Source organism: Terriglobales bacterium (assembly GCA_035651995.1).
GTDB lineage: Bacteria > Acidobacteriota > Terriglobia > Terriglobales > Acidobacteriaceae > DASRER01.
Genome location: DASRER010000006.1, coordinates 57672 through 115342, shown reverse-complemented (window position 1 = coordinate 115342; position 57671 = coordinate 57672). Strand labels below are relative to the sequence as shown.

General features: G+C 64.8%; 49 protein-coding genes and 3 tRNA genes (2 of these 52 cut by a window edge). 21 read left to right on the top strand and 31 right to left on the bottom strand.

Annotation, left to right across the window (positions count from 1 at the left end):
• Positions 1–591, bottom strand: the 5' portion of a protein-coding gene (locus VFA60_03475) for an ATP synthase F0 subunit B (protein ID HZQ90832.1). 234 nt of this gene lie to the left of the window's left edge; 591 of the gene's 825 nt are visible here — the first part of the coding sequence; it begins with the start codon at positions 589–591; the stop codon falls past the left edge of the window.
• The gene (locus tag VFA60_03470) at positions 588–1052 is read right to left on the bottom strand and encodes a hypothetical protein (GenBank protein ID HZQ90831.1); all 465 of its coding nucleotides are present in this window, start codon (positions 1050–1052) and stop codon (positions 588–590) included. The genes VFA60_03475 and VFA60_03470 overlap by 4 nt, the downstream gene beginning before the upstream one ends.
• Before the next feature lie 474 nt (positions 1053–1526).
• Between VFA60_03470 and VFA60_03465 the strand changes: the two genes are divergently transcribed.
• Positions 1527–2525, top strand: a complete 999-nt coding sequence (locus VFA60_03465) for a methyltransferase (GenBank protein ID HZQ90830.1) — start codon at positions 1527–1529, stop codon at positions 2523–2525.
• A gap of 72 nt (positions 2526–2597) precedes the next feature.
• Here the strand turns inward: VFA60_03465 and VFA60_03460 are convergent, their stop codons facing one another.
• Genes VFA60_03460 through hfq form a run of 4 tightly spaced genes read right to left on the bottom strand, consistent with a single transcriptional unit; the run spans position 2598 to position 5167 of the window.
• Complete coding sequence (locus VFA60_03460; protein ID HZQ90829.1) at positions 2598–3047, bottom strand: type II toxin-antitoxin system VapC family toxin; 450 nt, start codon at positions 3045–3047, stop codon at positions 2598–2600.
• 3 nt (positions 3048–3050) lie between these two features.
• On the bottom strand, positions 3051–3392 hold the full coding sequence (locus VFA60_03455; GenBank protein ID HZQ90828.1) for a hypothetical protein: 342 nt from the start codon (positions 3390–3392) through the stop codon (positions 3051–3053).
• A 35-nt stretch (positions 3393–3427) separates the two neighbouring features.
• A complete protein-coding gene (hflX, locus tag VFA60_03450) occupies positions 3428–4876 on the bottom strand; it encodes a GTPase HflX (GenBank protein HZQ90827.1) in 1449 nt (482 codons plus the stop codon).
• A gap of 3 nt (positions 4877–4879) precedes the next feature.
• Positions 4880–5167 (bottom strand): RNA chaperone Hfq, encoded by a 288-nt coding sequence (hfq, locus tag VFA60_03445; GenBank protein ID HZQ90826.1) that lies wholly within the window; start codon positions 5165–5167, stop codon positions 4880–4882.
• Positions 5168–5434: 267 nt separating this feature from the next.
• On the opposite strand from hfq, the gene VFA60_03440 reads away from it, so the two are divergent.
• The 3 genes from VFA60_03440 (at position 5435) to VFA60_03430 (ending at position 8015) form a co-directional block, all read left to right on the top strand.
• Complete coding sequence (locus tag VFA60_03440; GenBank protein HZQ90825.1) at positions 5435–6169, top strand: urate hydroxylase PuuD; 735 nt, start codon at positions 5435–5437, stop codon at positions 6167–6169.
• Between the two features lie 188 nt (positions 6170–6357).
• On the top strand, positions 6358–6729 hold the full coding sequence (locus VFA60_03435) for a DUF309 domain-containing protein (GenBank protein HZQ90824.1): 372 nt from the start codon (positions 6358–6360) through the stop codon (positions 6727–6729).
• 104 nt (positions 6730–6833) lie between these two features.
• Positions 6834–8015 (top strand): DegT/DnrJ/EryC1/StrS family aminotransferase, encoded by a 1182-nt coding sequence (locus VFA60_03430; protein ID HZQ90823.1) that lies wholly within the window; start codon positions 6834–6836, stop codon positions 8013–8015.
• A 35-nt stretch (positions 8016–8050) separates the two neighbouring features.
• On the opposite strand, the gene VFA60_03425 is transcribed toward VFA60_03430, so the two are convergent.
• Both VFA60_03425 and VFA60_03420 read right to left on the bottom strand, forming a co-directional pair.
• Positions 8051–9709, bottom strand: a complete 1659-nt coding sequence (locus VFA60_03425; GenBank protein ID HZQ90822.1) for a hypothetical protein — start codon at positions 9707–9709, stop codon at positions 8051–8053.
• Positions 9710–9721: 12 nt separating this feature from the next.
• A complete protein-coding gene (locus tag VFA60_03420; protein HZQ90821.1) occupies positions 9722–9949 on the bottom strand; it encodes a hypothetical protein in 228 nt (75 codons plus the stop codon).
• A gap of 322 nt (positions 9950–10271) precedes the next feature.
• Between VFA60_03420 and VFA60_03415 the strand changes: the two genes are divergently transcribed.
• Together VFA60_03415 and VFA60_03410 are read left to right on the top strand one after the other, a co-directional pair.
• Positions 10272–10955, top strand: a complete 684-nt coding sequence (locus VFA60_03415; GenBank protein ID HZQ90820.1) for a Crp/Fnr family transcriptional regulator — start codon at positions 10272–10274, stop codon at positions 10953–10955.
• A gap of 113 nt (positions 10956–11068) precedes the next feature.
• Positions 11069–11467, top strand: a complete 399-nt coding sequence (locus VFA60_03410; protein HZQ90819.1) for a hypothetical protein — start codon at positions 11069–11071, stop codon at positions 11465–11467.
• 229 nt (positions 11468–11696) lie between these two features.
• Here the strand turns inward: VFA60_03410 and VFA60_03405 are convergent, their stop codons facing one another.
• From VFA60_03405 to VFA60_03345, 13 genes are all read right to left on the bottom strand, one after another.
• A complete protein-coding gene (locus tag VFA60_03405) occupies positions 11697–12872 on the bottom strand; it encodes an SH3 domain-containing protein (GenBank protein ID HZQ90818.1) in 1176 nt (391 codons plus the stop codon).
• Between the two features lie 141 nt (positions 12873–13013).
• Entirely contained in the window at positions 13014–14117 is a 1104-nt protein-coding gene (locus VFA60_03400; GenBank protein HZQ90817.1) for an ATP-dependent 6-phosphofructokinase, read from the bottom strand.
• A gap of 15 nt (positions 14118–14132) precedes the next feature.
• Positions 14133–14753, bottom strand: coding sequence for an Ig-like domain-containing protein (locus VFA60_03395; protein ID HZQ90816.1), 621 nt, complete (start codon positions 14751–14753; stop codon positions 14133–14135).
• A gap of 397 nt (positions 14754–15150) precedes the next feature.
• Positions 15151–15576 carry a DUF2203 domain-containing protein gene (locus tag VFA60_03390; GenBank protein ID HZQ90815.1) on the bottom strand — a complete coding sequence of 142 codons (426 nt, stop codon included), beginning with the start codon at positions 15574–15576 and terminating at the stop codon, positions 15151–15153.
• 88 nt (positions 15577–15664) lie between these two features.
• The gene (gene nadA, locus VFA60_03385; GenBank protein ID HZQ90814.1) at positions 15665–16894 is read right to left on the bottom strand and encodes a quinolinate synthase NadA; all 1230 of its coding nucleotides are present in this window, start codon (positions 16892–16894) and stop codon (positions 15665–15667) included.
• Between the two features lie 294 nt (positions 16895–17188).
• Positions 17189–17719: a hypothetical protein gene (locus VFA60_03380; GenBank protein ID HZQ90813.1), complete on the bottom strand. Its 531-nt coding sequence runs from the start codon at positions 17717–17719 to the stop codon at positions 17189–17191.
• A 129-nt stretch (positions 17720–17848) separates the two neighbouring features.
• On the bottom strand, positions 17849–19480 hold the full coding sequence (locus VFA60_03375) for a hypothetical protein (protein ID HZQ90812.1): 1632 nt from the start codon (positions 19478–19480) through the stop codon (positions 17849–17851).
• A 941-nt stretch (positions 19481–20421) separates the two neighbouring features.
• Positions 20422–22131, bottom strand: coding sequence for an electron transfer flavoprotein-ubiquinone oxidoreductase (locus VFA60_03370; protein ID HZQ90811.1), 1710 nt, complete (start codon positions 22129–22131; stop codon positions 20422–20424).
• Between the two features lie 161 nt (positions 22132–22292).
• Positions 22293–23282 carry an electron transfer flavoprotein subunit alpha/FixB family protein gene (locus VFA60_03365; GenBank protein ID HZQ90810.1) on the bottom strand — a complete coding sequence of 330 codons (990 nt, stop codon included), beginning with the start codon at positions 23280–23282 and terminating at the stop codon, positions 22293–22295.
• A 22-nt stretch (positions 23283–23304) separates the two neighbouring features.
• Positions 23305–23580: a hypothetical protein gene (locus VFA60_03360; GenBank protein ID HZQ90809.1), complete on the bottom strand. Its 276-nt coding sequence runs from the start codon at positions 23578–23580 to the stop codon at positions 23305–23307.
• 27 nt (positions 23581–23607) lie between these two features.
• The gene (locus tag VFA60_03355) at positions 23608–24375 is read right to left on the bottom strand and encodes an electron transfer flavoprotein subunit beta/FixA family protein (protein HZQ90808.1); all 768 of its coding nucleotides are present in this window, start codon (positions 24373–24375) and stop codon (positions 23608–23610) included.
• Between the two features lie 246 nt (positions 24376–24621).
• Positions 24622–25332: a hypothetical protein gene (locus VFA60_03350; GenBank protein ID HZQ90807.1), complete on the bottom strand. Its 711-nt coding sequence runs from the start codon at positions 25330–25332 to the stop codon at positions 24622–24624.
• 244 nt (positions 25333–25576) lie between these two features.
• Positions 25577–25963 (bottom strand): hypothetical protein, encoded by a 387-nt coding sequence (locus VFA60_03345; GenBank protein ID HZQ90806.1) that lies wholly within the window; start codon positions 25961–25963, stop codon positions 25577–25579.
• A 41-nt stretch (positions 25964–26004) separates the two neighbouring features.
• Between VFA60_03345 and VFA60_03340 the strand changes: the two genes are divergently transcribed.
• Both VFA60_03340 and VFA60_03335 read left to right on the top strand, forming a co-directional pair.
• A complete protein-coding gene (locus VFA60_03340; GenBank protein HZQ90805.1) occupies positions 26005–26172 on the top strand; it encodes a hypothetical protein in 168 nt (55 codons plus the stop codon).
• A 255-nt stretch (positions 26173–26427) separates the two neighbouring features.
• Positions 26428–28068, top strand: coding sequence for a HAMP domain-containing sensor histidine kinase (locus VFA60_03335; protein HZQ90804.1), 1641 nt, complete (start codon positions 26428–26430; stop codon positions 28066–28068).
• A 75-nt stretch (positions 28069–28143) separates the two neighbouring features.
• On the opposite strand, the gene VFA60_03330 is transcribed toward VFA60_03335, so the two are convergent.
• The 5 genes from VFA60_03330 to VFA60_03310 all read right to left on the bottom strand — a co-directional run bounded on the left by VFA60_03330 (position 28144) and on the right by VFA60_03310 (position 32682).
• Positions 28144–30171: an alpha/beta hydrolase domain-containing protein gene (locus VFA60_03330; protein HZQ90803.1), complete on the bottom strand. Its 2028-nt coding sequence runs from the start codon at positions 30169–30171 to the stop codon at positions 28144–28146.
• A gap of 5 nt (positions 30172–30176) precedes the next feature.
• Positions 30177–30533 carry an OB-fold nucleic acid binding domain-containing protein gene (locus VFA60_03325; protein ID HZQ90802.1) on the bottom strand — a complete coding sequence of 119 codons (357 nt, stop codon included), beginning with the start codon at positions 30531–30533 and terminating at the stop codon, positions 30177–30179.
• 48 nt (positions 30534–30581) lie between these two features.
• On the bottom strand, positions 30582–31256 hold the full coding sequence (locus VFA60_03320; GenBank protein HZQ90801.1) for an alpha/beta family hydrolase: 675 nt from the start codon (positions 31254–31256) through the stop codon (positions 30582–30584).
• 51 nt (positions 31257–31307) lie between these two features.
• Positions 31308–32303: a LysM peptidoglycan-binding domain-containing protein gene (locus VFA60_03315; GenBank protein HZQ90800.1), complete on the bottom strand. Its 996-nt coding sequence runs from the start codon at positions 32301–32303 to the stop codon at positions 31308–31310.
• A gap of 280 nt (positions 32304–32583) precedes the next feature.
• A tRNA-Sec gene (locus VFA60_03310) sits at positions 32584–32682 on the bottom strand.
• Between the two features lie 120 nt (positions 32683–32802).
• Here VFA60_03310 and VFA60_03305 point away from each other — a divergent pair.
• Positions 32803–33663: an Ivy family c-type lysozyme inhibitor gene (locus VFA60_03305; GenBank protein HZQ90799.1), complete on the top strand. Its 861-nt coding sequence runs from the start codon at positions 32803–32805 to the stop codon at positions 33661–33663.
• Between the two features lie 829 nt (positions 33664–34492).
• Here VFA60_03305 and VFA60_03300 read toward each other — a convergent pair.
• A complete protein-coding gene (locus VFA60_03300; GenBank protein ID HZQ90798.1) occupies positions 34493–35152 on the bottom strand; it encodes a peroxiredoxin in 660 nt (219 codons plus the stop codon).
• A 276-nt stretch (positions 35153–35428) separates the two neighbouring features.
• On the opposite strand from VFA60_03300, the gene VFA60_03295 reads away from it, so the two are divergent.
• From VFA60_03295 to VFA60_03280, 4 genes are all read left to right on the top strand, one after another.
• Complete coding sequence (locus tag VFA60_03295) at positions 35429–36334, top strand: PhzF family phenazine biosynthesis protein (GenBank protein ID HZQ90797.1); 906 nt, start codon at positions 35429–35431, stop codon at positions 36332–36334.
• A gap of 427 nt (positions 36335–36761) precedes the next feature.
• The gene (locus VFA60_03290) at positions 36762–37205 is read left to right on the top strand and encodes a response regulator (protein ID HZQ90796.1); all 444 of its coding nucleotides are present in this window, start codon (positions 36762–36764) and stop codon (positions 37203–37205) included.
• 193 nt (positions 37206–37398) lie between these two features.
• On the top strand, positions 37399–38103 hold the full coding sequence (locus VFA60_03285; protein HZQ90795.1) for an ABC transporter ATP-binding protein: 705 nt from the start codon (positions 37399–37401) through the stop codon (positions 38101–38103).
• Positions 38104–38120: 17 nt separating this feature from the next.
• The gene (locus VFA60_03280) at positions 38121–38861 is read left to right on the top strand and encodes a tryptophan 2,3-dioxygenase family protein (GenBank protein ID HZQ90794.1); all 741 of its coding nucleotides are present in this window, start codon (positions 38121–38123) and stop codon (positions 38859–38861) included.
• Between the two features lie 75 nt (positions 38862–38936).
• Here VFA60_03280 and VFA60_03275 read toward each other — a convergent pair whose 3' ends face one another.
• Positions 38937–39263, bottom strand: coding sequence for an SMR family transporter (locus VFA60_03275; protein HZQ90793.1), 327 nt, complete (start codon positions 39261–39263; stop codon positions 38937–38939).
• A gap of 759 nt (positions 39264–40022) precedes the next feature.
• Between VFA60_03275 and VFA60_03270 the strand changes: the two genes are divergently transcribed.
• From VFA60_03270 to VFA60_03255, 4 genes are all read left to right on the top strand, one after another.
• On the top strand, positions 40023–41078 hold the full coding sequence (locus VFA60_03270; GenBank protein HZQ90792.1) for an efflux RND transporter periplasmic adaptor subunit: 1056 nt from the start codon (positions 40023–40025) through the stop codon (positions 41076–41078).
• The gene (locus VFA60_03265; protein ID HZQ90791.1) at positions 41075–44164 is read left to right on the top strand and encodes an efflux RND transporter permease subunit; all 3090 of its coding nucleotides are present in this window, start codon (positions 41075–41077) and stop codon (positions 44162–44164) included. The genes VFA60_03270 and VFA60_03265 overlap by 4 nt, the downstream gene beginning before the upstream one ends.
• Positions 44165–44328: 164 nt before the next feature.
• Positions 44329–44403 (top strand) — tRNA-Gly (locus VFA60_03260).
• 107 nt (positions 44404–44510) lie between these two features.
• Positions 44511–44585, top strand: a tRNA-Cys gene (locus VFA60_03255).
• A gap of 85 nt (positions 44586–44670) precedes the next feature.
• Here VFA60_03255 and VFA60_03250 read toward each other — a convergent pair.
• Complete coding sequence (locus tag VFA60_03250) at positions 44671–45054, bottom strand: PilZ domain-containing protein (protein ID HZQ90790.1); 384 nt, start codon at positions 45052–45054, stop codon at positions 44671–44673.
• A gap of 200 nt (positions 45055–45254) precedes the next feature.
• On the opposite strand from VFA60_03250, the gene VFA60_03245 reads away from it, so the two are divergent.
• Positions 45255–46085, top strand: coding sequence for a dienelactone hydrolase family protein (locus tag VFA60_03245; GenBank protein ID HZQ90789.1), 831 nt, complete (start codon positions 45255–45257; stop codon positions 46083–46085).
• Positions 46086–46207: 122 nt separating this feature from the next.
• On the opposite strand, the gene VFA60_03240 is transcribed toward VFA60_03245, so the two are convergent.
• Together VFA60_03240 and VFA60_03235 are read right to left on the bottom strand one after the other, a co-directional pair.
• Positions 46208–47467 carry a hypothetical protein gene (locus tag VFA60_03240; GenBank protein HZQ90788.1) on the bottom strand — a complete coding sequence of 420 codons (1260 nt, stop codon included), beginning with the start codon at positions 47465–47467 and terminating at the stop codon, positions 46208–46210.
• Between the two features lie 108 nt (positions 47468–47575).
• Complete coding sequence (locus VFA60_03235) at positions 47576–48919, bottom strand: hypothetical protein (protein HZQ90787.1); 1344 nt, start codon at positions 48917–48919, stop codon at positions 47576–47578.
• Positions 48920–49247: 328 nt separating this feature from the next.
• On the opposite strand from VFA60_03235, the gene VFA60_03230 reads away from it, so the two are divergent.
• The 3 genes from VFA60_03230 to VFA60_03220 form a co-directional block, all read left to right on the top strand.
• A complete protein-coding gene (locus VFA60_03230; GenBank protein HZQ90786.1) occupies positions 49248–53201 on the top strand; it encodes a carboxypeptidase-like regulatory domain-containing protein in 3954 nt (1317 codons plus the stop codon).
• Positions 53202–53580: 379 nt separating this feature from the next.
• The gene (locus VFA60_03225; protein ID HZQ90785.1) at positions 53581–54891 is read left to right on the top strand and encodes an adenylate/guanylate cyclase domain-containing protein; all 1311 of its coding nucleotides are present in this window, start codon (positions 53581–53583) and stop codon (positions 54889–54891) included.
• Positions 54892–57671, top strand: the 5' portion of a protein-coding gene (locus VFA60_03220; GenBank protein HZQ90784.1) for a protein kinase. 505 nt of this gene lie beyond the right edge of the window; only the first 2780 of its 3285 coding nucleotides appear in the window; it begins with the start codon at positions 54892–54894; the stop codon falls past the right edge of the window.

Genomic DNA, 57671 nt, shown 5'->3' with positions numbered 1-57671 from the left:
CTCGGCCTCGGCGGCGGAGCGCATGGAGCTGATCTCGGAGTCGATCTTCGCCAGGCGCTCTTCGATGCCGGCCAGGCGGGAGCGCGCCTCGGCGCTGGCGGCGCGTGCTTCCTCAATCTGCTGGCGGATGGCCGCAGTGCGCGCGCGCATGGCAGCCGGCAACTTCGACTTCAGAAAGAAGACGGCCAGGCCCGCCAGGATGGCGAAGTTGAGCACGACGAAAATCCAGTACGTGGTCTTCGGGCCCAGGCCGGTCTTGCGCGCGAACCAGCGCACGGAAGCCGACTGCTTGAACTGATCGCCCTCTTCCCCGGCGGCTTCCTTCGACGCCTCCGCCAGCTCGTTGCCGAGGGATTGCCTGTGTTCGCCGGCCTCGGCGGGCCTGCCTTCTTCGTGCTTCTGCGGTCCCGGTTTCTGCCCTTCCGCTTGCTGCGGCGCGGGCTCGGCTTTGTGTTCGGCCGGCGCGGGCTGCTGCGCAAACGAGGCGCGCGCGCCCACGAGAGCGAATAGGACAACAACCGAAATTCCCGCCCTCCGCCAAAGGCAGCCGGAGGCGTGGGGCGTCGGCTGTGCCGTTGAGCGCAGCTTCATGCCGCGCCTCCTGCGGATGCCGCTGAACCGAGCACCACGCGAATGATCTCCTCGGCCAGGCGCTTGCTCTCCGGGCCCAGCTTGGCGCGAGCGGCTTCGGCGTCGCTCTCGATTTCCGTGCGCGCTTGCCGGACCATCTGGTCGGCGTGCGCGCGCGCAGCGGCCAGCGCGGCGGCACGGGCCTCCATGGCCTGCTGACGGCGCTGTTCCAGGGCATGGAAAATGGCGGCGCGCGCCTCGCGCAGGCGCTGTTCGTACTCGGCGGTGCGCGCTTCGGCGGCGGCGATGTCGGCCTTGGCCTGCGCCATGGCGCCCTCAGTGCGAGCCTTGCGTTCGTCCAGGGTCCGCTCGAGCGCCCGTCCCAGGATCACCCGGTAGAGAACAAACAGAGTGCCCAAAAGCAGAATGGTGGGAATGGACGCGAGCAGTAATCCGCCCAGTTGTCGAAGCGTTTGTTCCATTGGTTGCCGGGTGCGAAGGCCTGCTTTGCTGGAGTGAAATGGGCTGTAAAACTACTCAAGTTAACAGCCTGTTAGCGGGAGTGTCAACGCGCGGAAGTGACGGGGCAGGTGAACACGTCGGCGGAGAACGCTGAACGCGGCAGAATTCCGCGCGTTGCGAATACAACCAGCGCGATCAAGAGACGCCGCATGGCCCGCTTCCCTCTTCCCGGCCGATTGTATCGCTCGCGGACCCCGAAAACAGGGCGTTGTGCAACGTTTCGGGAAGCGCAGCAGCCCGGAAATAAAGCCGCCCATTGCCTTGACACCCCGCCTGAGAGGTGTAGCATATTGATCATCACCTCCGATCCGATTCAGGGTCGAATGGGCTTACGGTCAAGGACACGTCACCGCTTCTTGGCCGCAGGCCCATTTTTCAGCGAAGTCCCCGGGTCGTGGTCCTCCCACAGCCGTCGTCCGGCTTAGAATTCCCGGATGGCCGGCACATCTCTGCACGACAAGATCCTCCAGCTCTCCAGCGCCTTCTGGACGTCGCGCACGCTGCAGGCGGTCGCCGAGCTCGGCGTGGCCGATGCCCTCGGCGATGAGCCGCAAACGGCGCAAGAGCTGGCCCGCAAGCTCAACCTGAATACCGACGCGCTGAACCGCGCCCTGCGGCTGCTGGCGTCGTTCGGCATTTTCGAGCAGCGCGACGGCAAGTGGGCGCATACACCCGAGTCTCGCCTGCTGCGCGAAAGCGACCCGCGTTCGGCGCGCGCCTTCCTTCGCCTGTTGGGATTGCCCTTCATCTGGGCGAGCTGGGGACACCTCGAGCACTCGCTGCGCACCGGCGAGCCGGCGGTCAATACGTTGGGCGCGAACGGCCCATTTGACTATCTCAGCAAGCACCCGGATGAGGGCGCCATCTTCCACGCCGGGATGGCGGCCAAGGCGAACCGTGAGATTCCGGCGGTGCTGGAGGCCTACGACTTCTCCGTCCACCAACGGATCGCCGATGTGGGCGGCGGGCGCGGACACCTGCTGCGCGCCATCCTCGACAAAACGCCGGGCAGCACCGGAATCCTGTTTGACCGGCCGCACGTGGTTGCTGACGCGCCGCCGCATCCGCGCATGAAGCCGGTCGGCGGCGACTTCTTCACCGGCCCGCTGCCTGAGGCCGACGCTTATCTGCTCATGGACGTGCTGCACGACTGGCCTGACGCCGACGTAGTCCGAATCCTGAAGAGTGTTCGTAAGGCGGCGCCGAACAACACGACCGTGCTGGTGATTGAGACGGTGCTGCCGCAAACGCCCGGCCCGCACCTGGCCAAGGCGCTCGACGTGAACATGCTGGTGATGACCGGCGGCCGCGAGCGCACGCCCGACGAGCACGGAAAGCTCATGGCTGCGGCCGGATTCCGCCTGGAAAAAGTGATCCCGACGGCGGCGCCATACTCACTGGTGAAGGCGGTCACCGCCTGGCGCAGTGGATAGTGGAGAGTTGAATCGTGGAGTGAAGGCAGAACCAGCAGAAACCGGCCGTCCTTCCGCGGTCCGTATCACGATTCAAGCTTGAACGCTCGGATTCAGCACTGCGAAGCCTTCTGCCGAGGCCGCATCTAACAGTTCGCTGTCGGCCGACGTGAAGACCGGTGCTGCGCCCCCTGAGCGCGCCATCAGCGAGCAACCGGCGAGTTGCAGCGCATCGAGCGCCCGCAGCGCGTACCGGTCAATGAGGCTCGCTGCCTCTGGCAGCAAGGCGTCACCGGTTGGTTGCTGGATAAAAAAATTTTGCGAGTGCCGAAGGAACCTGTCCAGGATGAGGTCCGATGCATTGCGATCGATATCACCGGCACGCTCTCGCCGGCGCAAAGCTGATCGCATCTCTACCGCTGAGAGGGTCAGCACCGCGAACTGATGGTCGGCTGACGCCGTTAGTTCCAGAAGGGCCTCGGTCCCCGATTCTCGGACGTAAAGCTTCACCAAGGCGCTGGTTTCAAGGTAGTAGAGTGACATTGGCTAGCGCCGGTCGCGCAGAATGGTTTCAGACAGCGCCTCGCCCCGAATCGCCACCGGCGCAAAGCCGGGCCCGGCGGGCTGCTGCGTCTCGACAGCGCCTTTGTCTTTTCCCCACTTGCGCTCCGCCTGCCTTAAAAACCACTCAACCTTCGCAAGCGATGGAATTCTGGCCTGGCCGCGGGCGGGCTGGAGTGAGCCATCGGGCCGATACCAGATGAACCGGTAGCCGTCCTGCACTTCACCGTCGGCATAGACGTATCGGACCTTTTGGAAGGCCAGGCGCCAGCCTTCGCGCTCCTGAGGTCCTCGGATCTCGTCTTGAATGATCACCCTGGTTTGCATATCAGTATGATCATACTGATGAGTATCATCAGAAGTCAACCCTGAAATTGAACGCGCCAAGCCTCCAGCCGCCGCAACAGCGACTCCGGCGCCTGCACGTCGAGTTCGACCACGCCGTCGCGGTACTCGCGCTTCAGGATGCGCGCCCTGGCCTCGACGAGCGACAGGGCCTTGCCCTCGGCTTGCGGCACGCGCAGCCGGGCGCGGCTCACCGGGTCGGCGGTGAGCAACTCGTCCACTCGCTCCAGCAGCGTACCCATCCCGCTTCCCTTCAGCGCCGAGACTTCGACGGCGCCGGCCGGCTGCGTGGCGCGCAGCCTTTCCAGGTCGGCGGCCGAAAGCAGATCAACCTTGTTCAGCACAAGCAGGCGCGGCTTGCCCTCCGCTTCCAGTTCGCGGAGCACCTTTTCTACCTGCTGCTCCTGCTCGGCGCGGCTGGGGCTGGCCACGTCGGAGACGTGGATGACCAGCTCGGCGCGCTGCACTTCTTCGAGCGTGGCGCGGAACGCCGAGACCAGGGCGTGCGGCAGGTTGCGGATGAAGCCCACCGTGTCTGACAGCAGCACCTTGCGGCGCGAGGGCAGCGTCACCGGGCGAATGGTGGGATCGAGCGTCGCGAACATGCGCGACGACGCTGTCACCCCCGCCTGGGTGAGCGCGTTGAACAGCGTTGACTTGCCCGCGTTGGTGTAGCCCACCAGCGCGACCGTGGCAACCGGCGCCGACTCACGCCGCTGGCGCTGCTGCGCGCGCGTGCGGCGCACCTGCTCCACCTGCTCGGTGATGTGGCGCACGCGCCGCGCGATCTTGCGGCGGTCGGTCTCGAGCTGCGTTTCACCCGGGCCGCGGGTGCCGATGCCGCCGCCCAGCTGCGACATTTCTTTGCCGCGTCCGGCGAGGCGCGGCAGCAGGTACTCCAGCTGCGCCAGCTCCACCTGGAGCTGGCCTTCGCGCGTGCGGGCGTGGCGCGCAAAGATGTCGAGGATGAGCTGGGTGCGGTCGATGACTCGTACCCCGGCCTCGGCTTCGATGTTGCGCTGCTGCGAAGGCGAGAGATCGTGGTCGAACAGGATGACGTCGGCTTCGGCCGAAGCCGCCGCGCCCTTCAGCTCTTCCAGCTTGCCGCGTCCGATGAGCGTGGCCGGGTCGGGGCGGTCCCGCTTCTGCAGAAACTCGCCGACCACCTCCGCGCCGGCGCTGGTGGCCAGCTCGCGCAGTTCGGCGAGCGACTCCTCGGCGGTAAAGGCGCGTGAGTTGCGGTCGGCGTCGCCGTTGCGGGCTTGCGCTTCGGCCTGGTCGCGCTGCCTGGCCACGTCGCGTGCCTGTGCGCGATGCGCGGTGTCGGAGGCAGGCGCCGCCACGCGCGAGGCGGACCGGTACTCGATGCCCACCAGAAAAGCGCGCTCGCGCCGACGCCCGGTTCTGTGGCCGGGCGCAGGCGTGGGAGGAAAGCTGGTGCTGGGGCCGCGCGGCTCACCGCGCATCCACTAGCCCTCCGTTCCGGAAGGCGCTACGGCCGGGGCCGCCGCCGTGTGCGACGCCGCGGGCCGCGGCTCGGCGGCATGCGCGCTGCGGCTCATGACCACGGTGGAGATTGCGTGCTTGAAGATCAACTGCTCCTGGTTGTTGGTCTCCAGCACCACCGAGTATTTGTCGAACGAACGAATCCGTCCGCTCAGCTTCACGCCGCTGAGGAGATAGATGGTGATGTTGACCTTGTCCTTGCGAGCGGTGTTCAAAAAAGAATCCTGGATATTCTGCGCCGGCTTGTCCATCTTGCCGATCTCCTTCTCAGGTTCACACCACGATCAGACTGCCATCGCGCCGAATGAGAGTTCCGGCGCACAGACTCGCCCAGCCACCACGGGCGGGTTCCCTACGATACGGCGGCGATGCGGGGAATTCAAGGGCGCGGGACGGCGTGTTGACTTTGCCCTTTCCGGCATGGGAGCATGCGCAGTTCGTGAGTTGCACACTTCTGGTGCACATCGCCCCGGCCGTCGCCGGAGTTAATCTCAAAGCCTGGTGTAAGGAGAGGAAAAATGCTGAACCTGATGGCGTTCTCCATGCCGACCCACACCAACACCGAGAACCTGCAGATCATCCTGCGGTGGGCGCACTTTTTGGCCGGCATCACCTGGATCGGACTGCTCTACTTCTTCAACCTCATCAACGTGCCCTTCATGAAGAGCGTGACCGAAGCGCCTATGCGGCAGCACATCTTCAAGAACCTCACGCTGCCGGCCCTGTTCTGGTTCCGATGGGGCGCGGTGGTGACGGTGTTCGCCGGCTTCTGGTACTGGGCGCAGACGATTGTCGCGGTGGACGCGCATAACGGCGGCGGGAACGCGGGCGCGGCCATCGGCCTTTTCCTGCTGCTGTGGACGGTGACCTTCGCCATTGAGTACGCCATCGTGCTCAAGGCGCCGGACATCGCCGCCATCAATAAAGGACCGGTGTTTGCCGTGATCGCGGCCATCCTGCTGGGCGCGGCGGCCTACCTCTTCGTCAACATGAACATGCACGGCTGGGAGTCGAGCCGCATGATCAGCATCGGCATCGGCGGCGGCTTCGGCTGGGTGATGATGTTCAACGTGTGGGGCATCATCTGGCGGAATAACAAGAAGATCATCAACGGCGCGCTGGCCGGCACCCCCGCGCCCGACGCCGCCAAGCTGGCGCGGCAGGCGTTCCTGGCCTCGCGCACCAACGCATGGCTCTCCATTCCCATGCTGTTCTTCATGGCGGCGGCGAGCCATTACGTGATCTTCGGATAGCAGCATTCAGCACTCAGCAATTGGCATTCAGCCTCTGAGCTGATTGCCGAATGGCCGAATTGCCGAACTGCCGAATTGAAACCCGTTGTTCGTATAACGGGTTCCAATTCGGCAGTGCCGCAGTTCGGCGGTTCGGCAATCGGTCCAGGGGCTGAATGCTGAGTGCTGACTGCTGAGTGCTTGTGTCCATGCTGAGCGACGAAACCCGCGCGCATCTCGAGCACGGCATCCGCCTGTTCAACGCCGGGCGCTACTTTGACGCGCACGAGGCGCTGGAAGACGCCTGGCGCAGCTGTTCGGGCGACGAGAAGCTGCTGCTGCAGGGCGTGACGCAGGCGGCGGTGGCGCTGCATCATCACTCCACGGGCAATTTGACGGGTGCGCAGTCGGTGCTGGCCCGCGCGCTGGCGAACATGTCCGGGTTTCCTGAGGGCAGCGCGGGGCTGCGATTGGCGCCGCTGCGGGCGAGTCTCAGCGTTTGCCTTGCGGCCATTGAGCGAAGCGAACCCTTGCCGCCGAGGCCGCACATCGAGCGAACAACGGAAGCAAGCGGGACGTAGCCAGCTGCGTCTCTACGCACCCCCTGTTGATTGGGCGCGATTTGGATGGCCGCGCGGCCCGGCGGTGCTAGAATCATGCACTCCCCGCAGCCCGTTTTCCCGACATGGCCCAGCCCCAGCGCATCACCGCAGCCAACCGCAAGCACGTCGAGGTGCCGCTGCTCGACCTGCGCCGGCAGTATGCCGCCATCCGCGACGAAATCCTCGAAGCGACCGAGCGCGTGTACGACTCGCAGCACCTCATCCTGGGCGAAGAGGTCGCCGCCTTCGAGCGCGAATTTGCCGCCTACCTGGGCGTGGCGCACTGCGTGGGCTGCGGGCACGGCACCGACGCGCTCTGGCTGTCGCTGATGGCGGCCCGCGTCGAGCCCGGCGACGAGGTGGCGACCACGCCGTTCACCTTCTTCGCCACCTTCAGCGCCATTGCCCGCGCGGGCGCGCGGCCGCTGCCGGTCGACATCGATCCGGCGACGTTCAACATTGATATCGCGCAGCTCCGGCGGCGGATCGAGCAGTATCCTTCGCGCAAGCTGCGCGTGGTCATGCCGGTGCACCTCTACGGCCAGTGCGCCGACATGGATGCGCTCGCGTCGCTCGCCTCCGAACACAAGCTGCGCGTGCTGGAAGACGCGGCGCAGGCCGCCGGCGCGGCCTGGCGCGGCAAGCGCGCCGGGACGCTCAGCTCGATGGCGGCGTTCAGCTTCTATCCCACCAAAAACCTGAGTGCGTTCGGAGACGCCGGCTGCGTCACCACCGACGACGACGCGCTGGCCGCCGAGCTGCGCGTGCTGCGCAACCACGGCAGCCGCCAACGCTACCACCACGACGAGATCGGATGGAACAGCCGGCTCGACTCCATCCAGGCGGCGGTCCTGCGCGTGAAGCTGCGCCATCTGGAAGACTGGAACACGCGGCGGCGGCGCAATGCCACGCGCTACGACCAGCTGTTCACCGCGGCCGGACTGGCGGGCGCGGGCCTGGACAACTCGCCAATCGTGCTGCCGCACTCGCGCGGCGAAGCGCAGCACATCTATCACCAGTACGTGGTCCGCGCGCGGCGGCGCGACGAGTTGCGCCGCTACCTGGCCGAGCGCGGCATCGGCAGCGAGGTCTACTATCCTGTCCCGCTGCACATGCAGCCCTGCTTCGCTTACCTGGGATATCGCGCCGGCGACTTCCCCCAGTCCGAGCGCGCGGCGGCCGAGGTGCTGGCACTGCCCATCTTCCCCGAACTCACGCCTGACGAACAGCAGTACGTGGTGGAGACGGTGGCGGAGTTCTACTGAACCTCGCTTTCCCGTTTCCCGTTGCTCGTTTCCCGTTACGCCACACGCGCGGCATCGCGGGGAGCGAGGGCGCGCACGCCCCGCTCGAGGACCGCGCGGTAGCCGTCGCCGGCTCGACGCAACCGCTGTTTTTCCTGCGGGTCGCCGGTGGCGCCCTCGGCCATGCGGCACCAGCCCACGCGAAACGCGGCGTAGGCCGCGAGGAAGAATGGAAGGCGCCGCGTGGGGTCGTCGGCCGTCGCGTTGCGATAGGCGTTCACGAAGAGTTCTGCAGCACGCTGGTCCATCGCCCATTCGATGATCGCGCCGGCCAGGTCCCAGGCGATGTCGGTCGGGCCGGGATAGAAGTGGTCGTCGCCGTGGCTGGCGGCGTCGAACTTCTGCAAGCGGCCGTCCGGCAATGGCAACCACTCGTGCGGCTGCATGCGGCCGTCGGTGATGACGGCTGGCGCGGCTTCGTAATGGACGTCGAACCGGTCGCCGGCTTCGAATGCCAATTCTTCCCGCACATTCGTCTGCAGCAGCTCGGCCAGCGGCGCCGGGTCGCAGATTCTGTCGGTCGCCAATGTCTCGCGGCGAAATGCGCAGTAGCGCGCCAGCTCCCGCAGGAGCGGCCCCGATAACGGTGCGGCCGGAAGGCGCTCGCCGGCGAGGATTTCGTAAGCCGCGAAACCCTGGCCGGCGTCGGCGACGCGAGGTCCGAAGCCGGCGCGGGCCAGTTCGGCGGAGCGCGCGATCGGCGCGCTGCCGTAGGCACCGAAGCCTTCGAACTTGAACAGCATGCGGCCGTCGCGCGAGAGGAACTTCGCACGCTCGACCGCGGGCCAGCAGGCGGGCCATCGCGCCGCTTCCCAGCCGAAATGCCTTCGCCACTGCCCGCCGCAGAGGCTGACGGCCGCCTCCGCGGGAACCTGGGGACCGCCCTCGACGGCGAGGCACTGGAAGCGCGGCCAGCGTTCGGCGGCCTGCGGCGCGCACATCATCTCCGGACGCGCCGCATGGCTGGCGAGCAGCGTGATCTGGCGCGCCGGCACGCCGTCGCGCTCGAGTGCCTCGGCAACAGACAGGAACGACGACCCGCTCAGGCCCGGGCCTTCGTCCACCACCAGAAAACGCGCCCTGCGCGCGACCATTGTGCCGATCCAGGTGCGCTGCTCTTCGGAGAACCGCGTGTGGCGGTCGAAGGGATGTCCGGCCGGACGCACGGTAATGCGCTCGGCGGGCAGGCTGCGACGCCGCGCCGCGGCCACAACCACGGCGCTGAGCGTCGTGCCTATGCTGCGAATGCCGATGACCGCGACGGGCGCCTCGGCAAGCAACGCCCGCTCGGCCAACTCCGCGTAGTGGCGCGGGTGCAGCGCGTAGTAAGCGAAACCCTCGGGCGCCGACACACTGAGCGTGGCGGGAACGGGGAAATTGCCGAATTGCCGGATTGCCGAATTGCGGAATTGAAGTCCGCGTGGATCCAGCAGTTGGTCGGCCAGGGAATCGGTGAGCTGCGCTATTGCCAGAGCCGCTCGTGACTCGGCATCGCCGAGCGCGCATTCCAGCTCGCCGGCGCGCACGAGCGCGTCAAGGATCGCTGCTTCATCCGGGGGAGCAGGCGCCAGGTCCAGACGAGCGACGGCGGCCTGGAGTCCGGACAGCAGTTCGCAGCCGGCGACCCTGCGCCGGCCATCGCGATACACCAGCATCGAGGGTAGGGTTCAGGCGGCGCTGCGGGTGCGAGAAGCGCGCGGCGAGCGGGAGACGTCGCCATCCTTGTCGATGAAGTACAGGTAGCGGTTGTCCCGCTCCACGGCGTTGGGCACCAGCACTTCGCTTGCGCCCTTGCCTGACTTGGACTTGCGGGCGACGTTGCCGCTGCCGTCGATAAAGTAAAGATACGACTTGTAGTCCCGCTCCAGGCCCAGTCGCTTTACCTTCTCCGCCATCGTGGGGCTCCTCAGCCCACTTGGATTCCCGCCCGCCGCCTGCCGATGCCTGCAAAAATTACCAAGGTACCCAAATCAGCTACGCTCGGAAACCATGAAACGACGCCCATTCGAGTAAGCTAAGAAGTGGAACTAAATCGCGCCGCTGCATCGATTAAGCCCCTGCTCGCATCGAACAACGTTGCCTTCGGCGGGGTAACCAAAGTACCGGCAGGGTTTTGCTCGTGCGCAAAGCGTGGGTCTGTCGTTTTGCGTAACTTCGTGGGTCGAAACTTACAAAGGCGGCCACTGTGAAGCAAGAAAACTTTGCCCGGTCAGCTGGGTGACGGCGGCGGCAACACAAACCGGGATCCTGGCACGCTCTTCCCCGCTGTTTGAGGGACTCACCGACGTCCAGGTGCGCCGCATCATGGAGTACGGAGAGATCCGGCGCGTAACTCGCGGAGAAGTTCTGCTCACGCACGGAGACCCGGTGACGCGCCTCTTCGTGCTGTTGAGCGGAATGGCGAAGTTGTCGCTCGTGACCGAGGCTGGCGCGGAAATCCTGTTGCGCTGGTTCACATCCGGCGAAGTGGCGGGGCTTCGCACCTTAGTTCCGCAAACGGCCGCGGTGGGGACGTTGGCAATGACCCGACCCGGCCAGGTGATCGTTTGGGAGCGGTCCAACGTATTGCGAATGAAGGCCGAGTTTCCCAGGTTGGTCGAAAATTCACTTCAGGTCGCCATTGGGTTCCTTGCCGATTTGACCCTGGGCCGGACGCTGATGCTCACGCGCAGCGCCGAGGACCGCATCCGGTATTCCCTCCTGGACCTTGCCCATCGCATCGGGATGCACAAACCGCAAGGTGTGGAGATTGACATCCGCAACCACGAACTGGCGGCGATCACCGGGGTATCGCAATACACCGCCAGCCGGATACTCAGCCGATGGCAGCGCCAAGGCTTGCTCAGCAAGGTGCGCGGCAAGATCGTGCTCTCCGAGCGGGGCCTTCGGGAGGAATTGTGAGCCGGGGGTTGCGATGTCTGGTGCCTGCTTTGCCCGCGGGCAACGACAAGGGCCACCAAAGTGGAACAGACTTCCGCCGATTAGCGATTCCAGCTCCCGCTTCGAGGTGACCCGTGGTGGTTGCAAAGCGCGGCGGCGCCCAGCGCCTAGGGCTCGCTTATCGCTCGCCCGAACTTCACGAGTTCAGGACGGCATCGGAGGTCCCGCGGCACATCCGGCACGAACTCGCGCAGGAGATCCTGCGCCGCATTCCTGGCAATGGCGACCTGCAACTGGGATTGCGCCGAAGGCTCACACCCGCTGAGGCGACACTGCTGATTCATTGGGCGATGCTGTACCGCTCGCTGCACCCACGCGAACTCACCCTCAAGCTCGAATTCGACACTGCAACGAATCAGCTCACGGCGCTGCTGTGGCCGCCCCTGGTCGACGCGATGCAGGGCGCGCCGATGCAGGCCCTTGAAAGGGCCAAGCGCGCCGGCAAAGACCACGGCAAGTCCGCCGGAAGGTAACGCCGTGCGCCTCTTCACCTGCCCGACCAGGTCCGGCGGAAATGGCGCGCTGAGGATTTGAGGCCAACCCGGCTCGAATGAACATCAGCGACTACAGCGATCCGGCGCTCATGGTCTTGGCGGTGCTCGGTGTGTTGTTCCTTGCCGCGTTGTTCCTGCCGCCCCGATTCTGGAGAAAAAACTAGCAACGGAATTGCTCCGTTGCCTGGAAGTAAATCGAAGTGTCCGGTCATGACCTGCTGCCGCGCTTGCCGGCGGCGCGGGGCAGCGGACGTGCTGGCTTCGCGGTCTCGCCGGGAGCCAGCACGCGGCGCACGATCGGACCGTTGAGCTTGTACTTGCGCGCCACCGGCTGATTGTCAACGCCCTGCACATTCAGGGTGAAGGTGGGCAGCGTGCCTTCCTTGTCGAAATTCTCGCTGCCGGTGCGCACCGGAAGCATGCCGAAGAGGTTGCGCTCGCGGTAGGCGGTCTCATAGCGATGCTTGCGCAGGTTCCAGGTGAAGACCCGCACCTGGTTGTAGTCGAATGGCTGTCCATCGCGCGGCTCGGTAAGCAGCACCAGGTACTGCGGCACTTTGTGGCCGGCGCTGGCGGTGTCCTGCGGCTTGGCAGCTGCCGAGACGGCGCTGCTCACGCCTCCCCCGGGCTCCGGCCGGTCCCAAGCGCGCTGCGCCTCTTCCTTCTTCGGGTCGTAATCGGGGTCGTCCACGGTATTGAGGACAAACGCCGCCACGATGCGCTGGCCTTCCGCGTATTGCGCGATGTCGAGCGGGACATCGAGGTCCACCATGCGCGCCAGCACCCATCCGGCGCGGCGCTCGGAGTCGCGAATGAGCCACCAGTCCTCCAGGTTCGGCGGCGGCGGGACAGGCGGCGCATTCTTCTTTCCCGGCGACGTGGCCGGCGTTACCGGCGCGCCGGGCCTTCCCGGACGCTCGCCCGTCGCGCGCCGGATGAGCTCCACGCGCTCACCCTCCTTGAGCTGATACAGGTGGTCGCTCTCGCGCTCGGGCGTAACGTGCATGTTCAGCGTGGAGCGGGTCACGCCGTGGCCCTGGACGGGCGCCGTGGCGGCTTCGCGCGCCAGCTTCTGGAAACCCTCATAAACCTGCTGCGACTCCAGGTAGCGCTGCTCCACCCAGCCTTCCTGTCCCGACTCGGTGCGCACGCGGACGAAGCGCTTGGCGCGCTCCAGCACCTCTACGCGCTCGCCGTTCTTCAGCATGCCGACGCGGTTGTAAACCGCCGCCACGCGATCGCGCAGCGTGACCTGCGGCGCCGATACCCAGGCATACTCCTTCTGCGTCTCCAGGCCGCGGCGGCAGCCGACCACGAGCACGATCGCCAGCAGACAGACCGCGACCGAGCCGAAGCCAGCCTTTCTTGAATGAACGGAAGTCACGGCGCGCTCTCAACGTCACTATAACCCGAGTTGCCGGTTCCCGGTTCTCAGGCGAGGGCTGCTGGCTGTGTGAGCGACACTCGGGCCATCGCTGGGCGTGAGCGGACGTGAAACGTGAAACGGGAAACGTGAAGCCTGGGTTTAGTCTCCGAAAGAAACGCCAATCGCCCTGGCGACCTGCACCAGTTCGCCGTTGGGATCAACTTTCTTCAGCTGGCCCACGGCTTCCGCCACGTCGACTGATCCGATCGAGGCGCCGCGCAGGCAGACCATCTGCCCGAATTTGCGCTGCGCGATCAGGTCCACGGCGGCCACGCCGAAGCGCGTGCTCAGGATGCGGTCGAAGGGCGAGGGGGAGCCGCCGCGCTGAATGTGTCCCAGCACGGTGACGCGGACCTCGCGCCGGCAGCACCGGCCGACGGCGTCGCCGACCAGGCTGGCCATGCTCAGGCGCGGCTTGGAGCGTCGCTCATTCTCGGGCGCGTCGCTGTCGAGGTCCGGCGGCCGGCGGATGCCCTCGGCCACCACGATGATGGTGAAGTGCTTGCCGCTGCGCTGCCGCATCTCCACGAACTCGCAGACCTTTTTGATGGTGAACGGAATCTCGGGAATCAAAATCACGTGTGCGCCGCCGGCGATGCCCGCCTCGATGCCGATCCAGCCGGCATCGCGGCCCATGACCTCCACCATCATGATGCGATGGTGCGATTCCGCCGTCGTGTGGATCTTGTCCACCGCGTCGGTGGCGGTGTGCAGCGCCGTGTCGAAACCGAAGGTGACGTCGGTGGCGCTGAGATCGTTGTCGATCGTCTTGGGCACGCCGACGATGTTGAGCCCGCGGCGAAACAGGTCGAGCCCGATGGCTTGCGTGCCGTCGCCACCGATCACGATGATGGCGTCCAGCCCAAGGGCGCGCGCGTTGCGGATCACGTCGTCGGAATAATCGCGCACCACCTCGCGGCCATCTTCCTTGACCATGTACTTGAAGGGATTGCCGCGATTGGTGGTGCCGAGGATGGTGCCGCCGCGCGGCAGGATGCCGCTCACGTCTTTCAGTTCGAGCGCCTGCGCTTTTTCCTCGGGCCAGATGAGGCCATCGAATCCGTCGCGGATGCCGATCACGCGCCAGCCGTACTTCAGAATGGCGCACTTCACCGCCGCGCGGATGACCGCGTTCAGTCCAGGGCAGTCGCCGCCGCCGGTGGTGATGCCGATGGTGCGGATCTTGTCAGCTTCGGCTGCCATCTCCGGCAGCTATTGTCACTGAACCGTGACCGGCGTGGAAGCGGTAATTGTGCCCACGGTGACGCTCACGACCGCCGTGCCGGCGGCCACTCCGGTCACCAGTCCCGATGCGTTCACCGTGGCGATGGCTGGCGCGCTGCTCGACCAGGCGCCGGTGCTGGTTACGTCGCGCGTGCTGTTGTCCGAGAGCGTGGCCACGGCGCTCATCTGCTGCGTGGAGCCCACGCGCACCACCGGATTCGCCGGCGTGAGCGTGACGGTGAGAATCGTGGCGTTGCTCACCGTGAGGGTGGTCTGACCGTTGACCTTGCTGTTGCTGGTGGCGTTGGCCGGGACCGACGCGGCAATCGTGGTGGAGCCCAGGGCGACGCCCGTGGCCAGTCCGGAATTCGAGATGGTCGCAATGCTCGTGTTCGACGAACTCCACGTCGCGCTGCTGGTCACGTCCTTGGTGTTTCCGTTGGCCAGCGTGGCGGTGGCGGTGAACTGCTGGGTGGCCCCCGGCTTCAGCAGGCCATTGGCGGGCGTGACCGCAATCGCGGTCACGGTGTCATTGGAGACGAAGAAATCGCCGCAGGCCGCCAGCAGAAGCAAGGCCGCGATCGTCAGGACGACGGTGAGGCGGGGGGAGCGCATCGGGTTCGTCACGTGAGAAGAACGAAATGATTTTAGCAGCTTGCGTGACGCCGCTTCCCTCTGCCCGCTCTCCCCACAGCTGGCGAAGCCAGCGGCAGTTTAGCGGCCCACAGCGTAAGCTGTGGGTCCGCGGATCCAACCCGGAAAGCTCCAGGCGAGCACTGCCGCGGTCCTCTCTGCGCGGGCCGATTTGCCGCGCACACAGCTGGCGAAGCCAGCGGCAGTTTAGTGGCCCACAGCGTAGGCTGTGGGTCCGCGGATCCAACGCGGAAAGCTCGCGAAGCGAGCGACACGTAATCGCCTCGCTCCGTGCCGCTCGCCTCGCGGGCCGGAGTGACCCCTACTTGGCAGAGAAGTGAGAAGCGGAAAGCGCTTTGCCGGGGAGCGGGAAGCCGGCCTAGGCGCTCCTGATTTTGTCGTCAATCGGCTTGCGCCCGGCGAAGCCTTCGCTCACGCCGTGCCAGTGCTCAATGGCCGATTCGCCCAGCTTCCAGCAGAGCAGGATGATCTCGCCGTCTACCCGGCAGGGGAAGTCGAGCAGGCCGACGTCGAGGTCTTTCACCTGCACGCCGGTGGCACTGATTTCGTCGAGCGTGTCCTTCAGCCGGTGCGCCGCCTTTTCGCCCTCGGCCTTGCGCCGCGTGACGGCGGGCAAGTCAACCCGGACGCCGCCCAGCAGGAAGATGCGGCCGGAGAGCTGCTGCATCTCGGCCTGCACTTCTTCCATGCGCTTCTTGCTGGCGATGGCCGATTTGAGCAGCGACTCCAGCACCGGCAGCAGCGCCTGCGCTTCCGGCAGCGTAAATGTGCGTTCGTCAGACACAACGAGCTCTTAGCAATTGGCTCTTAGCATTTGGCCCAGGCACGGCCTCGCGCGGCCAAATGCCAGGCGCCAAATGCTAAGTGCCGGCTCATTGAATTTCCAGCATCCGGTCCAGCGCCACGCGCGCCCAGCGCTTCACGTTGGCCGGCACCGTGATGCGGTTCACCACATTGCCGTCGGCCAGGTTCTCCAGCGCCCAGCACAAGTGCTGCGGCGAGATGCGGAACATGGTCGTGCACAGGCAGCCGGAGTCGTCGAGCGTGATCACCTTCTTGCCGTCGCGCGCGTGCTCCTTCGCCAGGCGATTCACCAGGTGGATTTCGGTGCCGACGGCGAAGCTCGTTCCGGCGGGCGCTTCGGCGATCATCTTACTCAGCTTGTCGGTGGAGCCGATGCCGTCGGCCTTCTCGCAGACCTCCCAGCGGCACTCCGGATGCACGATCACGCGGATGCCGGGATAGCGCTGGCGCACCGCGTCCACGTGCTCGGGCAGGAAGCGCTGGTGGACCGAGCAGTGTCCCTTCCACAGAATGACGTTGGCGGCGCGCAGCCGGTCGGGCGAAACGCCGCCTCCGATCATGAACGGGTCCCACACCACCATGTCTGTAAGCGGAATGCCCATGCGGTAGGCGGTGTTGCGGCCCAGGTGCTGGTCGGGGAGAAACAGAACTTTTGGGGTCTTGGCAAACGCCCAGCGCATGGCGCCAGGCGCGTTCGACGAAGTGCACACCACGCCGCCGCGCTCGCCGCAAAACGCCTTGATCGCCGCCGAAGAATTCATGTAGGTGATGGGCGTAATGCCCTCGCCCGCGTCGTTGGTCACGCCGGCCGCGACGAGCTGCTCCCAGCAGTCTTCCACCTGCGTGATCTCGGCCATGTCGGCCATGGAACAGCCGGCGTTCAGGTCGGGAAGCACAACCTGCTGCCCGGGACGCGCGAGCACGTCGGCCGATTCGGCCATGAAGTGCACGCCGCAGAAAATGATGTAGCGCCCGCCGGCCTGCGAAGCCACCTTCGACAGACGGTAGGAGTCGCCGCGGAAATCGGCGAACTTGATGACTTCGTCGCGCTGATAGTGGTGGCCAAGAATGACCGCGTCGGAGCCCAGGCGCTCGCGCGCCGTGTGAATGCGGGCGTCCATGGATTCGTCGGGCAGGACAAGGTAGTTGTCCAGCCGGCAAGCAGAAGCTACTGTTGCAGGGGTCGCCAATTTATTTGCCGCCTTCAGTCCCGGCGCGGCTCGCGGCCGCCCGGAAACGGGGATGTTGAAAGCATCCGCCGGCTCAGTGGCTACGCCGCCCTTGCGGGCCCTAGCCACGGGGTTGTTGTAGCCGACAGCGTTATCTCAACCAATTAGATGTCCCGCGGCCCGCCCGAGACTCGAAATTCCGGGCCCGCCCAGACCGCTCCAATCGGCTGAAGGAACACTATATTCTCGCAAATCCAGAGAAGAAGATGCAAGAAGCGCAAGGCCTTTGAACGCAGAGGACGCTGGCTACGCAGAGGGACGCCGAAAGAAGACATTCACAAGCCCGCAGATTCGAATCGGCAGATTTGTTGAAATGGTTTTCCTTTGCGTCCTCCGCGTCCTCTGCGTTGGAGTCTTCGGGTGTTAGAACCGCAGCGCCAGCCCGCCCGTCACCAGCACATTGTGCTGGCGTCCGCTGGCGGGCAGGCCGAAATCGGGCACGCCGGAGTTGTAGTCGCGCACCTCGCCGCGCAGGCTTACGAACGGCAGGATTTTCATGTCAACGCCGCCCCCGTACTGCGCCACCGTGGTCGTGTCCGACTTACCGGACTGATGGAAGCGCCCCAAACCGACGCCGACGGTGAGGTACGGTGAGAGGGGAAACTCAGGCGCGAGCTTCAGTTTGAGTCCCGGCGCAAAGAAGAAAGACGAGCACTCGCGCGTGAGCGCCGCCGGGACGTTCGCAATCGTGGCGGCGTTGCTGAATCCCCAGGCGAGCGGGACCTCACCGTAAATCGAGGCCAACGGCATGTGTGCCAGGCGCCCGGCGTAACTGCCTTCGATGGCGGCGCTGGCGTCAACGTTGAAGTTCTGGTTGGAGGCGAAGAGCCCGCCGCCGGTGAGCGCGATTTCGTGACCCTGCGCGTGGCGGCGACGGAAAGTGAGACTATGCAAACTGTGACAAAAACCTGGGCAGGTTTGAGCATGGTTCAGTGTTGGATGCCGCTTAACCACGATGCGCCTGCCTGAATATTCACCTAGAGAGCACAGAAAATGATGTGCGCCTGGGGATCGCAGCAGGCATTACTCCGGAAGGTCGAGCGTGGTCTGACTCATGCTTCCCTTGGTCTTCACGATTACTACGTTTCTCCTTGGGGTGGCGCCTGCCAAAGCAACGGCGAGCGCCACCCGCTCGCTGATCCTGATGTCGTCGTCCCGGATGCTGTCGATGATTTCGTTTGCAGCCTCCAGCGAAATCCGGCTGGCTAGCACGATAAATAATCTCCACACAGCCGTCGAAGGCCAGAATGCTTTCATTGCCTTATTAGGATCGTCGGGATTCTTGTCCTTGTCATACAGCGCCAGGGCGCACTTGGTCCCGTCTTGGATCGCCTCCTGAGCAGCATCCCTGTTGCCCAGCGTGAGATACAGATCAGCTACCGAGATCAGAAAAGTCGCACGGAGGTACTGGCTTTCGACATGCCCGGCAAGTCTTCTGAGTTCGCCAACCGCGGACGAAGCTGCGGAAGGATCTGACTTCAAGGCTACGCCGGCAATGCCTTGCAAGGCCGCTGCCCTTGCCCAATATCCGGTTATCACCTCCGGCAGGGAATCGGCTCGCGCCAATGCTTGCATTGGATTCGACCTGCTTGCCTCGATAATTCGCGCAACCTCCGCGCGGTACTGGGATCGAACCTGGGCGTCTGTATTGAAAGGTGTGACCAGCCCGTCACTCCCTTGGTGGCTGGCCTTCAACAGCAGTCCAACGTTCAGGCTGCTGTGTTCTCCAGGGCCGAGCGGCGTGTCGCGGATTGTGGGATCGAGCGACTGTAAGCCATTCGCATACTTCTCGATCACAGGCCGGAGTTGCGCGGTATCGCGGAGCAAGCTGTCCGCGTGCTGTGGATCGAGTTTGCGCAGGACAGGCAATACCTCAAAGAGGCAGTATTCATAATAGGAATTGAACGAAGCACTGCCCTCGGCTGTTGCCGCCGTGACTTGTACGCCTTCTTCCCCGTCGGCCTTCTTGGCCTTGGCCAGGATCTCCTCGATCGCTTCGAGTACCATGGCCTTGGGCAGCCAGTTCCAGAAGCGCGCCAGCATACGGGAGAACGTCTCACCGGTGACGTGCATGCTCGTGGCCGCCGGCTCTCCTTTGTAGTGATTGAAGGCTTGGCCGAATACGAATACCCGGTCGGCGTTCCGTTCCGCCGGGATCGCCATCATGAGCTCGGTCGCCCTCTGGTAAGGAAAGTCGCCTGGCTCGCCCGCTAGGCGATTAAGAATGTCGAGCGCACGATCAAATTGGTGATGTCGCGCTGCCTGCCCCATCAGAAGCCCGAGCGCCGCACGCCGCGGTCGCTCTTCAGCCTGCTGGGTGAGCTCATCAGCCGCCGCTTGGTTTAGGGGAATAAGGGCTTGTAGTATGAGATCTTGCAGGTAATCCTTCGCGGTTGGGTCATCTTGAATTGACGTCGCCGCGAGGAACGCCTCTCGCAGAAGCGAGACAGCATGATCGCGCTCAGAGAGCACCTCTGCTGCGGCGATCTGCGCCAAGGCAAGAGAGCGCATCGCGGGAGGCAAGGCGCGCGCTTGGGTTTCGGACTTTGCCAGCAGGTCCTTCGATAATTCAGTGCTGGGAGCCCGCGTGCTCTCCGGTGGTCGCTTGTGCCCACCGCCCGCCTGACTCGGGACTTGCGTCGGCGCGGCTCGCATAGGAATAAAGAAGGAGCCGAGCCCCGCCAGAAAAATCAGCGATGCTCGTCGGAATCGGCAATGTTTGCGAACACTCACACGAATGGCGGAAACTATCGCGGATTCGAACTCACCGCTACGTGCCTGACTTCTATGGCTGCATGCAGTTCCTCGGCGGGTCGCAACAGCATCCGCACGACATCCAGACGCAGATTGCGCACGCCCATTCCTGACCGCATTCCAAGCAGCAATCCGAACCCGATTCGATACCTTTCGAGGCAGATCGTGCCCAATAAGCCGGCGGGCAGCACTGCGGCGATCAGCTCTTGCCCCCTGTGCAGGGGTGAGTGCCGGCACTAGGGTCGCTCCCGGCTCCCCGACAGAAATGAGCCGGATTTGAGTCTTTCCGACGCCACTTGTAAAGACAGGATTATCCACCGTTGTGTCGAAATGGTCGAGAGGTTGAATTGACTCATTTCCGCTCTCGTCCTGCGAAAGACGATACACCGTTAGAGAAGCGGCCTTTTTCGACACGTCTGTGATCAATGGCACCAGAGCAAAGGCATACCCCGTCTGGAGGTCACCGAATTTTGCCATTCCGCCCTCATCAATCAGGAACTTACCAGCTTTGCCAGATGGGAGCGTAAACTCAAATAGCAATACTCTTTGCGAGACTGGAGTCGAGGAAAGCTTCTTCCCATTATTTTGCAGTCTTGTGTACTTTCCATTTTGAGCAGTAGCCGAAATACTAGCGAGTGCTAGTAACAAAATCCTGCCACCCTCGGAATCCTCTAGGGGTCGGCATCAGGAACCTCCTAAGAACTACTAGTAGGCGAGGTAGTAGCACTCAGATGCAAGCTTGTCAACAGTAATCACCATATTCCGAATCCAGGCCTTCTCGATTCGCGAATCTCTCGTAATGCGGTGCTTGCTGTAGCGACAGCTACTGTTTATGCCGAAGCTCACATGCCGTCGTAATTCGGCCCGCCGCCGCCCTCCGGCGGCACCCAGGTGATGATCTCGTACGGGTCCATGATGTCGCACGTCTTGCAGTGCACGCAGTTCGAGGGATTCAAGTGGATCTGCTTCGCCGCGGGCGCGTCCGATGCTTTGACCATCTCGTAGACGTTGGCAGGACAGAAGTACTGGCAGGGATTGCCGTACTCGGTGGCGCAGCGCGTGTTGCAGATGTTGGTGTCGTGGATCACCAGGTGCGCGGGCTGGTCTTCTTCGTGCTTGGTGCCGGAGTAGTAAAGGTCGGTGAGCTTGTCGAAGGTCAGCTTGCCGTCGCCCTTGGCCCAGCCGTCGTTCTCAGGATCGGCCGCCGAACCAACATCAGCCAGCTTCTTCATTCGCCTGTGCCCGGCGGTGGCGGGATAGCGCGCGCGCAGGCCGCGTCCGCCGGTGAACTGCTGGATGCCGGCGTGAAGCATGCCGCGCCAGAAGCCGTGCTCGAATCCCTGGTGGAAGTTGCGCACCTTCCACAGCTCATCCTTGATCCAGCTCGATTCAACCTTCTTCTGATACGTCGCGAGCTGCCCGGCGGAAAAATTCTGCGCCAGCATCGCCTCAAACGCCGTTTCAGCCGCGAGCATGCCGCTCTTGATGGCCAGGTGAATGCCCTTCAGCCGCTGCGAATTCACCAGTCCGGCCGAGTCGCCCAGGATCAGCCATCCGTCGCCGGCCAGCGGCGGCACCGCGTACCAGCCGCCGTAGGGCATGGACTTGGCCCCGTAGCGCACCATCTTGCCGCCCTCGAGCAGCTTCGCCACGAACGGATGCGTCTTGAAATTCTGCAAAACGTGCTGCGGATCAACCCGCGGGTCGGGATAAGCGAGGCCGATGACAAAGCCGAGCGACACGATGTTGTCTTTCGCGCCATAAATCCACGCGCCGCCGTATTCCTTCGTGGTCAGCGGCCAGCCCAAGGTGTACATGATTTCCCCGGCGGCGATGCGCCCCGACGGGACCTCCCACAACTCTTTTACGCCGACGCCGTAGGTCTGCGGATTGCGATCGCGGTCGAGCTGGAATGCGCTAACGAGTTGCTTGCTTAACGACCCCCGCGTGCCTTCCGCCAGGATCGTGATCTTCGCCTTCAGGTCGTAGCCGGGCTCGAAGTTGGCTTTCCTCTCGCCGTGCTTGTCCACGCCCTTGTCGTCGGTGCGCACGCCCTCCACGCGCTGGCCTTCGATGAGCAGCTCGCTTCCCGCAAAGCCGGTGAACAGCGTGATCCCCGCCTGCTCGACCTTTTCGCCCAGCCACTTGGTGAACCGGCTCAGCGAGATCACGTAGTTGCCGTGGTCGCGCAGCGGCGGCGGCGCGATGGGAAACTTGAACTTCGATTTCTCCGTCAGGAAGTAAACAGCTTCCTTCGTGACCTCGGCGTCGAGCGGCGCTTCTTTCTCGAAGCCCGGCAGCAGTTCGCGCATCGACCGCGGATCGAGCAGCGCGCCCGACAGGCAGTGCTGTCCAATCTCGCGCGCCTTCTCCAGCACGTAAATGTTCTCTTTGCTGAGCTGCGCGCCGGGATGCGCGGCGTTGTGCGCGTCAATGAGCTGCGCCAGCCGCAACGCGCACGCCAGCCCCGCCGGCCCGCCGCCGACGATGACCACGTCGGCCTCCATCTGCGGGCGCTCGATTCCGGCCAGAGGTTTGCGGAAAACGATCATTCAGGTTTCTCATGCTTTGGGAACGTAGCCGTAGGGCGATACGTTTCGATCCCCAACTCGCGACCCTTTCCCCAGACCGGCAAGTCCTTGTAGGAATGTCCCAAAGCAATCGCCTCCGACACAAGGGCATCGAAACCCCGAAACCTTGAAACCTCGAAACGTTATCCTTTCGCTTTCTTCACTTCTTCCGTCAGCGGCGGCACGATGTCGAACAGGTTCCCCACCACGGCGTAGTCGGCGATCTCGAAAATCGGCGCGTCGGCATCTTTATTGATGGCGATAATCGTGCGCGCGCCCTTCATCCCGACAATGTGCTGAATCGCGCCGGAAATTCCCAAAGCCAGGTAGAGCTTGGGCGCGACCGTCTGGCCGGAAGACCCGATCTGGCGGTCCATGGGTAGCCACCCCGAGTCGCAGATGGGACGCGACGCGGCAATCTCGCCGCCCAGCGCCTGCGCCAGTTGCTCGGCCATGGCGATGTTCTTCTGCTCTTTGATTCCGCGTCCGACCGCGACAATGATCTCGGCCTGCGTCAGGTCCACCGCCTGCTTGGCTTCTTTGAAGACTGCTTCCGGCTTGGTGCGGATCACATTTTCAGGAACTTCCACGTTCACCGTTTCGACGGGCGCGGCGTTCGCGCCCGCTTCGGCCTTGTCGCCGCGGAAGGCGCCGGCCTGGAAGGTGGCGAACCATGGCGGCTCGCCGGTGAAGCTGACGTCGGCGGCAAACTTGCCCTGAAACATCTGGCGGACGAAGAGCAGGCGGTCGCCATCCTTCTTATAGCCGGTCGCGTCGCTGATCAGCGTGCTCCCGAGCGCCGTGGCGAGCTGGGGCGCGAAGTCGCGCACCTGGTAGGTGTGCGGCATGAGCACCAGCCTCGGCTTGCGCTCGCCGATGAACTGCTTCAGCGCGTGCGTGAACCCGTCGGGCGTGTACGGCGCCAGGCGCGGCGATTCGATGTCGTACACTTTCGCCACTTTCTTCGCCGCCACTTCGCCGGCGACGGCGCCCACGCCGCTGCCCGCCACGGCGGCTTCCAGCGTCCAGCCGGTGTCGGCGGCGATGGCCTGCGCGCCGGCAATCGTCTCGTAGGAGACGCGGTTCAGTCTTCCCTCACGCTGCTCGACAACCACCAGGATGTTGTCTGCCATGCTCTGCCTTTCGTGACTGGACTTACTGTTGGTCCCGCGTCATCGCGTCGCCGCGTTGAATTGCGCCGAGCGCAACTAGTCCGAGGCCAATCAGTCCCAGGACTCCTGCGGCCACCAGGACGCCTACGCCTCCCAACCGGACGTCCTGCGGCACAAAGATGGCCGCCAGCACGGCGAACGCAACCAGCAGCCAGCCGGCCACGGTGTTGCGCTGGCCCCTTAGTTCGCGGCGTTGCCTGCCTTCGACAAGGTGAATTCGCTCCGGTTCCTGCTGCGGTGTTCTGTTTGCCAGGCCCATACTGCCCCCACTGCGGTTCGTCACCCTTTACAGCACGCGCGCTTCGTTGCGCAGCTTCTCCACTATTTTCTTCGCCACCTCGGCGGGCGCGCCGTCGAGCACTTCGGTCTTTTTCGTCTTCTGCGGCACGTAGAGCTTTTCGATCTGCTGCCTGTTCGGTCCGATCGCGGACTGCACTTCCGCCAGCGTCACCTTGCGCAATGGCTTGTTCTTCGCCTGCTTGATGCCGATCAGCGTGGCGTAGCGCAGCTTGTTGATGCCCGATTGGATGGTGAGCACGGCCGGCAGTGGCATCTGCACGTACTGGAAGTAGCCGGCTTCCAGCTCGCGCTTCACGCGAATGCCGGCGTCGTTCTTCTCGATGTGCATGATGATCGTCGCGTGCGGCCAGCCCAGCAGCTCGGCCAGGATCACGCCGGTCTGCGCGTAGCCGTAATCGTCCGATTGCAGGCCGGTGAAGATCAGGTCGAAGCCTTCGTCTTTGATCGCGGCCGCGAGGGCGCGCGCCGCGTTGCCGGCGTCGAGGCCGGCGAAAACCACGTCCTCCAGATGAATGGCGCGGTCGGCGCCCTTGGCCAGCGCCTCGCGCAGCACCTGCTGCGCGCGCGCCGGGCCGGCGGTGATCACCACCACTTCGCCGCCGTGCTTCTCCTTCTGGCGCAGCGCCTCTTCGAGCGCGTAGGCGTCGGGCTCATTCACTTCATAGGACACGTTTTCGCGATCCCACGCGCCCGACTCGAGCTTCAGGGGAGCGTCTTTCTGCGGGACCTGCTTCATGCACACCAGGATCTTCAATCGTGAACCTCGCAAGCGAAGCTGACAGGCGGGGGCCCGGAGTCACAAACCAACCCGGCAGTATAAATGACCCGCAACCTTGATCGGTGGGATGCGCCGGTGCTCGTCGAAGAGGCCGCGCGACAGCGCCGCCAGGCACGCAAAAGAAGGCCCAGCGCGGAGGGGACCCGTTTGAAGGCCGCGCTGGGCATCAGGCGCCGCGAGCGTGGGTGGGTGGCGCACGCCGCAGTGGGTTCAAAATCGGTATTACTGCTTGGGGTTGTCCTCCGTCGCCGGCTTGCTCTCCGGCTTCTTGTCGGACTTTTTGTGTTGGCGCGAGTGGTTCATGCGGGAAGAAGACCCCTGCACTGAAGTCTGGCTGTCAGCGCCGGAGGAGACGCTCGCTCCCGGTCCGTTCGCCTTCACGTCGGTGCTGGTGGAAGTTGCGCTGGCGGCATTCACATCAGCCGCGCCGCTGCCCACCGAGACGCCCGCGCCGGTGCTTGATTCGGCGCCCACTTCAGCGCCGCCCGGCTTCTTGTCTTCCGGCTTTGCCGGCTGATCGGCGGACTTGGCAGTCTCTGACGTGCTCTGCGTGGCGGTCTGAGCGGCGCCCTGGATTGTGCTCTGTGCCGTGCTCTGCGCCATGGTGTCGGCGCCGTTCTTGCTCTTCTTGCCGTGGCGCGACGTCTTCTTTGCCTCGGCGGAAGTTTCCGACGTGGCGCCGGCGGTCGCATCGTGCGCGCCGCGCGTTGCCCGCGTGCTGGTTTCGGTGGCGGTGGTAACCTCAGCGCCTGCGGCCCCCACGGTCGAATTCACTGTGCCGCCCAGCGTGCTGCCCAGACCGCTGGTGCCGCGCTGCGCGGTGCCCTGCGCTGCCGCGCCAACCGTGCCGCCCACGCCCAACTGCGCCGCCGCGGAAAGTGTGGCGGCGAGGGCAAACGCCGCTGTTGCGATGCCCAGTACTGCTCTCCTCATAGGTTCGTCTCCTTGATTACGAACCCCGGCGGACCGCGAGAATCCGCCAGGGCTTGTCTGCCAAAGCTTGTGGCGACGGCGCCAGGGGGCTAGTTGCCGACCGCCGCAAGCAGGCTTAAGGAGAGCAGCTTGGGTTCCAGAAGACGGCCGGTGTAAGTTGCTGCGGGCCAGCAGGATAGGCGCACCGATTACGCTTTGATTACTGGAAGAAACTACTCACGCCGGGAAAAGCCTGCCAAGCCCCCTAGTAGCGCTTGCGGAAGGCGTTGCGCATGGCGGCAACGCGCGGATCTTCCTTCGGTTTCTCCGGTTCCGGCTCGGGCACTTCGATGTGCGTGGGGACCGGCGTTGCGTCAAAGAACACCACCGACTGCACGCCGGAAACTTCAAAGCGCTTGCGGCAGCGCACGTTCTTGCACACCACCACGTCGTCACGGCGCAACATGTAGTTGCGGGCTTTGGCAAACCTGGCGCGGTCGCGCTCGTCGGCCTGCGGCGGCAGCTGCGGCTTCTTGTTACGCACCAGCCAGGCGAGCTCGTAGTCGTCTTCCAGGCGGCAGTGCGGACACGCCAGCCGCGCCGGCTTCTTCTGCTCGCGTTCCACGTAGAGGTCTTTTTCCTCGAGCGCCATGCGCTTCGATTATTGCATAATCGCGCTCGGCGGATGCCGGCATGGCGCGACGCAAAAAACAAAAACCATTTCGCGCAGCAGACGCGGTGAAGGCCGCCGCGCGCGAACATATCGGCTCGCCCCGGCCCACGCGCGTGGCGCGGTCGCGGCGGCGTCCGAAGGAAGAAAAGCACAAGCCGACACTGGGAAAACTACTGGAGCAGGAGTAACCGGGCGGTTTCTTCCTCCCGCCCGCGCTGGACGGCAAATCCTTCCGATTGCGAGCAGGAATTTCCCCGCTCCCGCGCGCTCACATTTTGCACAGGCGCGCATCTCCTTCAATGTGCTGCGGTTCTGGCGCCGCAGACGTGGCTGGTTTCATGCATTGAGACGAGTGCTTCGGCCTCCTCCAGGGAAAGATCAAGGGCGCACGTCTGCCTGCTATGCGAGTACCCAGCCCGTCGATCCGGGTACAACTGACTCTTGTGCTGGTCGCGGTGGCGGCATCCGCCTGCGCGCTGGTCGGCATGGTGGACTATCGGCTGTCGCGGGCCGCGGCCAACGAGCACACCCGGCAAATGTTGTCGCTTGCAGCAGAGGGCCGCAGGCAGTTGCTTTTCGATCGTCTCACGCGCGAGCGCGACCAGGTGCGTCACACGCTGGAAAGCGCCGAGAGCAACTGCGGCGCCAGCGGCGCGCTGAACACGCAATGCGTGCGCGAGTCCCTGGCCGAATACGTGCGCAACAGCGACGCAATTTGCGCGCTGCTGGTCACGCCGGGGCGGCTGCGCATCGGCGCGGGAGGCTGCGCCCGCTGGCTGGCCACGCTCGCCGATTCGGACGCCGGCCTGCAATTCGTGCCGAGCGCCAGCCAGCACCGCGTGGGCTATGTGCTGCGCACCCGCGACGCGGAGGGCCGGACCCGCCTGCTCGCGGGTTTTTACCGCGCCGACCTCCAGCAGATCTTTTCCACTTACGGGCTGGGCCGCAGCGGGCACGTGGACTTCGTGAGCCCCACCGGACAGGTGTTTGCTCCGCACAGCACCCGGCCGAACGCCTCGTGCCATGTCGCGCCGGTCAGCGACGGACATCTGCGCACCGTGCTCGACCTCCCCGAGATCGGCGGCTGCCTGATCGCCGAGATCGAGCAGGCGGAAGCGCTGGCCGGCACCGCGCAACTGCGCCGCGTCTCCATGGGCCTGGCGGCGCTGTGGGGTTTGGCGGCGCTGGCGCTGGCTTACGTGGTCGCCGGCCTGTTCTCCACGCCCATCGCGCAGCTTCGGCGGCGCGCTCTGGCTTTGCAGGCGGGCGATTTCGATTCGCCCGTGCCGCGCGGCGGCCCCATGGAGATCCGCGAGTTCGGCCAGGTGTTCGCCGACATGGCCAGTTCGCTGAAGCGATCGCGCGCGCAACTGCGCGATCGGGAGCGCGCCGACGCCAGCTCGAAACTGGCGGCGTCGCTGGCGCACGAGATCAACAATCCGCTCGCCGCCGTCACCTATGCCCTGGCGCTGCTGGCGCGCTCGCCCGGGCTCGACCCGCGCTCACAAACGCTGCTCGACGTGGCGCGCGAGGAAGCGGCCCGCATGACCCGCATATCGCGCCAGCTCCTCGGGCTGTATCCGACCGGCGCGCTCGCACAGGTCGACGTCTCTCGTCTCGTGGCCGGCGCCCTGGAGGAGCACGGGCCCGCGATGCGCCAGGCCGGCCTGCGCGTGCAGCGCAAGCTCATGCCCGGCTGCGAGATCGCCTGCTTCGAGCAGGAGCTGCATCACGCGCTGCTCAACCTGCTGCGCAATGCCACCGGCGCCGCCCGGCACGGCGACTGCATCTGGGTGCACGTTTACCGGTCGCGCGACTGGCGCGATCCGCGGCGCAAGGGAGTGCGCATTGTTCTGCGCGACACCGGGCCGGGCATCGCGCGCGACCGCCTGAACCGCCTGCTCGCGCCGTTCTCGCCGCTGCGCACCGAGCGCGGCAGCGGACTGGGAATCTGGGTGGTGCGCGCCGCGGTGGAAAAACACGGCGGACGCATCCGCGTGCGCAGCGCGACAAAAGGCGCGCACGGCGGCACGTGCGTTTCCATTTTTCTGCCGGAAAATCCGCGGGAACAGGCGGTGGCGTAAGCCATGCGCTGCCGGCTACCGGCTACGAACAGCTAGCAGCCGGCAGCGTTCTTCTGGCGGCTGCCAACTGGCAACTTACTTCATCGCTTCCTGCCACTCGGCCTGGCCGCGCTCCATCAGCGCCGGCAAGTCCTCTCTGAGCAGGAAGCGCTGCTGGATGAGCTTCTCGATCGCGGCCCGATACTTCCGCTGGTAATCGTCATAACTCGGATAGCGCTCCGCCAGCGACAAGCGCGGATCGTGGTTGGCTGCGCGCTCGGCGGCAGTCCTGGCGAACGGAATATACGATCCCAGAAAACTGGTGCGCTGCTCGGGCGCGCTGATCTGGGGCGAGCGGAGGTTCCAGCCTGTGTACGTCGCCAACGGGACGGCCAGCTCCGGTGGTGTGACGCCGCCCAGGTCGTTGCCGTCGGCGTTGGTCTGCGGCACGAGCGTGCCGAACGTCGCCAGGACCTTCGGCGGCTCCTGCGTGATGATTCCCTCGGTGAAGTGCGGGCCAAAATCGAGCTGGAACCCGAGGTTCGTGCTGCGCGGAACGTTGATGCCGGGAATCTTCGGGAACTTCAGCTTGTCCAGCGTGACCAGCGTACCGTCCGCGACGCGCGGGACCGTGGTCGGCGGCGGCTCCACGCCGCGCGCGACCCACGCGTCGAGGTTCGTGAGCATGGCGCGCCAGAAGAAGCGCACCGGGTTGGCGTTGTTGCGCTGCTGGCCTTCGGTGCGCTGCGGCGGAAACGGATCGCTGGCGTGCTGCAGCCCGGCGAACATGTAGATGCGCACCCGCGGGTCGGGCGCGAGATCGCCCTTGGCGTCGTAGCTGGTGTGGATGAGCGACGCTGCCCGGCTCCAGTACTCATACGACGTGTTGCTGAGAAAAATCTTCGGCGCCGTGTTCGACCCAGCGGCGCGGTCCAGCAGTCCGGTACAACCCTTGCACGGCCCCGTGGTGGCGAACGGCGGGATGTCCACGGGAAAGAAAAATGCGCTCATCGGCTGGCCGTCGCGGGAAGGTTGCGCGAAGCGGTGGTTGAAGCTGCCGCGTCCCGCGCCGGCCACGTGCGAGATCATGCCGTCGAACACCTGGCGGCCGTCTTCGTCGGCGTTGAAATCGTCGAAGAGAAATTGCCGCAGGAAGCGGCCACTCTGCGAAATCCCAACCGTGTAGGCGCGCGCGACGGGCGCGACCGCCTGCTTGTCGTTCTTCACATAGCTGGCGAAGTCGCGCACCGCGGCCAGGCCCAGTCCGGCGACCACCGGGTCCTCGGCGTAATAAACGAGTTCGTAAATCTTTCCCGGCTGGAAGCCGCCGTCGAGGTGGATCGAGCGGCGATCGGGCGTGAGCTTGCCTTCAGCCATGCGCGCGAACTTCCAGCGTGAGCGCTCGATCGGCTGGCGCGCGGCGAGTGGCGCGTCGCGCACGGTGAGCACGTCGTAGGGACTGTCCGCATCGGCGGCCGCATATCCCTGGCCGCCGACAATGTTGCGCACCAGGTGCGCGAGCGGCGCCTCGTCGCGCGCCTCGTTCAGCGTGAAGTCGGTGCGCACCGGCCCGCGCAAATGCGCTCCCATCGGCCCGCGCGCCACCGGCGCATACAAACGCACCAGGCTGGGATCGTCACGAACGTCCCACTGCCAGCCGAGCCACGCGACCGTGTAACCGTTGCGCAGGAGAAACCCGTCGCCGAACTGCTCTTCGGTGGTCGGGTCAGGCCCGGGGCGTCCGCCGTTCATGATGGCGAGAATCCCCTTGCCGCCGCGATTGGAAATCTCCAGCAGCAGCGCGCCGTTGCCGCGTGACGATTCTTTCGGACGCAGGATGTAAACGTCGGAGGAGAACTCCACTTCGCCGGCGGCGTTGCGGTCGGCGCGCGGCAGGTCGATGATCTGCCGGTTGTGCGCGTTCTCCGGCTTCACGCTGAAGTAGACGCGGCCGACGAGTTTTTCGTAAGCGCCGGCGTTGCCCCACGGCTTGCCGCCGAGCACATCTTCGCGGCGGGTAATCTCGACGCGCTGCACGCGCGCCAGCCCCTCGCCGGCGAACAGGCACACGATCGCGAGCAGCGCGGCGGAGTGCCACGCAGCCGCTGCCAAGCGCTGGTTCATGCGGTTCAGTGGCGGCGCCGCGTCTCGCGCAGCGCGAGGCCGAACGTGCGTCCGCCAAAGCTCGCGCCCTGGATCACGCTGCCGGTCACGCCCACGCGCGCGCCCCTGGACGGAGTGCCGTAGTTCTCGCTGATGACCCAGATCTTGCCGCTGCCGTCCTCCAGTTCGTAGGCCCCGGTGCCGAGCGCGCCGTACGACTGCGTCACCGTGCCGGAGACCGACACTTCCTTGTTGTAGTAGCGGCCCGGATCGGCCGCCAGGTCGCCGATACGCACGCTCGGCGGACACGCGGCGAGCACGAGCGTGGCGGCCACCACCAGCGCCAGGGCTGTCGTCTTGCGCGCAAGAGCGGTGTTCTTCATGCGGCGCCTCCGCCGGAAATCATATCGTGCTCTGGGGGTCCGCGGCGATCAGGCGCCCACAAAAGAGGCAAACTCGCGCGCCACGCGCGCGGCGAGGCCCTCGAGAGACTCCGCGCGCTTTGGCGGACGCAGATCGTGCCCTGCGCCGGCGACTTCAACCATCGCTGTGCGCGCCGCAATGAGTTTGATCGCCGCCTCCAGCTCCGCCGTGGTGGCGAAGTTGTCGCGCTCGCCGTGCACGAACATGGCGGGCGTTCGTAGTTGCGGGAAGTGCGCGGTGCGCAACTGCGCCGCGCGTCCCGGCGGATGCAGCGGGTACGTAAACAACAGCAGCCCTCCGGCAAGTGCGGGTTCGTCGGCGGCCAGCATCGTCGTCTGGCGCCCGCCGTAGGAGTGCCCGCCGGCGAAGATGCGCTCCGCGCCGGCTGCGCGCAGCGACGCGAGCGCGTTGCCGATGCCGTCGCGATCGCGCTCCGCGTCTCCCACACGCGGCGGTCCCGTGGGCCGCGCCTGGCGATACGGCAGCTGGTAGCGCAGCGCCGTGAAGCCGGCGGCGGCCAGCGCATCGGCCATCGCCACCAGCACCGGCGCGTTCATATTGCCGCCGGCGCCGTGCGTGAGCGCGATCGCCGCGCCATTCGCCGATGCCGGCGCGTGCAGCACGCCGCGCACCGCAGGCGAGCGCCCGTCATCGGAAAAAGCGGAAGTGGTGGAGACCGCCACGCTCTGGTTTTACACGCGCGGCGGGCGGCGCGCCAGTCCGGCGGCGGGGAATTACTTGCGCGACGGCGGCTGCGCCGAGCACGCGGACGCCGGCCCGTCGCAAACCGCGGCAACTGCGGCATCCGGCAGGCCGGCCACGGCCGCGGCGTGTGCCGCAAGCGGCGTTGCGCCGCGGCGGGACTTCAGCGACGCTCCCCATGCGCTGGCCGCGGCTGCAGGATGGTTGCGCGGGCCGGAAACGCGTGCCACGCGAGGCGCGGCGAGCCGGGCGCGGGCCCGCGCCAGAGTTTGCTCGCCGGGCAGGCGAACGGTTCTTCCCGCGCGCACGCGATTGGGATTCGTGATCTGCGGGTTGGCGCGCCAGATTTCCTTCCACAATCGCGCGTCGCGAAAAAGCAGGCGCGCAACTTTCCAGAGCGAGTCGCCGCGCCGCAGCGTGTAGTTCGTGCCCATCGCGCGCAGCACTCGATCTTCGTCGCCGGCGCCGCCAACGCGCCGGGGCGATCGCTCCGTTCTTCGCCGCGCGCTCCGCGGCCCGGCGCTGATTGCCGCCAGCGAACGCGGCGCGGTGCGCGGCGCGATCATCACCCGCGAAGCGGGCGTTGCCGCGCCCGGGCCGGTGCTGCGCTCGGCGAGCGCGTGCGCTTCACGTGCGCGCGCCTTCTCTTCGCGCAGACGGCGAGCGTACTCACCGAGCGAGAAGCTCCACGGCGCCTGGGCTTCGCTCGCTGCCGCCTGCGCCGGTTGTGGCATGGCCGGCGCGATGACGACCGCGGGTGCACTCGCGCTTCCGGCCGGGGAGGGCATTTTCTGCGCCGCGGCGCTGGAATCATTCGCCAACGTCGCGCGCGCGTCGTCGTCGAGAATTTTTTCCCGTTGCAGGTCTTCGTTGGTCAGCACCCGCGGGTGCGACGCCGCGCGCGCCCGGCGCTCACGTTCACGGCGCGCCACGTCACCCAGGCTCTCGCTCTGTCCTGCCGCCAGGGCGCAGCCGAACAGCAGCACAACCGTTCCGGCGCACAGCGCTCGCGTAAGTGAACGTTGCATTTTTGCTTGCGGGAAATCTCGACGACGGGCCGAGCGTTACCGGGCCGACGGCCGGGCTGGGGGGCCGGCTTGCGGCAAGAAATCTACCTCGGGCGCCCGATTTTTGCCAGAATTTTGTTGCGGGAGGGCGGGACCCTGGTTCCCGCTACGGGACACCGCCGGGATCGGAGCTTGGCGGAAGCAAGCGGTAGTCGAACCTGGGCCGCTTTGCGGGCGTGAGCGCAGCAGCGGGGGGCCCGCAGGCCAAGTCCCGAGCGATCGCGAGGGACCGGCGCAGCTGTGGCGGAAGCGAGTGGGAGTCGAACCCACCCTCGACACCACGAAGGCGCCGAGCGCCGGTTTTGAAGACCGGGATGATCACCGGACCACATGCGCTTCCGTGCCGGCTGTGCAACCTTATTTTTATAGCACTTTCATTCTTCCCGTTTTCAGGATGACGCTCGCAGCTCGGTTTTTTCGCAAGGCCAAAGAAGGGGAGTCCATGGGCCGGAGTCAAAGCATGAGGCGATGGGCCGCCGCGGCGGCGTGCCTGCTGATGGGCGCGCTCGCGGCCGGCGCGCAGGAGCGCCTGGACCGCGAGACCATGCGGCTGTTCGGTGGAACGTATCTCTCCGACTGCCGCAACAACAGCTCGCCGCGCATCACCGTGTTCGACAGCGCGCTGGTGTTCATCGCCGGCAACAACCGCGTGGCGTCGAACAACGTGCAGGCGTCGTACTCGTACTTCGGCAACAGCGCGCCGGAGAACTACAAAGTCGCGTTTCAGGGCGACATGCCGGACAACGCGCAGATGATCGCCATCGTTTATGTTGACCGGGCCGGCGATTACATCAAGCTCGACGGCGACCGCCCCGTGCAGGCGGCAGTCGGACGCGCCAACCTGGCGCTGAAGTATCGGCGATGCCGAGCATCGGCGACTGCGTTGGGCGGCGCAACGAAGGACGCAAACTCTGCGAGCACGCCTGGCGCTTCCGGCGCGGCGCCATCGCGCGGTCCGGCGCCCAGGTACGCCCTCGACCAGCTCACCGCGCCCGGTCTGCTCCAGGATCGCAAAGCGAAGGCGGCCTACTACCGCGCGCTCGGCCCGCTGACCCGCGTGCCGTGGCTGGCCCAGCTCGATGGGCCCAGTCCGCAGAACCGCAAGGTGGTGGTCGCGGGCAAGGAGTACATCCTCGCCGGCGCCTGCAAGAACCACGACTGCGCCGACAACAACGTGCTCATCCTCTACCACGAGCCGCTCGGCGTGGTGTACGGCAAGGTTTTTTCCGGGCGGCGCGACATGCTGATCGGGCGTCCGCCGATGCTGCTGGCCATCGAGATCGAAAAATTGTGGCGGCAGCAGTGGCGGCAGGGACAGTGACCCTCGGTGGAAGCGTCGGGCTTTAGCCCGGCGAAACCGGCTCGCAAAAACACGTAAGCCCGCTGGTGACGACAGTCATCTGCGGGAGTCGCCCTGGGCCCTGTCTTTTTCCCCGCAACGAAGAGCTTGGCGGCAGCGAGCGAAACATTAATAGAGCGACGCGCAGCTGGCGAAGCTAGCGAAACATTAGTAGCCCACAGCGTATGCTGTGGGTTCCTGGCGTCGAGAAAAGAGCCCGCGCAGCGGGCGGCACGAACCCGGTTAGCAGCATTCCTGCCGCTCGCTTCGCGAGCTCCCCCAAATGCCCAGCCTGCCCGCAGCTCACGCTGTGGGCTACCAAACTGCCGCCGGCTTCGCCGGCTGCTCAGAATCTTGTCAAGCCCCGAACAACGCAACAAGCACTCCAACTCGTTCATTCGCCGCGCACTAAATTTTCGCCGCACCTTCCCATTCGCCCTCCTCAATTTGCTAAGCTGGAAATAGCAGCCCAGCCGGCTCGCTTCCCCCTGTTGCCAGGCGCGATCGACCCGGCTGGGCCTTTGTTCTTTGAAAATCGAACGCGTTGCGCCGCTAACTCCCGCCTTTTCAAGATCGCGAATCTAAGGTTCGCCGGCTGAACACGTTGCGCAGGCGCCGCTGAAAGCAAAGCGTTTAAGACCTCGGTCTTAAACCTCCGGCTCTCACGATCTTGCGAGGATCCCCCCGCCAAGTGATTGCAGAATCAGGATCGCGGGGAGGGGGAAGGGGGCCATGTGGAAATCGCCTCGCGCAAAAAAAAATGGCGCGGGCCTGGGGCCGGCGCCACATCAACTCAGTACTCGGTACTGCCTTACTTCGGCTGCTTCACGAAGCGCGCGTAGGGCCGCGCGGCCTTCCACCCTTCGGGATACTTCTTCTTCGCGTCTTCGTCGGAGACGGCGGGAACAATGATCACGTCATCGCCCGGCTTCCAGTTCACCGGCGTGGCAACCTGGTGCTTGGCGGTGAGCTGCATGGCGTCGATGACGCGCAGGATCTCGTCGAAGTTGCGCCCCGTGGTCATCGGGTAGACCAGGATCAGCTTGATCTTCTTGTCCGGACCCACCACGAACACGTTGCGCACGGTGGCGTTGTCGGCCGGGGTGCGTCCGGCGCACGTGTCGCCCGCTTCGGCGGGCAGCATCTCGTACGCCTTGGCGATCTTCAGGTCTTTGTCGCCGATCAGCGGATAGTTGGGCGCGGTGCCGGTGATCGCCTTGATGTCGTCGGCCCAGCGCTTGTGGTCGTCCACCGGGTCCACGGACAGGCCGAGGATCTTGACGTTGCGCTTGTCGAACTCCGGCTTCAGCTTGGCCATGTAGCCCAGTTCGGTGGAGCAGACGGGCGTGAAGTCCTTGGGATGCGAGAACAGCACGGCCCAGCCGTTGCCGATCCAGTCGTGGAAGCGGATGGGACCTTCAGTGGTTTCCGCCACAAAGTCTGGTGCGGTGTCGTTGATCTTCAATGCCATGACGAATCTTCCCTCTTCCAATCACGACCATCGCGGCTGGATTCGAGCCAACATGGACAACGCTCGCCGCTGGTCTGAGATTATCCGGTTAGGATACGCAGCCGGCGCTTGGACGGTCAACACTGCCGGCCGCTGGTTTCCAGATGCCGGCGCAGCCCAGCCGGCTGCGAAGATTCTTGCCAGCCCCGGCCGGTGGCGGGCAGCAACCTGGCATGAAAAAGTTTCAATCGCGCGGCGCGCCGCCCGCGTCCAAACTGCTCTCTGGAGGAGGAGCGAATGGCAGAGCGCAAGTATCCGTTCGTGCAGCTCGACGTTTTCACCGCGCGCAAGCTGGAGGGAAACCCGCTGGCGGTATTCACCGACGGGCGCGGGCTCTCCGACCGCGAGATGCAGCAGCTCGCGCGCGAGATGAACCTGGCCGAAACCACCTTTGTCCTGCCCGGCGATCGCGGGGCGGAGGCGCGCCAGGGCGTGCGCGTGCGCATCTTCACGGTGCAGGAAGAGCTGCCGTTCGCCGGGCATCCCACCCTGGGCACGGCGTGGCTGCTGCGGCAGGAGCGCGGCGGCACGGCAGACCAGATTGACCTGCGCCTGAACGTGGGCAAAGTGCCGGTCGCCTTCAGCCGGCGCGACGGCCGCCTGTTCGGCGAGATGCGCCAGCGCGATGCCGAGTTCGGCAGGGTGCACTCGCGCGAAGAAGTGGCGCGGGCTGCCGGGCTCGAACTCGGCGATCTCGATCCTGACTTGCCCATCCAGACGGTTTCCACCGGCCTGGTCTTTGCGATCGTCCCCATCCGCCGGCGCGAAACACTGCGCAACTGGAAGTTCAGCTTCGCCCACGCCGCGTCGTACCTGGAGCGCAGCGATGCCAAGTTCTTCTACTTCGTGACGCTCGACGTCAGCGGGTTCGACGGCGAAGCGGCGAAAGCCAGGGTCCATGCCCGGATGATCTTCTACAACGGCGAGGACCCGGCGACGGGCTCGGCGGCGGGATGCTGCGCCGCGTGGATGGTGAAGCACGGCGTCGCCGCGCCCGATGAACCGGCGCTCATCGCGCAGGGACTGGAGATCGGGCGGCCGGGCTTCCTCCACGTTCGTGCCAGCAAGTCGGGCGATGCGGTGACCAATGTGCGCGTGGGAGGAAACGTGGTGGAGATCCTGCGGGGCGAAGTGGTGCTCTAGCGCGCCATCCCTCGCGGAGCGCGGCGCCTGTGCGCGAAGGCGCGCACGGCGGCGGTCGGTTGCAGCGCGCGTCGGCGCGGAGGGCAGCGAACCAACTCCGGGCACGTAATCACTGTGTTACCTGCCTGCAATGTTGAAAAGCTGTGAACGGCTGTGAACGCGCGTGGAAGCTGCACCGCGCGCGCAGCATGGACGAATCCAGAAAAGCTGGATTCGTCTGCGAAAACTTGCGTCGCGAAAAATCCAACACAATTTCACCGGGTTAATGCGCGCGGCACTTTACATTTCAGGTTCCGGGCCGTAGTATGCGCGAACGTTTTTTCGAACCGCCTTTTCTGAAAAATCAGGAAAGCAAAGTTCAAGCCGCAAGCGCGTGGCCCCGCTCTGGCGAACGCGCCCGGCAGCTGCGTCGGGGACCGGGACAGACATGCGACCCAAGAAGACGATTCTCTGCGTCGACGACAACGAACAGTCGCTCTCCATCCGAAAAATCATGCTCGAGACGCGCGGCTACCGCGTGGTGCCGTGCACCAGCGGCCGCGAAGCGCTGGAACACTTTCATCGCGGCGGCGTGGACCTGGTGCTGAGCGATGTGATCATGCCCGACGTGGACGGCCGCCAGCTGGTGGAACAGATCAAACAGCTCTCCCCCTCAACCCCCGCAATTCTCTTCTCCGGCAAGATTGCCGCTTTCGACAGCGATATGCCGGGCGACGTCTTCCTGCCCAAGGGCATGGTCGCTCCGTCTGAGCTGCTGGAGCGCATCCGGCTGCTGCTGGTCCGCAAACGCGGGCCCAAGAAGCTGGTGCGTCCGGCAGTGGAAGCGCTGGCGGTTCAGCCGGTGCGCGGCGTCTCGGTGGCCGCTTCCTGAAAACCTTACCGCGGATGAACGCGGATGGCGCGGATTGCAAGAGCGCTCTTGGCTTTCGGCTTTTCGCTTTTGCGCTCAGCCAAGAGCCAGCGACCAGGAGCGATTTGCCAAATCCGCGTTCTCCGCGTACATCCGCGGTAAGCCTTTGCCTTCGTGTAAACTCAAGCGTTTGCGCGTTCGCTGCCGCAACGACATGGCGCCGCCCATCATCATCGCCAAAGACGTGGTGAAGACGTACCGGATCGGCAAGGTCGGCGTGCCGGCGCTGCGCGGCATCTCGCTCGAGGTGGAAGCAGGACACTTTGTGAGCATCGTGGGGCCGAGTGGCTCGGGCAAGTCCACCCTTTTCTACGTCCTCGGCGGGCTGGCGCGGGCGGATTCCGGCCACGTGCTGGTGGATGGCGCCGACTTCGCCGCGATGGGCGATGCCGAGCGCACCCGGCTGCGACGGCGCAAGATCGGGTTCGTCTTCCAGAAGTTCAACCTGCTGCCCACGCTGGACGCGGCCAGCAACATCCGCATCGCGCGGAGCATCAGCGGAACCGATGACGCAGACGAGAAGCACTTCGACCGGATCGTGGACTTGCTGGGGATACGTGCACGGCTGAATCATCGTCCATCGGAGCTGAGCGGCGGTGAGCAGCAGCGGGTGGCGCTGGCGCGCGCGCTGATCAACAAGCCGGCGATCGTGCTGGCCGACGAGCCCACCGGCAACCTGGATTCGGAGAACTCGGCGGCGGTGCTGAACATGCTGCGGCAGTCGAACCAGGAGCTGGGGCAGACCGTACTGATGATCACCCACAATCCTGAGGCGGCGCGCTACGGCGACGTGATCATCCACATGCGCGACGGCCATATGGTCCCGCCCCAGGATGACCCGCAGTGGACCGAGAAATAGGCGCGAGAGGGCAAGCAATGACGGACATGACCAAGCCGGACGTGACCAAGCCGATTCTGCCGGGAACGGCTGCCTCCGATTACGAGCGCTATCTGCGCACCGACGAACTGCTGGCGCTGCAGAAGACGGTGGAGCAGCTGGCGCATCCGGACGAGCTGACGTTTCAGGTGGTGCACCAGGCGTCGGAGCTGCTGCTGAAGGGAGCGGCATTCGAGGTCGGCCGCGCCCGCGACCTGCTGCACGCGGGCGACGCGCTGAACGCGGCGCGCCTGCTGCGGCGCGCCAACCAGATGCTGGACTTCCCGATCGGGCTCCTGCACGTGCTGGAGACAATTACCCCGTACGACTACCACATCATTCGCGCCGGCCTCGGGCACGGCAGCGGCCTCGATTCACCGGGCTTCTCTGCCCTGCTGCACATTGGACCGCGGCTGGGCGACGTCTTCTTCGAGCAGTTGCACGCCGCAGGACTGAGTGTGCACGACCTGTATCGGCGGCACGCCGAATTCTTCGCGCTGCACGACGTGGCCGAGCGCATGCTCGACTTCGACGAGCGCATGCAGCTGTTCCGGTATCACCACCTGAAGCTGGCGCAAAGGATCATTGGCGGCGGCGTGATTGGCACCATGGGAACGCCGGTGGAGGTGCTGCGCCAGCGGCAGGAACACGTCTTCTATAAGCCGCTATGGGACGTGCGCAATGAGATTACCGCGAAGATGAATGCCCAGATGCAGAAGGAAACGACTGGGCACGGGTAGGACAACCGCTCTTGGCCATTGGCTCTTGGCTCTTAGCCAAAAGCCAAGAGCTAAGGGCCAACAGCGCATTCGTTCTTACTGAGCGCGCACGGTGCTCAGGTTGAGCGCGATCAGGCCCACCACAATCAGCACGAGCGAGCCGATCTTCATGAGGCTGGCCGGTTCGCGGAACCATATCATTCCGATCAGGAAGACCAGCACCGTCCCCAGCGCCGACCACATGGCATAGACCAGGCTGATGGGCAGCGACTTGCACGCCAGCGAGAGCGGCACCATGCTGGCCGCATAAAACAGGAACATCAGAACCGTCGGCACCAGGCGCTCGAGCCCGTGCGAGAGCTTGAGGAACACCGTACCGATCACGTCCAGTGAAATGGCGAACATCAGATAAAACCACGGCATAAGGCCTTCTTCTTCTACATTGCGCAAAGTCCTGCGGCGACACGGCTCCCAAGACACACCCGGCACGTGGGCCCCGACGCGGGTCGCCTGTTTCAGATCCTTTCAAACACCCATGGTGCTCAGTCCGGAAGGGGAATTAATGGTCCGGGAAGACGCGCAGTCGGGTGAATTTGAGGGTAGACGGGATGAATGCCGCTTGCATGGCGTCGCTCCGTTCTACTCCCATTAGATGCCTCCGGATGCCTCCGGGCTTCGGCCCCAAGTGCTTGGCGGACAATGAATTAAAAGGCCGCACCGGGATGGGGGCAGCTGCCCTGCGGGGCGCGCGGCGGGCAGCGAGGCGGGGAATGTGTCGCAACACGCATAGCTGGCGACGCCGGGCGAATGCCGGGAATCGCCGGCAGGAAGCTGCCCTCTTGACGGGAACGCCGGCCGGCTGCAAACCATCGTCCATTGCGGACATCCAAACAGGGTGAACTTTGTGACAAGCACGGCGAGCGAACCTATGGCGAGTGATTTCTCGCGCAGCAGGGTTTTTACTGGCGGAGAAGTTTTTCGCATTCATAGCGCCCGTTGAATGGGGCGGGACGCATGGGCGTCTTGTTGAAGCGGTATTTTTTCAGGCCTTTTTCGCAAACCTTCCTCGTCCTGATTGCAGCGGGAGCGGCTTGTAGTTTCCTGCTTACGAGTTCCGGCTGCAGCCGCCAGGAAAAGGCGAATGCCGCGCCCAACGCTCAGGCGCAGGCGCCTTCGGTAACCGTGTCGCCAGCCGGAAAGCTTGCGGTTCCCATTGAGATTGAAGCGATCGGCAACGCGCAGCCGTACCGCAGCGTGCAGGTGAAGTCCATGGTGGACGGGCAGATCGTGCGGGTTCTGCTCGAGCAGGGTGACGACGTAAAAGCGGGACAGCTGCTGTTCCAGCTCGACAAGCGTCCTTTTGAAGCAGCCCTGCACCAGGCCGAGGGCAGGCTGGCGCAGGACGAAGCGACGGCTTCGTACAACCAGGCCGAGGCGGAGCGCGACCGCGCGCTGGCGCAGGCGGGAGTGATTGCGCCGCAACTGCTGCAGCAGCAGGAAGCGATCGCGCGCTCGAGCGCAGCCGCAGTGCAGGCGGACAAGGCGGCGGTGGAGCAGGCGCGCGTGAACCTGGGTTACACCGACATCAAAGCGCCGATTGACGCGCGCGCCGGCGCGATCCTGGTGAACCTGGGCAACCTGGTAAAAGCCAACGACACCAGCGCGCTGACCACGCTGAACCAGATTCGGCCCATCTACGTGCTGTTCAGCATTCCCGAGTCGCAGCTGGCGGCGGTGCGGGCGCGCGGCGTGGGCAAAGTGCCGGTGTATGCCTTCCCGCAGAACGATCCCAGACCGTCGGAGGGCATGCTGACCTTCATTGACAACGGCGTGGACCCGGCGACGGGCACGATCAAGCTGATGGCGACGTTCGCGAACCGTGACCGGCGGCTGTGGCCGGGCCAGTTCTCGCGGGTGCAGGTCAGGCTCGGGACCGATGCCAATGCGGTCGTGGTGCCGGCGGCCGCGGTGCAGACGGGCACGCAGGGCAAGTACGTGTACGTGGTGCAGAGCGACGGCACGGCGCAGATGCGTCCAGTGCAGACGTCGCGCACGTACCGGCAACTGGCCGTGATCGAAAAAGGAGTGCAGCCGGGCGAGCCGGTGATCGTGGAGGGCCAGATCAAGGTGGCGCCGAATGGGAAAGTCCAGGTGGCGCGCACGGTCCCCCTGCAACCTGGTCCGGAAGCAACGTCTCCGGGCGCTGAAGCCGGCGGGGGTCCCGGGGACAGCCAGTGACGTCTCTCTTCATCAAGCGCCCGATCATGACCACGCTGGTCATGGCGGCGATCATCGTGTTCGGTGTGTTCGCCTACCGGGTGCTGCCGGTCAGCGACCTGCCGAACGTTGACTTCCCCACCATCCAGGTGAGCGCGGCGCTGCCGGGCGCGAGTCCGGAGACGATGGCCGCCTCAGTGGCGACGCCGCTGGAGCGGCAGTTCACCACCATCGCGGGCGTGAGCCAGATCACGTCGACGAGCCAGCTGGGCTCGACCAGCATCACGATTCAATTCGATCTCTCGCGTGATTTGGACGGCGCGGCGGTGGACGTGCAATCGGCGATCGCGGCGGCCGGCGGGCAACTGCCGCCGAACATGCCGACCCCGCCGACGTTCCGCAAGGTCAACCCGTCGGACCAGCCGATCCTTTATCTGGCGCTGACCTCGAGCGCGATGCCGATCTACGCGGTCGACGCCGCCGCCGAGACGACCATCGGCCAGCGCCTCTCGATGGTGCCCGGCGTGGCGCAGGTGCAGGTGTTCGGCGCGGCCAAGTACGCGGTGCGCGTGGCGGTGGACCCGAACCAGCTGGCGTCGCGGCAGATCGGGATGGACGAAGTGTCGGCGGCAATCCAGAGCGGCAACACGAACCTGCCGGTGGGCAGCATCTACGCGCCGGAGGCGAGCTACACGCTGGAATCGAACGGGCAACTGCTGAACGCGGCGGCGTTCCGGCCGCTGATTGTGGCCTACCGCAACGGATCGCCGGTGCGGCTGGGCGATCTCGGCCAGGTCTATGACGACGTGCAGGACAAGTACTCGCGCAGCGCCTTCAACGGGCAGCGGGCGGTGGTGATCGCCATCCAGAAGCAGCCGGGCACGAACACGGTGGAGATCGTGGATGCGATCAGGAAGATCCTGCCCGGCCTGGAGCAGACGATTCCGCGCTCCATCAGCGTGAACGTGCTGTACGACCGTTCGCTTTCCATCCGGCAGAGCGTGAGCGACGTGAAGTTCACGCTGCTGCTGGCGATCGCGCTGGTGGTGCTGGTCATCTTCCTGTTCCTGCGCAACATTTCGGCCACGATCATTCCCAGCCTCGCGCTGCCGATGTCCATCATCGGGACATTCCCGGTGATGTATCTGCTGGGCTACACGGTGGACAACCTGTCGCTGATGTCGCTCACGCTGGCAGTCGGGTTCGTGGTGGACGACGCCATCGTGGTGCTGGAAAACATTGTCCGGCACATGGAGATGGGCAAGTCACCGCTCGAGGCGTCGCTGGACGGCGCGGGCGAGATCGGATTCACCATCCTCTCGATGACGCTGTCGCTGGCGGCGGTGTTCATCCCCATCCTGTTCATGAGCGGGATCATTGGGCGGCTGCTGCACGAGTTCGCGGTGGTGATCACGTCGGCGATCCTGGTGTCCGGCTTCGTTTCGCTGACGATGACGCCGATGCTGTGCAGCCGCTTCCTGCGCCCGCCGCGCGAGGAGCGGCACGGGCGTTTCTACAACGCCACCGAGCGCGTGTTCGACCGGGCCCTGGGCTTTTACGAAAGCTCGCTGCGCACGGTGCTGCGCCACAAGATGGCCACGCTGCTGGTGAGCTTCGCCGTCATCGGGCTCACGTTCTTCCTGTTCCAGAGCGTGCAGACGGGATTCATCCCCAACGAAGACGCGGGGCTGCTGTTCGGGTTTGTTCAGGGGCCGGAGGGGATCGGGTTCGAGCGCATGGGCGCCAATCTGCAAAAGATTGCCGAGATCACGCAGCAGGACCCGAACGTGCTCTACACCATGACGTCGTACGGCACGCCGGTGAACCAGGGGCGCGTCTTCATGCATTTGAAGGAGGTGAAAGACCGCCCGAACCACATGAGCGCCGACCAGGTGATCCAGCAGCTGCGCAGGAAGCTGGCGGCGGTGCCTGACGTGCGCGTGTTCCTGCAGGTTCCGCCGACCATCAACGTGGGCGGACGCATCGCCAATTCGCAGTACCAATACACGCTGCAAGCGCCCGACACGAAGCAGCTTTACGAGCAGGCGCCCAGGCTGGAAGCCGAGCTGCGCAAAATCCCGCAGATCCAGGACGTGAGCAGCGACCTGCAACTGCACAACCCGCAACTGGCGGTGAAGGTGGACCGCGACAAGGCGTACGCGCTCGGGCTGACGGCGCAACAGGTGTCGGACGCGCTCTACTCCGCGTACGGGCAGCGGCAGGTGAGCACGATGTACACGCCGAACAACGAGTACTACGTGATCCTGGAGCTGGCGCCGCCGTACCAGAACGATCCCAAGTCACTCTCGATGCTGTATGTGCGCGCCAACGACAACCGGCTGGTCCCGCTGGATACGGTGGCGTCGGTCGGGCCGAGCGTGGGGCCGCTGACGGTGAACCACCTGGGACAGCTGCCGGCAGTGACGCTGAGCTTCAACCTGCGTCCGGGTGCGTCGCTGGGCACGGCGGCCAGGGCGGTGGAAGACGCGGCCAACAAGACGCTGCCGGCCAACATCACGCGCAGCTTCCAGGGCACGGCGCAGGCCTTCCAGCAGTCGTTCTCGAACATGGGACTGTTGCTGCTGGCGGCGATCCTGGTGATCTACATCGTGCTCGGGATTCTGTATGAGAGCTTCATTCATCCGCTGACGATCCTGTCGGGCCTGCCGTCGGCGGGCGTGGGCGCGCTGGCCACGCTGCTGCTGTTCCGCGAGGAGCTGAACCTGTACTCGTTCGTGGGCGTCATCATGCTGGTCGGCATCGTGAAAAAGAACGCCATCATGATGATCGACTTCGCGCTGGAGAACGAGCGCAACAAGGGCGAGACGCCGGAGGAGTCCATCTTTCAGGGCGCCATCGTGCGCTTCCGGCCGATCATGATGACGACGTTCGCGGCGCTGATGGGCATTCTGCCGATTGCGGTGGGCTGGGGCGCGGGCTCGGGATCGCGTCGCGGGCTGGGACTGGCGGTGGTCGGCGGGCTGCTGCTCTCACAACTGATCACCCTCTACATCACGCCGGTGTACTACGTGTACCTGGACCGGCTGCAGGGCCGGTGGCGCAGGCGGGGCGTGAAGGAGCCGGAGAAACAGTTCACGGCGGCGTAAAGGCCGTTCCCCGTTCTTCGTTTCCAGTTTCGCGCGCTGCCGGCTGCCGCATCGACGTCCAGTTTCCCGAAAAAGTGCCGGTTCCAGAGTCCGCGTGGCATCGGTCGGGCCCTGGTGTGCGCGTTGACCCCCATTTTTGGCCCGCATATAATCAACGTTGCCGAGCGGGAGTAACTCAGCGGTAGAGTGCGACCTTGCCAAGGTCGAAGTCGCGGGTTCAAATCCCGTCTCCCGCTCCAGAGATTTCGCCGCAGATGCGGTCTGGACCCTCGCCTCGGCGAGGGTTTCGCTTATGGGCTGGTTTCTGGGCCCAGGCCCGCCAGATTTGGTAGGCTGTTTCGAGTGAGGCGCGGTACCCAAGTGGTAAGGGAGAGGTCTGCAAAACCTTTATGCGTGGGTTCGATTCCCACCCGCGCCTCCAGTCCTTCCTGGCCCTGACAGCCGCGAGCATCGCCAGCCGCAGGCGTTGCAGGCAACGTCTCTACAAGACTGCAAATCCGCGACATTCACGTTTGGACCGGATAGCCCTGCTCTTCGCGGCGGGCGGCGAGCCAGGCTTGCAGGCGGAACCATGAGCCGGAGTCGAAGTTGAGGAAGCGGACGCCGGCGCGTCCGGCGGGGCGGGCCCAGATGATGCGTCCGCGGGCGCGCACCGGAGGCTCGCCTTCTTCGAGCTCGAACTCGATTTCCAGGCGGCCGAGAAAAAGTAACGGGTCCTGCAGGCAGTCGAGGCCCATGCCGGTGGAGCTCACGTTGGTGCTCACCGTGTGGAACTCCAGTCCCTGCGCGTTGCGTAACAGCACCGGGACTTTAAGGGTAGCGCGGAAGTAGTTCTGCTGGTCCGAACCCAGCGGCGCAACCGCCGAGGCGAGCTTGCGGGAGTTTTCCATCTGGGGCGAGAACTCACAATAAGCGAAAAACATCGCAGCCGCAATCGGGAGATTTGCCTTAGCGAAGCCGTCCGCAGTGCAGGCGGCATTCAGCCCTGAGCGGCTTGGCTTCACCGGCGGACAGGTGGCACAGCAGCACCGCGCGGCGGCTGTTCCCGCAGGCTGACAACGCGCTCCGTGGGATTTACACTGTTGCGCCTATGAAGCGCGCATTTTCCGCCGTATTGCTGCTGTCGCTGGTTTCCTTTGCCGCGGCTGCCGGGGCGCAGGACTGGGCCAAGGCGTCGCTGGAGAAGTCGCCGCGGCATCGCGAGTGGGTCAAGGTGAAGCACGACAACCGCGAGGTGCAGGCCTTCGTGGTGTATCCGGAGCGCAAGGACAAGGCGCCGGTTGTGCTGGTGATCCACGAGATCTTCGGAATGACGGATTGGGTGCAGAGCCTCGCCGATCAGCTGGCCGCCGCCGGTTACATCGCCATCGCGCCCGACTTGCTCTCCGGCATGGGGCCGAACGGCGGCGGGACCAGCAGCATGACCGATCCCCAGGCGGTGGGCAAGGCGATCCGCGACCTGCCGCCCGACCAGATCACCGCCGACTTGAACGCCGTGGCCGACTACGCCAAGAAGCTGCCGGCGTCGAACGGCAAGCTGGCGGTGACGGGTTACTGCTGGGGCGGCAGCCAGAGCTTCCGCTATGCGACGAACCGTCCGGACTTGAATGCGGCGTTCGTCTTCTACGGCACCGCGCCGGAGAACGTTTCTTCGATCAAGGCGCCAGTGTATGGGTTCTACGCCGGCAACGACGCGCGCGTAAACGCAACGCTGCCCGCGACGACCGAAGCGATGAAGGCTGCAGGAAAAACCTTTGAGCCGGTCACCTACGAGGGCGCCGGACACGGCTTCATGCGCGCAGGCGAAGCGCCCGAGCCAGGAGCCGACGCGACCGAGCAGCAGAAAACCGCGTACGCAGGCAACAAGAAGGCGCGCGCCGAGGCGTGGGATCGGTGGCTGAAGCTGTTGAAGGCGATGTAGGGAAAAGCAGCGCTCAGCAGACAGCACTCAGCATTCAGCCCTTGGGGGCGATTGTTGAGTGCTTTTCTTTTGTCATTGGCAATATGTTCAGGGGCTGAATGCTGACTGCTGAGTGCTGACTGCTACTTTCCCTTGCCCGGAAACACTGGAACCGCTGCGAAGGGACCGTAGGTGTCCTGGAGGGCGAGGACGGCGACGGGCTGGTTGGAGCTGAAGGTCAGCGAGCCGATGAAGTTGCCATTCGGGTACGCGTCGGAGATGACTGGCAGGTTGGACTGCGGGTTGAAGGCGATCTGGCCGTAGGGCGGGATGGTCAGGTTGGTCGTCGCCAGAAAGTTGGCGTAGCGGTCGTAAAGCTTCACGGTGACGCCGGCGGCCGTCGCGGTTGTGTTGGCGATGGCGATGCCCATGGTTTTTCCGATGGAGACGCCGGGCGGAGCCGGCTCGATCTCCTCCGGAATGGTGAATTCGGTCATGGGCGGGGCGGCGCCGAAGCCAATGGTGTTGGAGATGGCCCACTGGCTGTTGCCGGGAGCCATGTACTCCAGGATTTCGTTCACCCCGATGGGCTGATCGGAGCCGACCACGGCCCAGCTGACGGTGAGCGGGTAGTAGCGGTCTTCTTCTTCGGTTTGATAACGGAAGGTGCCGCCCGGGGAAAGTACGAGCGATTCCTGGCGGATAAAGTGTCCTGCCTGGTCAATGAAGTTGATCTGGCCGCTGGCCCCGAGTGGCGACGTCCCGGCGGCGGTGATCTTGGTGACGTATCCCCCGCCGATTACCACGTGCGGCAGGTAATAAAGGTACGGAAAATTCGGCAGCGGATTGGCGCTGATGGTGACCCCGGAGATGCCGCTGAAGGCCGGGTTGGTGACCTGCACGAAAAACGTAAACGGGGAGCCGGGGAACGTGACGGCGGGCACGTCGAACGTGAGCGTGTTCGGTCCCCCGGTGGCCGTCATGTTGAACGCGGCGATGACCGGCGCCGGCAGATTCGTGCAGAGTGCGGTCGTGTTTCCTGCGCCGCAGTTGAGCACGCCGAACGTGTGTGCGCCCACGAAGTTGAACCCCACCAGGTTATTCACCGTGACTTTCAGCCGCGGCGGCGCGCTAGCAAGCTGATAGAGCATCCAGTAAACGCCGCTCAGGCACTTGCCATTTGCCAGATCGGCATTCGGGCACACGACCTGACCTTTAATCAACACCGGCGGCCCATTGGGTTCTATGGGGACAATCGAGGAATGCTCCTGGTCCCAAAAGAAAGCATTCACATCGGTGCCGAAGAAGTTCGACGCGATGACGCGCGAGGTGTCAATCGGGACGGTCTGCGTTTGCGCCGATAGCGGGCATGCGCAAAGCAGCAGCGAGGAGAATCCGGACACAAGCCAATACCAGGCTCGTAAGGGGCACCCGATTTTGCCGATGCGACAGCGAGTCAAGCGTTACTTCGCAAAATGCGACCTCCGGGGGATGAGGGTTCGTTCATCCAATCACTTGCCCGGCGCCCGGCCCGGCATGACGGGCGTGGCCGAGAACGGGCCGTAGCTGTCTTCCAGCGCAACGGCGGCAATCGGCGTCGCGACGCCGGTCGACGTGGCAGCGACCGTCATGGAGCCGACGAATGAGTTGCCCACGTTCGGCGGTGGAGGAAACCCGGGGCAGCTGCCAAAGAATGCGTTGGTGTCGAAGGCGGTCTGACCGAAGGCCGGGATGCTGATGTCGGCCGGACACCCGGCGATGCCGGTCTGGACAACCGTGGAGCCCGCGGTGTTGTTTATCTTAACCTTCACCGTGACCGCATTGGCCGTCGGATTCGCGAGAGCGACCCCGACGGTCCGCCCGATTGGGGCGTCGTTTGGCTTGGGCTCGAGTTCTATGGGGATCGTGAAGTCCGACTCGGTGTAATTGACACGGGGCTGAATTGTGTCCGTTCGTTGGACGTTGAAGCCAACCGTATTGACGATCGCGTGGGGTGCGCCGGGCGCGGCAATGAACTCAAAGAAGAGATTCACTCCGATCGGCTGGTCGGAGCCGATAAACGCCCAACTCACCGCGAGAGGCTTGAACCGGTCCGACTCCGCCGTCGCCGTGCGGAAGGTGCCGCCGGTGGGAATCGAGAACGGCACGTCGAGGGTCAGGTTGCCTGCCTGGTCCACGAAGATGATGTCACCGCTGGCCGTAGTGTTCGACATATTACTGGCGGTGATTTTGGTTACGTAGCCGGCTCCGGAAGGAATGTGCGGCAGAATGTACTTGTGGGCCTGAATCGGCGTGGGGTTCACCTGAACCTGAACCGGCGGCAGCGTGGGATTTCCGGCGGTAACAATCCTGATGTAGAACGCGACCGGTTGGTTTGCGCCGGTCGGCAAATTGATGCTGAGATTGGCGCCGCTGCCGGTTGCGTTTATGGTGCCGGTTTGCCCGCCATTGTCGCCGCAAATCAGCAGGAGAGTGTCTGACCGGCACTGCATGATGCCCAGCTTGCTGCTATCGACGGTGGCGAAATTGAAACCGGGCAGGTTCGTGAAGTTCAGTGTGGTGTTCAGTGGCGCGTTCTGCACCTTGTACATCATGAAATAATTGTTACTCGTGCATTTGTTGCCCGATAAATCGGCCTGCGGGCAGACAATCTGACCCTGAATGCTCAGGATGCCATAGCTGCCAGGCTGGATTGAGACGGTGACGGAGGGAACGAGATTCCAGAATCCGGCATTACTGTCGATGCCGAAGAAATTGTTCGCTTGCTGAACCGAAAGGGGGATGCCCCACACGGCCGTCCCCCACGCCACCACCACCGCGCACACCACCACCCGACAGACGAAGCGCCGCGACATACCGCTACCTCCAGAAACTCTGAGACCGGGCTAGATGTTATCCCTTAATCCCGCCAGTTTCCAGCCATTTCCCCGATGTGAAAAGTGTTGCTATCCCCTGTGCGGACATGCAGTTTACGGTGGACAGGGTAGGGTGAAAGTGGTATCTCTTGCGCACGCTGGAACTTAGGGGACTAAGGTCCGGCGCTCCCCCAAAGGACCGCAGTTTCGGGTTTCGAGGTTCGGGTTTCGCGCAGAGATCCGGTTCTGACCGGAAGCTCGATCCGGCACTTTTTTGCCTTTGGACTGCGGATTTAGACCGAACCCCAGGGAATTTCAGGAGGTCACCATGCGCACGGGGATGCGCCTGCTCACAACCGTTCTGCTGCTTGTTGCCGCCACGCCTTTCAGCCTTGCCGCCAGCCAGAACGCCGTCATTTCCGGCGCGGTGTATGACTCGACCGGCAAACCGCTGGCGGGCATCAACGTGGTGCTGGAAAACGCGTCGCTGAACTTTCAGCGCACGGCGGTAACCGGCGACGACGGCATCTACAACATCGCCGAGGTGCCTCCGGCGGAGGGCTACAAGGTGAGCGCCTTCCGCGGCACGGAAAAGATTGACGCGCGCTCGGGCCTGACCGTCTCGGTGGGCGAAGAAAAAGACCTGTTCCCGCCGCTGCGCGAGAAGATCGCCGCCGCGACCGCGACCGGCAGCAAGGAAGTGACCGAAACCAAGGCGGCCGCCATTTCCAACGAGACGCTGAGCACGCAGATCAGCGGCGTGATTTCGGGCGACCAGTTGCGCTCGCTGCCGCTGTTCAACCGCAACTTCCTCGCGCTCGGCCTGCTCACGCCCAACACGCACGACGTGGAAGGCGGATCGGCGCTGGCGGGCGCGACCTTCTCCATTGCCGGCAACCGGCCCACGACGAACAACTTCCTGCTCGACGGCACCGACAACGTGGCGCGCAGCAGCAACCAGGCGATTCCCTTCCAGGTGAACGACGCGGTGCAGGAGTTCCGCGTGATCTCGTCGAGCGCCAACGCCGAGTACGGCGGCAACGGCGGCGGCGTGGTGAACATTGTGACCAACCGCGGAACCAACCAGTTCCACGGCAGCGTGTTTGGCTATTTCAACAGCGACGCGCTCAATTCCGATTCGCCCCTCTCGGTCTACAACGGCTCGGGCTTCGACAAGGCGGAGCAATACTCCGGCAGCCTGACGGCGAACAAATCGGCGTCGTTCGCGCCGGTCAGCTACAACAGCTACGTGGCCGGCGCCGAGGCAGTCGGCTGGTGCACCGATTCGATCGGGCCCTCGCCGGCGGCCGACAAACACGCCTGCGTGACCGGCGGCTTCGGCAAGAACACGCGCTTCAATCCCGCGGCGGTCCTGGCGGCCAACGACAGTCACAAGCAGCCCTTCAACTCGCGGCAGTTCGGCGGACGCCTGGGCGGGCCGCTGGTGAAAGACAAGTTCTTCATCTTCGGCAGCTACGAAGGCACGATCATCGACAATCCGAATCCCATCTTCGAGCGCGTGCCCTCCACCTTCGACCGCACCTACAACCCGTTGCGGACGGCGGGCGTCCCCGGCTCCACGAACTACTTCTTCAGCAACACCAGCCCCGACTATCTGCTGGCCAAGAAGGTGATGGCGCTGTATCCGGTGGCGAACGTGATTGGCGTGCCCAACGCGCTGGAGTTCTTCAAGGGCGAAGCGCCCAACTACACCAACGTGCACAACGGCCTGCTGCACGCCGACCTGACGCAGAGCCAGCAGTCGCGCTGGAGCATGAGCTACCTGGTGCAGCGGCTCGACCAGTTGCACGACGACACGCTGCCCAGCAGCAGCACGTACCCCGGCAACGGCGCCGTGCGCAATGCGCTCAACCAGAACCTGACGCTGACGCACACACACTCGCTGGGCGCGCGCTGGGTCTTGGACACGCGCCTGGGCTACACCCGCTTCCGCGTGAACGAAACGCCGCAGGACGCGGGCTTCGACGCCACCACGCTCGGCCTGCCCAGCCGCAACATGATGACCTTCTCGCTCAGCGGCCTCGATCCGCAGTACTCGGGAGCGAGCCTGAACGGGACCGGCGCCTTCGCCGGCTGGATTGACTCGTACTATCTCGACCCTGTGGCTTTTGGCCTGCCCGCCATTGACCGGCTGAACATGTTCCCCACACTGAACGGGCTGTTCCCCATGGCGCGGCTGGGAGCGCCGCTAACCGCGCCCGGGCAGCGCCGCGATACCACTTTGTTCCTGGAGCAGAACTTCAGCTTCTCGGCCAGCAAGCACATCATCAAGTTCGGGGCGCGGGCGCGCGACTTCCAGAACCGCGCCTCGAACGGCGCCTTCACGAGAGGCCTGGTGACCTCCACCAGCATCGGCGAGTTCACCAGCGACAGCCAGACGTGCATTTCCTGCTTCGAGGCGTTTTCCCTGCCGTCGTTCGACTACGCCATCCGCCAGCCATCGGACTACCGCGCGCGCATCCACTCGTTCGCAATGGATTCGTTCGTGCAGGACACTTGGAAGCTGCGTCCGCGGCTCACGCTCAACGCCGGCGTGCGCTGGGAGTACTTCTCGGCGCCCGACGAGGCCGACAACAAGCTCTGGAACTACGATCCGAAGGCCAACGGTATCGTGCAAGTTGGCCAGACGGCCGTAACCGACAGCTACGGCACACCGTGCCAGCAATTCCAGCCGTACTTCAACGAATTTCCGGCTGCGCTGAGATTCTTCCCCTGGGGCTGCACCAACACCGGCACGCCGAATGTTCCCACTGCGGGTAAATTCCACTTCAGCCCGCGTGGCGGCGTTGCCTGGGACATGATGGGGAACGGCAACACCGTGCTGCGCTTCGGCGGCGGCATGTACTACGACCAGGTGCCGGCCAGCTACCTGGGCCAGCTGATGTTCAACCGGCCCTCGCCGCTCAATCTGAACAACCCGATCGCCACTTACGGCCAGGTGTTCAACACGATCGTCAGCGTGGGCAATACGAGCATCCTTTGCTTCGCCTGCGGAGCAGGCAATGCCACTTTGGATCCGGCGAACATCGTCAACTTCTTCGGGCCGGGAATCGGGTCGCAGAACTACCAGTCGGCCAGCAACGCGTTCAGCGTTTCTGCCGTCGACCGCTCGAAGGCCGAGACACCGTGGGTGCGGCAATTGAACGCCAGCATCCAGCAGAAACTGGGCAATAACCTGGCGCTCGAAATCGGCTACGTGGGCAGTGAGGGCAACCGCCTGCCGGTGGTCAACAACACCAACTTCCAGAACGAATGGTTCTGCCTGAGCAGCTGCGACTTCATCAACCCGGTGTTCACGCTGATGGACCTGGGCGAATCGTCATATCACTCGCTGAACGTGCGGGTGCGCGGCGCGCAGTGGCACGGGCTGACGGTGAACGCGGCCTACAACTGGTCGAAGTCGATGGACAACGCTTCGAACGGCAATCTGCCGCTGATCCCGATTACGCTGCAGAACCAGATCTTCGGGTTCCTGTCGAACGCGCTGGGCAGTCCGTTCAGCACCAGCTCGCTGGCCAACGCGCGCTCGGTGCAGCCGACGGCGCTGGGCGCCGACGTGCTCACCAGCGGCCTCACCACCACCGGCCAGGGACAGGTGTTCGTGAGCCGCTACAACGTCCCGCAGAACCCGGCGAACTTCCTGGTTGACGACTACGGCCGCTCGGACTTCGACAGCAAGCACCGCCTGGTGGTGGATTACACCTGGGACGTGCCGTATGCGAAGACCGGCGGCTTCCGCGAAGGGCTGCTCGGGAACTGGAGGATTTCCGGCATCATCGTGGCGCAGTCGGGGCAACCATTCACCGTCTTCGCCGGGCCGATCGGCGGCGAGCTGACGCAGCGGGCGAACATCGTTGGGCCAGTCACGATCACCGGCAATCCGGACAACTACCTGAACGCCAGCGCGTTCACCGTACCGGGCAACAACGCCGCTTGCGCGTCGAACTTCGGCTTCGTGCAGGGGCAGCCGATCTTCGGCGGCCGCGCAGGCTCTGCCTGCACCGGCAACTCGCGGCGCAACCAGTTCACCGGGCCGGCGTTCGCCAAGATGGACATGGCGTTCCAGAAGCTCATCCCGTTCGGCGAGAAGCGCAACCTGAGCCTGCGGGCGGAGTTTTACAACATCTTCAACCGCGACAACTTCTACAACCCGATCAGCCAGATCAGCGTGGATGGACGCACGCTGAACTCGGACTTCGGCGTAATCAAGAGCGCGCACGAGGCGCGGCAGATCCAGATGGCGGCAAGGTTTACGTGGTAACCCCGCTGCTGGCTGCTGGCTTCTAGCTGCGGGCCTTAGACCGACAAGCGAAGGCTCCGGCTTGTGCCGGAGGCTTTTCCTGCTCGCCCGGCGCTCAATGCTGACGTGCCGACGGGCGAGGGCGCCCGTCGCTACAACCTGAGGTTCTGCGGCAGCCGGAGGCCTGTTGGTTGCGCGCGGCATATCGCTTGCTGAGCGGCAAAATCAAGTGAAAAACGGGTCAAGACGCGGCCAGAGTATCTGCTTTGGGAAGGCCCGGTTTTCGTGGTACTTTTTACCCCCAAAGCCTTTCTACTGCCGCCGTTTGCGGGCGTACGCGCCAGGTCCGCAAGCGACCCGGTTTGGCCGGCTGGGGTGAAGCTCCTGCGGCTGCCGCTTTATGGAACCTGAGAACAGCGTTACCCAGATCATTTCCGCGTCGCGGATGAACCCCGGCATGCTGGCGGAGCTGGAGAAATTCCGGCGCAAAGTCACCGTCATGTTCACCGACATCAAGGGCTCGACTTCCTACTTCGAGAAGCATGGCGACATTGCCGGGCTGATGATGGTGAGCGAGTGCAACGAGCTGCTGGAGAAGGCCGTCCAGAAGCAGGGCGGGCGGGTGATCAAGACCATCGGCGACGCGATCATGGCCACGTTCGACTCGGCCAGGGCCGGAGTGCTGGCGTCGGTGGAAATGCAGAAGAGCCTGGCCGGTTTCAACGCGCCCAGGCCGGAGCAGGACTGGGTGACGATCCGCATCGGGATCAACGTGGGTACCGGGATCGTGAAGAAGAACGACGTGTTCGGCGACGTGGTCAACGTGGCCTCGCGGGTGGAGAGCGTGGCGCAGCCGGAGCAGATCGTCATTTCCGACGCCGTGCACCAGGAGATCTCCACCGACCCGCAGTTCAAGTTGAGACACCTGGGCCGCTTCGCCCTGAAAGGCAAGGAAGAACAGCGCGACCTCTTCGAAGTGGTGTGGCAGGAAAAGAAGCTCGTGGCCAACGCGGCCGCGGTGCACACGGTGGTGATGTCCACGCAATCGTCGGGACTGACCGCGCCGTCACAGCTGAAAGTGCAGCAGGTGAAGCAGGACGGCTCGGTGGGCGCCGAGGGCGCGCTGAAGGACGGGCAACTCACAGTAGGCAGCGCGCAGGGCGACCTGAAGTTTCCCGGCGACCCGCGGCTGGCGCCGCTGCATGCGCGTTTCAGGCTGCAGGGCAAGCAGCTGGTGATCGAGGACCTGAGCGGAGATAGCGGCGGTGGCGTGTTCGTGCGGCTGGTAGGCCCGTACACGCTGCTGGACGGCGACCAGGTGATGATGGGCAACCAGGTGTTTCGCTTCCGCGAAAAAGCGGCGGCCATGGCGGCCGCGGCGGCCACCGGGACCGCCATCAGCGAGTTGAGTGCGATCCTGAACGAGCCGGTGGCGGAAATGGTGCGCATTGCGCCGCCCGATCCGGAAGAGATGCGGTTTCCCCTGATCGATGAGACCGTGACCTGGGGGCGCAGCAAGGGCACGTACACGTTTCCCAATGACGGATTCATGAGCGGCGCGCACTGCAAGATCTATCAGCGCGGCGAAAATTTCTTCCTGGAAGACGTGGGCAGCCGCAACGGCACTTTCGTCCGCGTGCGCGGCGCCGGGCCCGTGCCGGTGGGTTCCAGCGTGAAGGTTGGCGGGCAGATCCTGAGGGTGGTGCGGTAGATGGGGGCGAACCTTCTCAGCAAGATCGGGAAGTACGACGTCATTGACGTCCTGGGCAAGGGCGGCATGGGCGTCGTGTACAAGGCGCAAGATCCGCGCATCGGACGCACCGTCGCCATCAAGATGATGACCGGCGCGTTCGCTGAAAATCCCGACCTGCTGCAACGTTTCTACCGCGAAGCGCAGTCCACCGGAATCCTGCAGCATCCCAACATCGTCATCGTGCACGACCTGGGCGACCTGGACGGCAGCCCCTACCTCGTCATGGAGTACCTGGAGGGCGAGGCGCTCGACAAGCTGATCGCCTCCCGGCGCGCGGTATCGCTGGTAGAGAAGCTCGACATCATCATCCAGGCGTGCAACGGGTTGCACTACGCGCACCAGCGCAACATCGTGCATCGCGACATCAAGCCCGCCAACATCATGGTGCTGAAGGAAGGCGGCATCAAGATTGTGGACTTCGGCATCGCGCGCCTGGGCGACAACACGCTCACGCGCACCGGCCAGGTGGTGGGCACCATCAGCTACATGTCGCCGGAGCAGATCAGCGCCAAGCTGGTGGACCGCCGCACCGACATTTTCTCCGCCGGCGTGATGCTTTACGAGCTGCTCACTTATACGCTGCCGTTCGACGCGCCGGACACGGCTTCGACGCTGCTGAAGATCGTCAACGAGGACCCGCCGCCGCTTTCGTCGCGCCTGGAAAATGCCCCGCCGGAGCTGGAAGAAGTCCTGCAAAAGGCGCTGGCGAAGGACCGCGACGAACGCTATCAGACGGCGGAAGACTTTGCCTTCGACCTGGGGCGCGTCCAGGAAAAACTCAAGCGGCAGCTCATCGATGAGCACGTGGCCACGGCGAAGACGCTGGTCGCGAAGTCGGAATTGCCCAAGGCCAAGGAACTGCTGCTGCAGGTGCTGCGGCTGGAAAGCCACCACTCGGTTGCGAAGGACCTGCTCGCCGAAGTCCAGCAGCTGTTGCAGAAGCAGCAGCGCAACGAGCAGGTCCGCCAGCTGCGCTCGCACGCCGAGGAGATGTTCTCGCAGCAGCTGTTCACCGAAGGACTTTCTTCCCTCGATCAGGCGATTGCGCTCGACAAGACCAACGCCGAACTGCTCGACCTGCGCAAGGTCATGGCCGACGCCAAGGCGAAGAGAGAAGCGGCGGCCGAAGCGTTGCGGCGCGCCGAGTCGGCCCAGCAGAGCGGCAAGCTCGACAATGCCCTGGCGCTGATCGAAGAGGCGCTGAAGAAAGACCCGGACAACGCGCAGCTCAAGGCGATGCACTCCTCGCTCTCCGCCGAACTGGCGGAGCAGAACCGCCAGCAGAAGGTCCAGGGACTGCTCGACGAAGCGCGCAAAGGCATTGCGGCGCGCAAGTTCAGCCAGGCGTTCGAGGTCCTGCAGGAAGCGCAGAAACTCGACGCCACGCTGCCGGAAGTGCACGCGCTGCTGAACCTGGCGCAGAGCGGGCGCGAACAGGAGCGCAAGCGCCGCGAACTGCAGCAGTTCACCACCGAGATCGAGGACGCGCTCAACTCCGACAACTTCAAACTGGCGCTGGAAAAAGCCGAGGCCGGCTTGCAGAAGTTCCCTGCCGATCCCGGCCTGCTCAAGCTGAAGGGCATGGCGGAAAAGCAGCGCGAGTCGGCCGAGAAGCGCAAGTTCCTGGAAGAGCAAACCTCCGCGGCGCGCCAGCTGCTCGACAAAGGCGAGGCGCAGAAGGCGCTCGAAATCCTGGAGAAAGCGCTGCAAAAAGTTCCGGGCGAGCCGCGGCTCCAGGTGTTGATGGCGATCGTGCGCGACAGCGCCGAGCGCCAGGAACTGGAGCAGCGCAAGAGCAAGGTCATCGCCGAGGCAAAAGACGCGCTGCGCCGCAAGGACTACCAGAAGGCGGTCAGCATCCTGGAAGCGGCGCACGCGGTGATGGAGGGCGCTGGCGAGATCACCGACATGCTGCAGTTCGCGCGCGATGAAGCGGCACAGGCGGCGCGGCGGCAGAAGGTGGAGAGCGTGGCGCAGGAGTCGCAGAAGCTGATGGGCGAGGGCGAGTACGAGCAGGCCATCGCGCTGCTGCAGGCCACGGTGGGCGAGACCAAGGACGAAGAACTGGGACTGCTGCTCACGCAGGCGCAGCGCGCCGCCGACGACGAGCGCAAGAAGATCGACGCGGCCATCACGCGCAGCAAGCGGCTGGTGGAGGCGCGCAAGTTCGACGAAGCTGTCGGTTTCCTCGAGTCGCAGCCCAAGCGGTTCGCGCGCTCGGCGGAATTCTGCGCGGCACTGGAAGGCGCGCGCGGCGAGCAGGAGCGGCTGCAGAGTATCGTCAGCGCCCTGGAGAAAGCGCGCGCGGCCAGCGGGCGCGGCGACTTCAAGGCGGCGCTGGAAATTGTCGCTACCTGCCGCAAGGCCCACGGCGAGACGCCGGAGATCGCGGCTGCGACGACCGAGGTCGAGAGCAAGCGCGCCGGCATCGCCAAGACCGCCGTGGAGCGCGCCATCCGTGATGCGCGCACGCTGCTGCTGGCGCGGCAGTACGCGGCGGTGATGAAGTCGCTCGACGGTGTGGCCGATATGCTGCCGCATGCTCCGGCGGAGCTGGGAAACCAGGTCCAGTCGCTGCGCAAGGAGGCGGCCAGCGCGCTGGAGCGGCAGAAGAAAGGCGCGCAACTTGACAAAGTCGTGACCGCGGAGAGCGCGGCCTCGGCGGCGCAGCAGACGATGATCGCGGGCTCGTACGAAGAGCCGGCGGCCGAGCCCGTTCCGGCGCCGGCGCGCAGCAC

Excerpts from the sequence above, each read along its gene's own strand:
- VFA60_03440 (HZQ90825.1), top strand. The coding sequence starts at position 5,435 with ATGCTGAACCTGATGGCGTTCTCCATGCCGACCCACACCAACACCGAG.
- VFA60_03330 (HZQ90803.1), bottom strand. The coding sequence starts at position 30,171 with ATGAACCAGCGCTTGGCAGCGGCTGCGTGGCACTCCGCCGCGCTGCTC.
- VFA60_03315 (HZQ90800.1), bottom strand. The coding sequence starts at position 32,303 with ATGCAACGTTCACTTACGCGAGCGCTGTGCGCCGGAACGGTTGTGCTG.
- VFA60_03350 (HZQ90807.1), bottom strand. The coding sequence starts at position 25,332 with ATGAGGAGAGCAGTACTGGGCATCGCAACAGCGGCGTTTGCCCTCGCC.
- VFA60_03275 (HZQ90793.1), bottom strand. The coding sequence starts at position 39,263 with ATGCCGTGGTTTTATCTGATGTTCGCCATTTCACTGGACGTGATCGGT.
- VFA60_03360 (HZQ90809.1), bottom strand. The coding sequence starts at position 23,580 with ATGGGCCTGGCAAACAGAACACCGCAGCAGGAACCGGAGCGAATTCAC.
- VFA60_03325 (HZQ90802.1), bottom strand. The coding sequence starts at position 30,533 with ATGAAGAACACCGCTCTTGCGCGCAAGACGACAGCCCTGGCGCTGGTG.
- VFA60_03365 (HZQ90810.1), bottom strand. The coding sequence starts at position 23,282 with ATGGCAGACAACATCCTGGTGGTTGTCGAGCAGCGTGAGGGAAGACTG.
- VFA60_03305 (HZQ90799.1), top strand. The coding sequence starts at position 32,803 with ATGAGGCGATGGGCCGCCGCGGCGGCGTGCCTGCTGATGGGCGCGCTC.
- VFA60_03420 (HZQ90821.1), bottom strand. The coding sequence starts at position 9,949 with ATGGCGGAGAAGGTAAAGCGACTGGGCCTGGAGCGGGACTACAAGTCG.
- VFA60_03400 (HZQ90817.1), bottom strand. The coding sequence starts at position 14,117 with ATGGCAGCCGAAGCTGACAAGATCCGCACCATCGGCATCACCACCGGC.
- VFA60_03425 (HZQ90822.1), bottom strand. The coding sequence starts at position 9,709 with ATGCTGGTGTATCGCGATGGCCGGCGCAGGGTCGCCGGCTGCGAACTG.
- VFA60_03470 (HZQ90831.1), bottom strand. The coding sequence starts at position 1,052 with ATGGAACAAACGCTTCGACAACTGGGCGGATTACTGCTCGCGTCCATT.
- VFA60_03300 (HZQ90798.1), bottom strand. The coding sequence starts at position 35,152 with ATGGCATTGAAGATCAACGACACCGCACCAGACTTTGTGGCGGAAACC.
- VFA60_03460 (HZQ90829.1), bottom strand. The coding sequence starts at position 3,047 with ATGTCACTCTACTACCTTGAAACCAGCGCCTTGGTGAAGCTTTACGTC.
- VFA60_03250 (HZQ90790.1), bottom strand. The coding sequence starts at position 45,054 with ATGGAAAACTCCCGCAAGCTCGCCTCGGCGGTTGCGCCGCTGGGTTCG.
- VFA60_03430 (HZQ90823.1), top strand. The coding sequence starts at position 6,834 with ATGGCCCAGCCCCAGCGCATCACCGCAGCCAACCGCAAGCACGTCGAG.
- VFA60_03295 (HZQ90797.1), top strand. The coding sequence starts at position 35,429 with ATGGCAGAGCGCAAGTATCCGTTCGTGCAGCTCGACGTTTTCACCGCG.
- VFA60_03455 (HZQ90828.1), bottom strand. The coding sequence starts at position 3,392 with ATGCAAACCAGGGTGATCATTCAAGACGAGATCCGAGGACCTCAGGAG.
- VFA60_03280 (HZQ90794.1), top strand. The coding sequence starts at position 38,121 with ATGACGGACATGACCAAGCCGGACGTGACCAAGCCGATTCTGCCGGGA.
- hflX (HZQ90827.1), bottom strand. The coding sequence starts at position 4,876 with ATGCGCGGTGAGCCGCGCGGCCCCAGCACCAGCTTTCCTCCCACGCCT.
- VFA60_03370 (HZQ90811.1), bottom strand. The coding sequence starts at position 22,131 with ATGATCGTTTTCCGCAAACCTCTGGCCGGAATCGAGCGCCCGCAGATG.
- VFA60_03465 (HZQ90830.1), top strand. The coding sequence starts at position 1,527 with ATGGCCGGCACATCTCTGCACGACAAGATCCTCCAGCTCTCCAGCGCC.
- VFA60_03225 (HZQ90785.1), top strand. The coding sequence starts at position 53,581 with ATGGAACCTGAGAACAGCGTTACCCAGATCATTTCCGCGTCGCGGATG.
- VFA60_03340 (HZQ90805.1), top strand. The coding sequence starts at position 26,005 with ATGGCGCGACGCAAAAAACAAAAACCATTTCGCGCAGCAGACGCGGTG.
- VFA60_03230 (HZQ90786.1), top strand. The coding sequence starts at position 49,248 with ATGCGCACGGGGATGCGCCTGCTCACAACCGTTCTGCTGCTTGTTGCC.
- VFA60_03395 (HZQ90816.1), bottom strand. The coding sequence starts at position 14,753 with ATGCGCTCCCCCCGCCTCACCGTCGTCCTGACGATCGCGGCCTTGCTT.
- hfq (HZQ90826.1), bottom strand. The coding sequence starts at position 5,167 with ATGGACAAGCCGGCGCAGAATATCCAGGATTCTTTTTTGAACACCGCT.
- VFA60_03345 (HZQ90806.1), bottom strand. The coding sequence starts at position 25,963 with ATGGCGCTCGAGGAAAAAGACCTCTACGTGGAACGCGAGCAGAAGAAG.
- VFA60_03245 (HZQ90789.1), top strand. The coding sequence starts at position 45,255 with ATGAAGCGCGCATTTTCCGCCGTATTGCTGCTGTCGCTGGTTTCCTTT.
- VFA60_03435 (HZQ90824.1), top strand. The coding sequence starts at position 6,358 with ATGCTGAGCGACGAAACCCGCGCGCATCTCGAGCACGGCATCCGCCTG.
- VFA60_03290 (HZQ90796.1), top strand. The coding sequence starts at position 36,762 with ATGCGACCCAAGAAGACGATTCTCTGCGTCGACGACAACGAACAGTCG.
- VFA60_03285 (HZQ90795.1), top strand. The coding sequence starts at position 37,399 with ATGGCGCCGCCCATCATCATCGCCAAAGACGTGGTGAAGACGTACCGG.
- VFA60_03375 (HZQ90812.1), bottom strand. The coding sequence starts at position 19,480 with ATGCGAGCCGCGCCGACGCAAGTCCCGAGTCAGGCGGGCGGTGGGCAC.
- VFA60_03235 (HZQ90787.1), bottom strand. The coding sequence starts at position 48,919 with ATGTCGCGGCGCTTCGTCTGTCGGGTGGTGGTGTGCGCGGTGGTGGTG.